A 57671-nucleotide genomic window follows, 5' to 3' on the forward strand; every position below is an offset into this window, starting at 1 on the left:
GGCGCCACGGCCGGCGGCCGATGCGCTCGCGCAGGCTGACGGTGCCGTCGCCGTCGTAGCGCGCGCGGCGCTCCTCCCCGGTCTCCCGGGGACGTCGGCGGGCGGCGGTGGTCGTCTCGGACCCGGTCTCGCTCAGCTGGTCACCTGCCCGTTCGCCACGATGTCCGTCGGGGTCGACGGAGCGCTGCGACCGGGCTCGATGCTGATGCCGTAGGCGGAGTAGTCGTCCAGACCGGTCGCGTCGGAGCCTACGGTGCGCAGGTCCACGCCGTCGGCCACGACGTCGAACGTGCCCAGGGCGACCGGGCTCCCGTCGCTCATGCCCCACAGCACGTAGGTGCTGTCGGAGGTGTCGTTGGCCGTCATGCCGTCCACGACGACCTGCGCCTGGCCGTCGCGGGCGACGACCGTGGCCACGGTCCGGCCGTCGTGCTCCATGGGCGCGACGGTCACCTGGCCCGGGGCCAGCAGCGACTGCATCACCGACGCCTGCGTGGCGGCGGTGGCCTGCGCGCTGTCGCGGTCCTGGGTGAGGACGACGTTCCAGACCCCCAGCGCCAGGATCGCGGCCACGCCGGCCGCCACCAGCCCGTTCGGGAGCGCGCGCCGCCACCCGCTGCGGCCGCGGTGCCGACGGGCGGCCCGACCGGCCGGACCGGGGAAGGCGACGACCGACGGGAGAGGAGACGGGGCGGGCTCCTCGACCAGCTCGGGCACGGCGTCCGCGGCGGGTCGCTGCACCTGCTCGGTCGAGGCCACGGCGTCGCGCAGCCGGTCACGCAGCCCCGGGGAGGGCTCGGCTCCCGGCAGGTCCGTGGCCATCGCGACCATGGCCTCGGCGGCGTCGGACACCGTCGCGGCGCACCGGGCGCACCCGGCGAGGTGGGTCGCGAATCCTGCCTCGTCCTCGGGCTCGAGCGCGTGCAGCGCCCAGCCGACGGCCAGTTCGTCGTAGTGCTCGTGGTCGGCGTCCTGCCGCCGGGACTGCCGTCCGCTCATCGGGTCCCTCCCTCGACCGCCGCCGCGCCCAGCGACGCCGCGGCGCCACCCAGGTTCTCCTTCAGCCGGCGCATCCCGGCCAGCATGCGCGTCTTGACCGTGCCCAGCGGGGTGTCGGTCAGGGCCGCCACCTCGCGCTGGGTGTACCCGCCGTAGTAGGCCAACGTCAACGCCTCGCGCTGCGGGGCCGGCAACCCCTGCAGGGCCGCCCGCACCCGCTGCGCGGCGACCCGGTCGGCCGCCTCGTCCTCGACGTCGCGGTTGGCGGTCGGCTCGCTGAGCCGCAGGTCGTCCTCGGCGCGCGTCTGGCGACGCCGGTGGGACTCCTCGCGGCGGACGGCGTCGACGGCCTTGTGGTGCACCATCGCCAGCAGCCACGACGCGAAGCTCCCCCGGGCGCCGTCGAAGGCGCCGGGGTCCTTCCACACGGCGAGGAAGACGTCTTGGAGGACGTCCTCGGCGAGCGTGTCGTCGGACAGCACCCGCCGGGCCAGCGCGAACGCCGGTCGCCGGAACCGGTCGTAGAGGTCGTCGATCGCCCCGCGGTCGCCCGCCTTGACGCGGCGCACGAGTTCGGCGTCGGCCGCCGGGTCCTCCGCACGCCTCGGGGGTCGGGTCACGAGTCCCATGGTCACACGTCACGTTCGTCGGCGGGGGCTCCCGCGGTTCATCCGCCGCTCCGGCACACCCGTGCGGGTGTGGCCGCGACACGCCCCCACGACCCGTGACCTCCCCGGCGGCCGGTCGTTGTGCGGGCATGGCGAGTCCTGTGATGCCGGGTTGCTCGACCCGGGCGACGCTGCAGCTGGTCGGCCCGACCTCGTGGACCGAGGTGTCGGCGACCCTCGGGTACGACTCCGGCGACCCCTTCGCGGTCCGCATCCGGTTCGGCGGGCGCACCCGCCCCGAGGACGAGGGCGTGGAGTGGCTCGTGGCCCGGGAGCTGCTGCACGCGGGGCTGACCCGCCCGGCGGGCGAGGGCGACGTCCGGGTGTGGCCGGCACGCACGGCCGGCGACGTCCTGTTCCTGGAGCTCCGCGCCCCGTCGGGGCACGCCCTGTTCGAGCTCTCCCGCTCCGTGCTGGCCGGCTTCGTGGCCGACACCGAGCGGTTGGTGCCCCTGGGCCACGAGGCCGACGCCGTCGACGTCGAGCCCGAGCTCGTCGCGCTGCTGGACCGCGACCGACCCGAGGCCGACGGCCGATGAGGGTCTGACCTGGGCGTTCACCTGCCGGACACCCCCCGGCGACCCCCCTGTGCAGATGCCTCCGGAGGGTCGTCTAGAGTTGTCCATGCACTGCGGATGTGGCTCAGTGGTAGAGCATCACCTTGCCAAGGTGAGGGTCGCGGGTTCGAATCCCGTCATCCGCTCGGACACGAGCGCTGGTCTCCGGATCAGCGCTCGTGTGCGGTGGAGTGGCCGAGAGGCGAGGCAACGGCCTGCAAAGCCGTCTACACGGGTTCAAATCCCGTCTCCACCTCGACGGCCCCCGGGCGTGATCGAGGCGGGGGCCACCGGAACGAGCAGGACAACCGAACAGCACGGGCGATTGGCGCAGCGGTAGCGCGCTTCCCTGACACGGAAGAGGTCACTGGTTCGATCCCAGTATCGCCCACGCACACGACGGCCCCGGAGCAGCAGCTCCGGGGCCGTCGTCGTCCTCAGGCCCGGCCGGCGACCCGCTGCCGCCAGAACTCCTCCACCTGGGCCGCGAGCTCCTCCCGGGTCCCGTCGTTGACCACGACCACGTCCGCGACGGCGGTGCGCTGCTCGTCCGTGGCCTGACCGGCGATCCGGGCCAGGGCGTCCTCCCGGGTCATCCCCCGCTCGACCAGCCGGACCAGACGCACCTCCAGCGCGGCCTGCACGACCAGGACGAGGTCGAACGACCCGGCCTGCCCGGTCTCGACCAGCAGCGGCACGTCCTGGACGACGACCGCCCGGTCCGGCGCGGCCGCCACCAGTTCGGCGGCGCGGGCCCGCACCAGCGGGTGCACGACCGCGTCCAGGCGCGCCCGCTGGGCGGGGTCGGCGAACACGACGGCGGCCAGGGCCGGGCGGTCCAGGGCCCCGTCCGCGGTCAGCACCCCCTCGCCGAACGCCGCCACCACGGCCGCCAGCCCCGGGGTGCCCGGCTCGACCACCTCGCGGGCGATCCGGTCGGCGTCCACCAGCCGTGCGCCGTGCTCGACGAGCAGTGCCGCGACGGTGCTCTTGCCCGACCCGATGCCCCCGGTCAACCCGATCCTCAGCATGCCGCGACCCTCGCACACGGGGGCCACGCCCGGTCCATCGCCGGCCCAGGTCACGATCCGGTGACGACACGTCGTCGGACCCCAGCGGTCCGGCGCGTCGCACCAGTCCCACCCGTCACACGACCTAGGTTCCTCGCTGACGCCTTCCCTCCCTCCCCGACCGAGGGCGCCACCGCAGAGAGGTAGGCACGACCATGTCCCGTTCCACGACGCTGGAGTCCCCGACGTCGGCCGCCGGCCGCCGCACTCCGGGTCGGCACCGCCTCGACGTACCCGGCGGTGTCCGCTGCTCGGAGCTGCCGGCCGTGGCGGTCCGCCTGGAGCGGTCCAGCACCCCCCGCACGGGCCTGGTGGCCCTGCTGCGCGCCCTGCTGCCGTCGGTGCCCACCGGCCGCCACACGTGGGACTTCCTGAGCAACGCCGGGGGCCGACCGCGCTCGGCCTTCGCGATCATCCTCAGCCTCTGACGCACCGACCGGCGATCAGCCGGTCGGTGCGCTCGACGACGTCCCCGCTGGCCGCCCGGCCGACGGGGACGTCGTCGTACCCGCAGCCACCGAGGCGAGGGTCTCGAGGGCCGTGCGGGTGGCCGGGGCGTCGAGCAACCCGGGCACCAGGGTGAGCGCGTAGGTCCGGGAGTCCACGGTGGCCACCAGGGTGGTCTCGGCCGGACCCGTCAGCAGGACGGCGTCGGCGCCCGGGACGGCGGCGGCCCCGCTGGCCTCCCCCTCGGCCCGGCGAGCGGCGACGAGGGCCTCGACCCGGGCGGCAGCCGCACCGGGGTCGGTGTAGGTGAACACCGACACCTCGAGGATCGGGTCGCTGGCACCGGCGGTGGCGGTGGCGGGTGTGACGCCGTAGCCGCAGGTCACCCGTCCGGTGCGGCCGATGCCGGGCTCCGCCTCACCCACCACGTAGGTGGTCGTGCCGGGCAGGCGCGCGCCGAGGGCGTCGGACACCTGGCTGACGGTGAGCAGGCCGGCGCAGGTCTCCGGCAACGTGTAGGCCGGCGCCGTCGTCGTCCTCGCGGTCGTGGTCGTCGTCGGCGCGGTGGTGCTGGGCGGTGCAGGTGTCGCGCCGGCGAACCCGGCGCACCCCGACACCCCCAGCAGGCACAGCAGCCCCACCGACGACAGTGCGCCGCCCACCCGGAGGGGTGGACGGCGCACTGTCATGCAGTCGGTGAGGTCACTCGCCGCCGGCGAGCTTGGCCCGCAGCGCGGCCAGCGCCTCGTCGGAGGCCAGCGTGCCGCCGCCCGAGGACGGGGCACCGGTGCTGGCAGCCGGACCGGAGTCCGACTCGGGGGCGTCGCTGGAGTAGCTGCCACCGGCGGCAGCCTCGGCGTCGGCCTCGCGGGCCGCGACGATCTGCTTCTGGTGCGCCTCGAAGCGGGCCTGGGCCTCGGCGTACTGCCGCTCCCACTCCTCGCGCTGGCTGTCGAAGCCCTCGCGCCACTCGCCGGTGTCGGAGTCGAAGCCCTCGGGGTACACGTAGTTCCCCTGCTCGTCGTACGACGCGGCCATGCCGTAGGCGGCCGGGTCGAACTGGTCGTCCTCGGCGATGACGCCCTCGTTGGCCTGCTTCAGCGACAGCGAGATGCGACGACGGTCGAGGTCGATGTCGATGACCTTGACCAGGATCTCGTCGCCGACCTGGGCGACCTGCTCCGGGATCTCGACGTGGCGCTCGGCCAGCTCGGAGATGTGCACCAGGCCCTCGATGCCCTCGTCGACGCGCACGAACGCACCGAAGGGCACCAGCTTGGTGACCTTGCCGGGCACGACCTGCCCGATCTGGTGCGTGCGGGCGAACTGACGCCACGGGTCCTCCTGGGTCGCCTTCAGCGACAGGGAGACGCGCTCGCGGTCCAGGTCGACGTCGAGGACCTCGACGGTGACCTCCTGGCCCACCTCGACGACCTCGGACGGGTGGTCGATGTGCTTCCAGGACAGCTCGGAGACGTGCACCAGGCCGTCGACGCCGCCCAGGTCCACGAAGGCACCGAAGTTGACGATCGAGGAGACCTGACCGGTGCGGACCTGGCCCTTGGCGAGCTTGTTGAGGAACTCGCTGCGCACCTCGGACTGGGTCTGCTCCAGCCACTGGCGGCGGGACAGGACCACGTTGTTGCGGTTCTTGTCCAGCTCGATGATCTTGGCCTCGAGCTCGCGGCCCACGTAGGGCTGCAGGTCGCGGACCCGACGCATCTCGACCAGCGAGGCGGGGAGGAACCCGCGCAGGCCGATGTCGAGGATCAGGCCGCCCTTGACGACCTCGATGACGGTGCCGGTGACGACCTCGTCGGCTTCCTTCTTCGCCTCGATCGTGCCCCACGCCCGCTCGTACTGCGCGCGCTTCTTGGACAGGATCAGGCGGCCTTCCTTGTCCTCCTTCTGGAGGACGAGGGCTTCCACCTCGTCGCCGACCTTGACGACCTCGTTGGGGTCGACGTCGTGCTTGATGGAGAGCTCGCGCGAGGGGATGACGCCCTCGGTCTTGTAGCCGATGTCCAGCAGCACCTCGTCGCGGTCGACCTTGACGATGACGCCTTCGACGATGTCGCCGTCGTTGAAGTACTTGATCGTCAGGTCGATGGCCGCGAGGAAGTCCTCCGCGGTGCCGATGTCGTTGATGGCGACCTGCGGCGTGGTGGTGCTGTCGGGACGGACCTGGGTGGAGGTCATGTGGTCGAGTGCTCCGGACGGGGGGTGTGGAGGGACAGGGACGTACCCCGGCCGCACTGGCCGGGGCGGGGGTTCACGGGAGAGGTGGGCAGGGCGGTCCGGGGACCGCCGGCACCGCAGACCTCAGGCGCACACCCCATGGTACGTACCCGGCTCGGACGGGTCCACCGAGCCCCTCCCACCCGACCGCACCGTGGCCTCCCGCGCCCGTGCCACCATCGGCCGGTGCCCGCCTCCCTGCCGTTGGCCTCCGACGGTTACCCGCTGGCCGGTGGCGTCGAGCGGCGGGAGGTGTCCGAGGCGGAGTCCGTCCGGGCCAACCGCGGCTGGTGGGACGCCGCCGCGCCCGCGTACCTGGCGGAGCACGGGGCCGACCTGGGCGACGCCGACTTCCTGTGGGGCCCGGAGGGCCTGCGCGAGGCCGACGCCGGCCTGCTGGGGGACGTCGCCGGTCGCCGGGTGCTCGAGGTCGGCTGCGGCTCGGCGCCCTGCGCGCGCTGGTTGACCGCCGCCGGGGCCCGGGTGGTCGCGTTCGACCTGTCGGCCGGGATGCTCGCCCGCGCCCGCGAGCTCAACGCCGGCACCGGGCTCGCCCCCGCCCTGCTGCAGGCCGACGTCGGGGCCCTGCCGCTCGCCGACGGCAGCGTCGACCTGGCCTGCTCCGCCTTCGGCGGCCTGCCGTTCGTGGCCGACGCCCGGGGTGCGCTGCGCGAGGTGGCCCGGGTGCTGCGGCCCGGCGGACGGTTCGTGGCCTCGGTGAACCACCCGCTGCGGTGGCCGTTCCCCGACTCCCCCGACCCGGCCGACCTCACGGTGGTGGGCTCGTACTTCGACCGCACCCCCTACGTGGAGACCGACGGCGCCGGGAGCGTCGTCTACGTCGAGCACCACCGGACGGTGGGCGACTGGGTCCGCGACGTCGTCGCCGCGGGGTACGTGCTGACCGACCTGGTCGAGCCCGAGTGGACCCCGGGACGCACCGCGACCTGGGGTCAGTGGTCGGCCGCGCGGGGGGCGCTCGTCCCCGGGACGCTGATCCTGGTGTGCGACCTCACGGGCTGACCGGCAGCACCAGCCGCGACACCCCGCCGGCCACCGCCACCGTGCGGGTGGAGACCACGGTGCGGACCGCCGTCGCCGGTGGCTCGCCGGTGCCGGTGTTGCGCGCGTAGTGCGGGTGCGACGAGCCGGCCACCACCACCCGCAGCCGCGACCCGGCCGCGAACCGGTGCGCGACCGGGTCCAGCTGCAGGCGCACGGAACCGCCCTCGGGGGTGGTCCCGGCGTCGCCGGGGACCAGCCGCACGTACCCGTCGGAGACGTTGCGGGACCGGCCCCGCCGGTCCACCTCGGACAGCCGGACGGCGACGTCGACGTGCGGGACGTCGCTGCCGTGCTGGAGCTCCACGACCGGTGCGCCCAGCACCTCGAGGGCGGCGGGCAACGGGTCGGACAGCCAGCAGGCGACGTCGTCCCGGGCGCCGAGCGCGGTGTCGTCGGTGTAGCCACCGCTGCGGTCGTCCAGCAGCCGGCCGCCGAAGCTCGGGGTGGGGGTGGCCGGGTCGCTGGTGAACGTGGCCGCTGCGGCACCCGGGCCGGCGGCGGTGTCGGACAGCCGGCCCCGGTCGGCCAGCAGCAGGGTGCGCTCGGTGGTGGCCGGTGGCCAGCTGAGCAGGTGACGCCACTCGCCGGTGCCGGTGACCCGGACGTGCACGGGTGCCTGCCGCCGGCGGGGGCCGGTGCCGGCGAGGTGCTCACCGAGCCAGTCGAGGGATTCCCGGGTGACCAGCCCGCCGCCCTTCGACAAGGTCTCGACGTGGGTCCAGGGACCCACCGTCAGACCGACGTCGACCCCGCGATCCCTCAACCTCGAGTACTGGTCGAGGGTCTGGTCCAGGAAGAGGTCCTGCCAGCCGCCGATCAGCAGCACCGGGGTGGTCACGTTCTCCAGTGCGTGCCCGAGCTGGACCGGCGCCCACCAGGGGTCGGTGCGGTCGGGGTGGCCGACCCAGTCGCCGTACCAGCGGCCACGGCCGGCCAGCAGACGCTCGCCGGCGGCCCGCAGCGGGAGGGCATCGAGGGCGGGGCCCAGCCGACGGGCGCCGGTGAGCTGGCGGACCAGCCCGCGCAGCCGTCCCGGGTCCTCCTGGTGGGCGACCATGTCGCTCCAGCCGAGGAAGTCGTTGACGGTGAAGGCCCCGGTGCCCCAGGTGGCGCGGGAGAAGTCGTGCGGCCCGACCAGGACCACCGAGGCGACGAGCTCGGGCGGCGGGTCGGCCAGCAGCGCCCATTGGGTGAAGCCGAGGTAGGACAGCCCGACGGTGCCGAAGGTGCCGGTGAACCACGGCTGCTCGCGGAGCCAGGCGACGGTGTCGGCGCCGTCGTCGACCTCGCGGAACATGGGCTGGAAATCGTCACCGGACCCGTAGGTGCCGCGGACGCTCTGGAAGACCACGTGGTAACCCCGGGCGGCGTAGGCGGTGGCGAAGAACAGCGAGAACGGGAACGCCCGCCCGTAGGGCCCGCGCACCAGCAGCGTGCCCAGCGGGGTGCCGGTGGGCACGTAGTGGTCGGCGAGCAGCTCGACCCCGTCCCGCATCGGAACCCTCAACCCACGGTCGACGGTGTACCCCGAGGTGACCGCCGGCAGCTTCAACAACCGAGACGCAAGACGGTCCACGACACCCATGACCGCATCATTCCCCTGAGCCGCGACGAGCGGGGCCCGCAGGGTCCCCGAGGAACGGCTCGCCCAGTACCCGCCGAGGGGAGGGGCCGAGGCACGAGCGCCCCTCGCCGAGGCGGGACAGCTGCGCTCGTCGCCCCCGGGGCACGGCTCCTGGCCGCGGTTGGAGTCCGGAGGACGACGATCCAGCTCAGTGCGCCGCCTGGTCCCAGCTCTGGCCGACGCCGACGCTGACGTCGAGGGACACCGACAGGTCGGCGGCGCCGGCCATCTCGGTGCGGACGAGCTCCTCGAGCTGCTCGCGCTCGCCCGGGGCGACCTCGAGCACCAGTTCGTCGTGGACCTGCAGCAGCATGCGGCTGGACAGCCCCCGCTCGGCGATGCCGCGTTCGACGCGCAGCATGGCCACCTTGATGACGTCGGCGGCCGAGCCCTGGATGGGGGCGTTGAGGGCCATGCGCTCGGCCATGTCGCGGCGCTGCTTGTTGTCGCTGGTGAGGTCGGGCAGGTAGCGGCGGCGGCCCATGGTGGTCTGCGTGTAGCCGGTCTGCCGGGCGTCGTCGACGACGGTGTCGAGGTAGTCGCGGATGCCGCCGAACCGCTCGAAGTAGGCCTGCATCTGCACCCGGGCCTCCTCGGGTGTGATCTTGAGCTGCTGGGAGAGCCCGTAGGCCGACAGCCCGTACGCCAGGCCGTAGCTCATGGCCTTGATCCGGCGGCGCATCTCGGGGTCGACGGACTCGATGGGGATGTCGAAGGCGCGGGCGGCGACGAAGGTGTGCAGGTCCTCCCCCGACGTGAAGGCCTCGATCAGCCCGGCGTCCTCGGAGAGGTGGGCCATGATCCGCATCTCGATCTGGCTGTAGTCGGCGGTCATCAGCGACTCGTAGCCGCCGCCCACGACGAAGGCCTGCCGGATGCGGCGGCCCTCGGCGGAGCGGATCGGGATGTTCTGCAGGTTGGGGTCGGTGGAGGACAACCGGCCGGTGGCGGCGATGGTCTGCTGGAACGTGGTGTGGATGCGGCCGGCGTCGTCGACCATCGGGATGAGGCCGTCGATGACCGTGCGCAGCCGGGTGACGTCGCGGTGGCGCAGCAGCGCCTCGAGGAACGGGTGCGGGCTGGTCTCCTGCAGCCAGGCCAGCGCGTCGGCGTCGGTGGTGTAGCCGGTCTTGTTCTTCTTGGTCTTGGGCAGGCCGAGCTGGTCGAACAGCACCGCCTGCAGCTGCTTGGGCGAGCCCAGGTTGATCTCGGTGCCGATGGCCTCGTAGGCGTCGGCGGCGGCCTCGGACACCTTGCCGGCGAACTCGGACTGCAGGTCGTGCAGCAGGTCGAGGTCGGCGGCGATGCCCCGCTGCTCCATGCGGGCCAGCACCTTGGTCAGCGGCAGCTCGAGGTCGGTGAGCAGCTGGTCGCCGCCCTTCTGGCCCAGCAGCTGCTCGAGGGCGTCGGAGAGGTCGTTGACGGCCACGGCCTTGCGGGCGTCGGCGACGGCGGCCTCGCGGGCGACGTCCTCCTCGGTCGGGCCCATGCCGTCCAGGGTCAGCTGCTGCTCGACCGGGGCGCTCTCGGCGAGCTCGCGCCGGAGGTACCGCACGGCGAGGTCGCCCAGGTCGAACGACCGCTGGCCGGGCAGGGCCAGGTAGGCGGCCAGGGCGGTGTCGCTGACCTCGCCCTCGAGCTCCCAGCCCCGGGCCCAGACGGCCAGCAGCGGGCCCTTCTCCTCGTGCACGACCTTGCGGGCGGTCGGGTCGGCCAACCAGGCGGCGAGCGCCTGCTCGTCGGCGACGTCGAGCTCGGGGCCGAGGTCGACGAAGACGGTGTGGTCGTCGGCGGCGGCCAGCGCGATGCCGGTGAGCTCACCGGTGCCGCGGCCCCAGGTGCCCCGGAACACGATGCCGGTGTGGCCCTTCCGGCCGTGGCCGGCCAGCCACCCGCCCAGCTCGCCGGGGGCGACGTCGTCGACGGTGACGTCGATGCCGCCGTCGACCTCGGGCTCGGCGCTGGACAGCGTGGCGAACAGCCGGTCGCGCAGCACCCGGAACTGCAGGTTGTCGAACAGGGTGTGCACCTCGGTGCGGTCCCACGGCTGCACCGCCAGGTCGACCGGGTGCAGCTCGAGGGCCACCGAGCGGTCGAGCTCGGTGAGCCGCCGGTTCTGCAGCACCGAGGACAGGTGCTCGCGCAGCTTCTCGCCGACCTTGCCCTTGACGGTGTCGACCTGGTCGACGAGGGCGTCGAGCGACCCGTACTCCCGGACCCACTTGGCGGCGGTCTTCTCCCCCACGCTCGGGATGCCGGGCAGGTTGTCGGACGGGTCGCCGCGCAGGGCGGCGAAGTCGGGGTACTGCACCGGGCTCAACCCGTACTTCTCCTCGACGGCGTCGGGGGTGAACCGGGTGAGGTCGGAGACGCCCTTGCGGGGGTAGAGCACCGTGACGTGCTCGTTGACCAGCTGCAGGGCGTCGCGGTCGCCGGTGCAGATCAGCACGTCCATGCCCGACTCGACGGCCTGCACGGTGAGGGTGGCGATGACGTCGTCGGCCTCGAAGCCCTCGGCGGTGAGCACCGGCACGTGCAGCGCGGCCAGGACCTCCTGGATGAGGCTGACCTGCCCGCGGAAGTCGGTGGGGCTCTCGGACCGGTTGGCCTTGTACTCGGCGAAGATCTCGCTGCGGAAGGTCTTGCGGCCGACGTCGAAGGCCACCGCCAGGTGGGTGGGCGCCTCGTCGCGCAGCACGTTGATCAGCATCGACGTGAAGCCGTACACGGCGTTGGTCGGCTGGCCCGTGGTGGTCGAGAAGTTCTCGACCGGCAGCGCGAAGAACGCCCGGTAGGCCAGCGAGTGGCCGTCCAGCAGCAGCAACTGCGGGCGGGCGCCGCCAGGGGTGCTGTCGGGGGACGTGGACGCGGGGGTGGAGACCGGAGCGGACATCGCCCGCCAGCTTAGGACCGCGGTACGACGATCCCGGACGGTCGCCGTCCCGCGCAGGGCCGCCGGCGGCGTGCTGTCATGGGCCCGATGCTGCTGACCGTCGTCCACCTGGTGCTCGTCGCGGCCTACGCCGGGTTCCAGTGGACCGTCCGCGTGCTCGTCTACCCCCAGTTCGCCGGCGTGGGGCCGGGCTTCGCGGCCTACGAGCGGGCCCACCAGCGCAGGGTCACCCGGGTGGTGGGGCCGCTGTTCGTCGGCCAGGGGGTCACCACGCTCTGGCTGCTGGTGCTGGTCCTGCGCGGCGAGGCCCCCGCCGGGCCGGTCGTGGTGGGCGCGGCCTGCCTGGCCGTCGTCCTGGGGGTGACCGCGCTGGGTGCGGTGCCCCTGCACCGGGTGCTGGACGCCGGCTGGGACGCCGCAGCCCACCGCAGGCTGCTGCGGGTGGACTCGGTGCGCGTCGCGGCCGCGTCGGCGGGCGTGCTGGCCGCCGCCTGGCTCGTGCTGGGCTGAGGCCCGACCACCGCTACCGTCCCGCGGGTGAGCACTCCCCGCCCCGACTGGGCCCCCGCCGACCTGAGCCCGCTGGACGCCAAGCTCGGCATCGTCATCACCGACTACGACCCCGACCGGCTGGTGGCCACCATCCCGGTGGAGGGCAACCAGCAGCCCTTCGGCCTCCTCCACGGCGGGGCCACCTGCGCGCTGGCCGAGACGGTCGGCTCGTGGGCGGCGGCGCTGCACGCCGGAGCCGGGCGGCAGGTGGTCGGCATCGAGCTGAACGTCTCGTACCTGCGGGGGGCCACCGAGGGCACCGTCACCGCCGTCTGCACGCCGGTGCGCCGTGGCCGCACCCTGGCCACGTTCCGCATCGAGATGGCCGACGACGCCGGCCGGCCGACCGCCAGCGCCCGCCTGACCTGCCTGGTCACGGAGGGCTGACGGCCGGCCGATCGCGCTAGGAGGCCAGCTCCTCGCCGAGGTAGGCAGCGCGGATGCGGTCGTCGGACAGCAGCTCCCGGCCGGTGCCGGACAGCACGAGCTCGCCGGTCTCGAGCACGTACCCGCGGTCGGCCAGCGTGAGGGCCTGCCGGGCGTTCTGCTCGACGAGCAGCACGGACATGCCGTCCTGGTTGATCCCGCGCACGATCTGGAAGATCTGCTCGACGATCAGCGGGGCCAGACCCATCGAGGGCTCGTCGAGCAGCAGCAGCCGGGGCTTGCCCATGAGTGCCCGCCCGATGGCCAGCATCTGCTGCTCACCGCCGGAGAGCGTGCCGGCCTGCTGGCTGAACCGCTCCTTGAGACGCGGGAACAGGTCGAGCACGTGGGCGAGCAGGTCGCGGTCCGGGGACCGGAACCGGAACGCCCCCATCTCGAGGTTCTCCTCCACCGTCATGCGGGGGAAGACGTGCCGGCCCTCGGGGACGTGGCACACGCCGAGGTCGATCAGCTCGTGCGGCGGGATGCCGTCGATGCGCTGACCGGCGAAGGTGATCGACCCGACCGAGGGCCGGAGCATGCCCGACACCGTCTTCTGGGTCGTGGTCTTGCCGGCCCCGTTGGCGCCGAGCAGCGCGACGATCTCGCGCTCGCGGACGTGGAAGGAGATCCCCTTGATCGCGGTGATCGCCCCGTAGCGGACCTGCAGGTCGACCACGTCGAGCAGCGTCCCGCCCAGCGGCTCGCGCTGGGCCGGGCCGTCGTTGCCCGCGGCGTGCTGGCTCATGCCGGGCCACCCTTCTCCCCCGCGGCCGTGGCCCCGGATCCCTCGGACTGCTCGGTGGTGGACGCCTCGTGCAACGGGTCGCCGGAGAGGTCGATGCGCTGCAGCTCGGGCTGGTCGTGCGTGGCCAGCTCGGTCTCGGCGTCCTCCTCGGACGTGCCGAGGTAGGCCGCGACGACGGCCGGGTCGCGCTGGATCTGCTCGGGCGTGCCCTCCGCGATCCGCTGGCCGAAGTTCAGCACGAGGATGCGGTGGGCGACGCTCATGACCAGCTTCATGTCGTGCTCGATGAGGAGAACGGCCACGCCGTCGGCGTTGATCTGCTGGATGAGCGCGGCCAGCTCGCGCTTCTCGACCGGGTTGGTCCCGGCGGCCGGCTCGTCGAGCAGGATCACCCCGGGCCCCGTGCCGAGGGCCCGGGCGATCTCCAGCCGCCGCTGCTCGCCGTAGGCGAGCGACCCGGCCAGCTCGTTGGCCCGGCCGGCCAGGCCGACCCGGTCCAGCAGCTGGTAGGCCTTCGCGGTGGAGTCCTTCTCCTCCCGGCGCTGCCAGGGCAGGCCGAGCATCGCCGAGATCGGGCCGGACTTCTGCCGCGTCTCGATGCCCACCTTGACGTTCTCCAACGCGGTGAGCGCGGAGAACAGCCGGATGTTCTGGAAGGTGCGGGCCACCCCGAGGTGGTTGACCACGTGGGTCTTCTTGCCCAGCACGCTCACCGGCTCGTCACCGGACCGCGCGGCCACCAGGACCTCGCCCTCCTGCGGGGTGTAGACCCCGGTCAGGGAGTTGAAGAGCGAGGTCTTGCCCGCCCCGTTCGGCCCGATGACGGCGAGGATCTCGCCCCGGCGCATCTGCAGGGAGACGTCGTTGAGGCTGGTCACCCCGCCGAAGCGCAGGGTGATGCCCCGGACGTCGAACACCAGCTCGTCGGCCGGCGCCTTCCCGGCCGGCGTGGTCGTCGCTGTCGTCACGGTCGCCTCACGTCCCTTCGCTGGCCGGCACGGCCTGGATGCCCGGCCGTACCGAACCGTCGTGACCGGCGAGGCCGGTCAGCTCCGCCTTGCGCCGCCGGGCCGGGATCAGCCCCTGCGGACGGAAGATCATCATGACCAGCAGCACTGCGCCGATCCACATCGTGCGGTCCTCGGCCGGCACCTGGTCGCGGAGGAACTCCGGCAGCCAGGTCAGCGCCGCGGCGCCGGCGATGGCCCCGACCAGCGAACCCATGCCGCCGAAGACCACGTAGGCCACGATGAGGATCGAGTTGTTCAGCACGAAGTTCTGCGGGTTGAAGTACCCCACCTGGCTGCCGAAGAACACACCGGCCAGGCCCGAGGTCGAGGCGCCGATGGCGAAGGCCAGCAGCTTGACCCGGGTGGTGTTCACCCCGGTGGCCTGGGCGGCGACCTCGTCCTCGCGCACCGCGGCCCACGAGCGGCCCAACCGGGAACCCTCGAGCCGGTAGAAGAAGATCAGCACGATCGCCAGCAGGATCAGCAGCAGGTACCAGTACTGCAGCGAGCTGTTGCCCCACTCGATCCGGATGAAGCCCAGGTCGATCACCGGGTGCGGCACCGGGGTGGCGACACCGCGGGGGCCGTTGGTGAACTCCCCCGGGTTGTTCACCGCGACGATGCGGATGATCTCGCCGAAGCCCAGGGTGACGATGGCCAGGTAGTCACCGCGCAGCCGCAGCGTCGGTGCACCCAGCAGGACTCCGGCGATCAGGCAGATCAGGATGGCCACCGGGATCGCCCACAGCGGCGACAGCAGCAGCCAGGACGGCGGCTGCACCGGCAGCGAGCCGGTCAGGTAGGCGGTCGTGTACGAGCCGATCGCGTAGAAGGCGATGAACCCGAGGTCGAGCAGGCCGGCCCACCCGATGACCACGTTCAGGCCCACCGCCAGCAGGACGTAGACCCCGATGGTGGTGGTCAGCGACTGCTGCCAGAACTGGTTGGCCGTCGGCGGGTAGAACAGCGCCAGACCCACCGCGAACAGCGCGAGGCTGCGCCCGGTGGTCGAGCGCGCGGCGGCGTGCAGCCGACCGGAGCCGGTCACCGGGGCGGCGTCGGAGCTGACCGCCGCCGTGGCCGGGAGGACGTCCTGCAGCGCGGCCACCACGGCGCCGGCGCCGATGAGGAACAGCCCGATGCACAGCACCCAACCGCCGGTGCCCAGGTTCTGCCACGGACCGTCGCCGCTGCCGTACCCGGCCTCGGCGGCGGTGCTGCTGATGCCGTGCAGGGTGATCAGCACCAGGAGGACCGACACCACGGCCAGCCCGGCGGCGGCGAGGCCCAGCGGCTTGGACCGCAGCCAGACCGCGGCGCCGGCGGCGGCCAGGACGACCACGAGGAGCACGTAGGCCAACCAGCCCAGCACCGCCGCGGACAGGCCGTCCAGGTCGGAGCCCTCGAACAGGGCCGATGTGTCGACCAGGGTCAGGTTGTCCCCCGTGGGGGCCAGCCAGGTGGCCCCGGTGAGGGAGAGCAACCCCAGCACCAGGCCGACCACGACCAGCGGCAGCCCCGGCCGGTAGGCCATCACGCGCTCGAGGAACTCGGTCGGTGTCGCGACCTCCTTGGTCGACCGCGCCACGACCCCCGCGGCGAAGGCCAGCACCAGGAAGCCCAGCAGGGCCACCACGGAGCCGAAGGAGTGGTCGATGCCGCCGGCGAAGTCACCGGCGGTGGAGTCGGCCACCACGGCCAGCACGCCGACGACCACCGCGACCACGGCGGCGACCCAGGCCAGCACCCGCACGCGCAGCACGATGGCCACGGCGATCAGCACCGGCACGCCGATCAGCCCCACCAGCCACAGCCAGCCGAAGAACGCCCGCGCCAGCGGCGCGATCTGCGGGGTGCCGGTGACGGCGTCGGCGAAGGCGCCGAACTTGCCGTCGCTCAACGGGTCGTACCAGGTGAGCAGGAAGAACGACGCGATCAGCACCAGGACGCCGGCCACCAGCGGGCGGACACCGGGCCGCTGCAGGTAGGGCGTGACCAGGTCCTTGTAGGTGATGACGACGAAGACCAGCAGCCCCAGCAGCAGGAACCACACGATGCGGACGTCGAGCACGGCCTCGCGGAAGCTCAGGCCGTAGTCCTGCTGGGAGCCCTGCTGGGTGCCGACCATCATGGCCAGCACGACACCGCCGGCCAGGCAGGCCAGCAGCCGGCCCACCACGGGGGGGAGGGAGAGCTTCTTCACGCGGCACGCCCCAGACGCTCGCCGAGGATCCCGGTCGGTCGCAGCACCAGGATCAGGATCAGGATCACGAACGCGACGACGTCGGTCCACTGGATGCCGATCCAGGCGGTACCGGTCCAGGGCGCGGTCGGGATGAGGTTCTCCGCGACGCCCAGCAGCAGACCACCGATCATGGCGCCGCGGATGTTGCCGATGCCGCCGAGGACCGCGGCCGCGAAGGCCTTGATCCCGGGGATGAAGCCCATCGTGTTGGAGAAGACGAACGCCGTCCCGAAGAGGAAGCCCGCGGCACCGGCCAGGGCACCGCCGATCATGAACGTCCGCGAGATGGTGCGGTCGATGTTCACGCCCATCAGCGCGGCGGTCGGGGCGTCCTCGGCCACCGCTCGGATCCCGCGGCCCAGCTTGGTGCCCGAGACCAGCCGGTCGAGGAACAGCATGAGCAGCAGGGCCGACACCACGATGATCACCTGCAGCAGGGTCACCCGGGCGCCGAAGACCGTGAACAGCGTCGCGTCGCCGTTGAAGTAGTCGGGGAACGTGTTGTTGGTCAGCCGGTTGAACAGCTTGCCGGCCAGCTGCGACAGCAGGAACGAGGCGCCGATGGCGCTGATCAGGAACGCCAGCTTCGGCGCTCCCCGTCTGCGCAGCGGTCGGTAGGCGACCTTCTCCAGCGTGTAGGCCACGATCGCCCCGGTGAGCGCACCGGTGAGCAGGCCCAGCACGATCACGAAGAAGGCGACGACGCCGGAGACCTCACCGGCATCGCCGACCACGAGGTTCACGACGAGGAAGCTGCCGAAGGCCCCGGACATGAACACCTCGCTGTGCGCGAAGTTGATCAGCTGGAGGACGCCGTAGACGAGCGTGTAGCCCAGCGCGATGAGGGCGTACATCGATCCTCGGGTCAACCCGAGGATCAGGTAGTTCATGAAGTCCGACAAGGCGGAACCTCTCTGGCGGGCGCGACCGGGCAGGGCACGGCGAGCAGGGGCACGGCTGGGGGGATGGACACGGTGGAGGGGTCAGGGCACGGGTGTGGGGCGGACCAACCGGCCGGCTGGCCCGCCCCACACCGTCGAGATCGCGCTCGCGGGTCGACGACCCGCGCGGATCACTGCTCCTTGATGTTGCCCAGCAGCGTGATGACGCCGTTCTCCTGCTGGAACAGGTTGATGACCTGCGAGCTGGCCTCGAGCTCGCCGTTCTCGTCGAACGCCACCGTGGTGGTGATGCCGGTGTAGTTCAGGTCGTTCACCGCGTCCTCGACCGACTCCCGGGTGGGGGCGCCGTCCTCGGCCGCGGTCTTGATGGCCTCGATCATCGCGTTGGCGGCGTCGTAGGCCTCCGGCGAGTAGGTCGACGGGTCGGTGTTGAACTTGGCCTTGTAGGCGGCGGTGAAGTCCTGCGCGTCCGGCGACGTCACGGCGTCGGAGCAACCGCAGGAGAAGTACCAGCCGTTGCCGGCGTCGCCGGCACCGTCGGTGAACACCGAGGACTTGCCACCGTTGCCGGTGTACTTGTCACCCTCGAAGCCCGCGGTCTGCAGGGCCTGGGCCAGCTGCGCGGCCTGGGCGTCGTAGCCGCCGTAGAACACGGCCTGCGCACCGCTGGAGGCCACCTGCTGGGCCGTGGCGCCGTAGTCGGTGGTCTTGGCGTCGACACCCAGGCGGGTCACCTGGACGCCGGCGCCCTCGAGCGCGGACTGCACGACGTCGGCGACGCCCTTGCCGTAGTCGCTGAGGTCGTCGATGACGACCATCGACGAGTAGTTCTTCGTGGCCAGGTAGTCGGCCAGCTGGGTGCCCTCGAGCGAGTCCGGCGGGACGACGCGGTGGAACGTCGGGTACCCCGACGTGGTCAGCGTGTCGTTGGTGGCCGACGGCGAGATCATGGCCATGTTGGCCTCGCCGTAGGTGGTGGCGACGGCCTTGGTGGCACCGGAGAACGACGGGCCGACGACACCCAGGATCGAGTCGTCCTGCAGCACCGAGGCAGCGGCGGTCGGCGCGATGGCCGGGTCGCCCTGGTCGTCGGCGCGGACGAGCTCGAGGGTGAAGCCCAGGTCACCGGAGTCGTTGGCCTGCTCGATGGCCAGCTCGACCGCGTTGACCTCGTTGATGCCGAGCTGCTGGTTGTCACCGGACAGCGGGCCCTCGAAGGCGATGCGGTAGGTCTCTCCGCTGCCGCCACCGGCCAGGCCACCGGACGAGGAGCCCGCGGCGTCGTCGTCGGAGCTGGCGTTCGAGCACGCCGAGAGAGCGAGCGCGCTGGCCAGAACCAGCGGCAGCACCCACTTCACGGGTCGGGTCGATCGGTTCAACTGCTTCCTCCTGCTGTCCCTGCGGGACGGATCGATCAGACCCGTCCCCCGGCGCGATGTGCGGCCGGGTGGGAACGCTAAGCAGCGGGATGCGCGGTGTCTACGGGCTCGGAGAGGAGCGACGGGACGTGATGAAAACGTGACCAGCAGGCAATCAGCTGGTAGCGGGATCCTCGACGGCCGGGGCTGCCAGCAGCTGCTGCGCCAGCGCCTTCATCGACGTGCGGTCGTTCATCGCGGTGCGCTGGATCCACCGGAACGCCTCGGCCTCGGTGATGCCCCGCTCGGCCATGAGCTTGCCCTTGGCCTGCTCGACCACCTTGCGGGCCTCCAGGCGCTCCTTCAGGTCACCGACCTCGGCGTCCAGCGCCGTCATCTCCTGGAAGCGGCCCACCGCCACCTCGATCGCCGGCACCAGGTCCGCCTTCGAGAACGGCTTCACCAGGTAGGCCATGGCCCCGGCGTCCCGCGCCCGCTCGACCAGCTCGCGCTGGGAGAACGCGGTCAGCACGATCACCGGCGCGATCCGCGACGCCGCGATCTGCTCCGCGGCGCTCAGGCCGTCCAGCACCGGCATCTGCACGTCGAGCACCACGAGGTCCGGGCGCAGCTCGCGGGCCTGGTCGACCGCCGCCTGACCGTCGCCCACCTCGCCGACGACGACGTACCCCTCCTCCTCGAGCATCTCCTTGAGGTCGAGGCGGATCAGTGCCTCGTCCTCGGCGATGAGGACCCGGGTCGGCTCGTTGGTCACCCCGCCACCCTATCGAGAGCGGGCGCCCGCTGCCCGTACGCTCCCCCACGGAGCCCCCGTACCCCAACTGGCAGAGGGAGCGGATTCAAAACCCGCACAGTGTCCGTTCGAATCGGACCGGGGGCACGGTGTCTGATCGTCGCCCTCCGGGCTCCCACCGCGGCCAGCGCCCGGTGCCGGCTGCGACGAGCCCCCCTTGCTCGCAGGCGGGAGGACTTCGTCCCCCGCACCTGCATCGCGTCGCTGCGCGACGTCCGTCCATGTCGGGTTGCCGGGAGCGTCCCCTCGGGGAGAGGCTCCGCCCCTCCCGTCGGGGGCGCGGCTCCTGCGTCGCCCTGCGGTGGGCTTCGGGCACCTGGCTCTACGGTTGCCTCGTGACTGGGCACATGACACCGGAGCAGTTCCGCGCGCACGGGCACGAGGTGGTGGACTGGGTGGCCGACCACCTGGGGCGGGTGGAGTCGTTGCCCGTGCGGTCGCAGGTCTCGCCGGGCGACGTGCGGGCCCTGCTGCCGGCGTCGGCGCCCGAGCAGGGTGAGGCGTTCGCCGACGTGCTCGCCGACCTCGAGCGGGTCGTCGTCCCGGGGCTGACGCACTGGCAGCACCCCGGGTTCTTCGGGTACTTCCCCGCCAACACCTCCGGGCCCTCCGTGCTCGGCGACCTGGTTAGCTCGGCGCTGGGTGTGCAGGGCATGTCCTGGGTGACCAGCCCGGCCTGCACCGAGCTCGAGCAGCACGTCATGGACTGGTTCGTCGAGCTGCTCGGGCTGCCCGAGGCCTTCACCCACGCCAGCACCGGCGGCGGCGTCGTCCAGGACTCCAGCTCCGGGGCCAACCTGGTCGCCCTCCTCGCCGCCCTGCACCGCGCCACCGGCGGCAGCACCGTGCGCAGCGGCGTCGAGCCCGGCGCCATGACCGTCTACGTCTCGGCCCAGACCCACTCCAGCATGGAGAAGGCCGCCCGGGTGGCCGGCCTGGGCTCCGACGCCGTCCGCGTCGTGCCCGTCGACGGCGACTTCGCCATGCGCCCCGACGAGCTGGCCCGGCGCATCGACTCCGACGTGGCCCGCGGATTCACCCCCGTCCTGGTCTGCGCGACGGCGGGGACGACGTCCACCGGCGCGTTCGACCCGCTGGCGGCCCTGGGCCCGATCTGCCGCGACCGCGGCGTCTGGCTGCACGTCGACGCCGCCTGGGGCGGGGTGTCCGCCGTCGCCCCCGAGCTCCGCCCGCTGCAGGAGGGCGTGGAGTGGGCCGACAGCTACACCACCGACGCGCACAAGTGGCTGCTCACCGGCTTCGACGCCACCCTGTTCTGGGTCGCCGACCGGGCCGCGCTCACCGGCGCCCTGGCGATCCTCCCCGAGTACCTGCGCAACGCGGCCACCGACAGCGGCGCGGTCGTCGACTACCGCGACTGGCAGATCGAGCTCGGTCGCCGGTTCCGGGCGCTGAAGCTGTGGTTCGTCGTCCGCTGGTACGGCGCCGAGGGCCTGCGCGAGCACGTCCGCGGCGCGGTGGCCCTCGCGCAGGAGCTGGCCGGCTGGGTCGGGGCCGACGACCGGTTCGACGTCGTCGCCCCGCACCCGCTGTCGCTGCTGTGCCTCAAGCCGCGGTGGGCCCGCGGGGTGGACGCCGACGTCGCGACCATGACGTTGCTCGAGCGCCTGAACGACGGCGGCGAGGTGTTCCTCACCCACACCACGATCTCCGGCGAGGCCGTGCTCCGGGTGGCCCTGGGCGCCCCGGCCACCGAGCGCCGGCACGTCGAGCGGCTGTGGGCGCTGCTGCGGGAGAACCACGACTGGCTGGCCACCGACTTCGCCGAGGCGGCCGCGACCGCCGAGACCGCGGCCGCCGAGGCCCGGGCCGCCCGCGAGGCGCAGACCCCCGACCCCGTGGAGTTCACCACCGTGCCGGAGGTCGAGAACGCCCCGCGCGAGGATCCCCGCGACGGCTCGGCGGAGGACTCGCGGGAGGACTCAGCCCTCGAGTGAGCGGATGAGGCCCTCCTGGGCCACGGTCGCGACGTGGGTGCCGTCCTCGGCCCAGATCTGGCCCAGGCACATCGCCCGGCCGGCGGACGCCGACGGGCTGTCGGTCTCGTAGAGGAACCACCGGTCGGCGCGCACCGGCCGGTGGAACCAGACCGCGTGGTCGAGGCTGGCGCCCACGTGCTCGCCGCCCCACCCGCCGCCGACCCGGGCCAGCCCGGCCGACAGCAACGTCAGGTCCGAGACGAACGTCAGCGCCGCGGCGTGCACGCCCTCGTCGTCGGGCAGCCGGCCGGTGACCCGGAACCAGCCGCGGCTCTGCGTGTGCGGGGCGACCTTCGGGGCCGGGTCGAAGGGGTCCTCGAGGTACCGCTGCTCGACGGCCACCGCGATCGCCCGGGCCCCGGTCGACCGACCCGGGTGGGCCGCGGTGATCTCGTCGATCCCGGGCAACCCGGCGGGACCCGGGACGTCGGGCATGGCCAGCGAGTGCTGCACCACCGGTCGCTCGCCGCCGGTGAAGTCGGCGGTCAGGGCGAAGATCGCGACGTCCTCGCCCTTGCGGGTCTGGCGGGCCAGCACCCGGCGGGTGCTGAACGTGCGCCCCTCGCGGATGCGGTCGACCTCGAAGCGGATCTCCTCGTGCGGGTCACCCGGGCGCAGGAAGTAGGAGTGCAGCGAGTGCACCCCGCGCCCGGCGGGCACCGTGCGGGTGGCCGCGGTGAGCGCCTGCGCCGCGACCTGGCCGCCGAAGATCCGCTGCAGCGGGGTCTCCGGCGTCCAGCCCACGAACAGATCGGGACCGCGCTCCTCGAGGTCGAGGACCTCGAGGAGCGCGGCGGCGTGCGAGTCAGGCATGCTGGCCGATCTCGTGCACCCGCACCAGGTTGGTCGAGCCCTGGATGTTCGGCGGGGACCCGGCCACGACGACCACCCGGTCACCCTCCTTGAGCCGTCCGATGGACAGCAACGAGAAGTCGACCTGACCCACCATGTCGTCGGTGTGGCCCACCTGCGGCACCAGGAAGGTCTCGACCCCCCACGACAGCGCCATGCGGCTGCGCACCCGGGGGTCGGTGGTGAAGGCCAGGATCGGCAGCCGGGTGTGCAGGGCAGCCAGCCGGCGCACGGTGTCACCGGTCATGGTGAACGCGGCCAACGCGTCGACGTCGAGGGCCTCGCCGACCTCGCGGGCGGCCCGGACGATCGCACCGGACCGCGAGCGGGACTGGCGGACCAGCGCCGGCACGCGCACCTCGTCGGTCTCGACCGCGTCGATGATCCGTTCCATGGTGCGGACGGCGGCGATCGGGAACTTGCCCACCGAGGTCTCCCCCGAGAGCATCACGGCGTCGGCGCCGTCGAGCACGGCGTTGGCGACGTCGGAGGCCTCGGCGCGGGTGGGCCGCGACGAGCTGATCATCGACTCGAGCATCTGCGTGGCGACGATGACCGGCTTGTTGCGCTCGCGGGCGGCCTGCACCGCACGCTTCTGCACCAGCGGCACCTGCTCCAGCGGCAGCTCGACGCCCAGGTCGCCGCGGGCGACCATGATGCCGTCGAAGGCCTCGACGATGGCCTCGAGGTTCTCGACCGCCTCGGGCTTCTCCAGCTTGGCGATCACCGGCAGGTCGACGTCCATCTGGCGCATGACCTCGCGCACCAGCTCGACGTCCTCGGCCCGGCGCACGAACGACAGCGCGATGAAGTCGACGCCGAGGTTGAGGGCGAACCGGAGGTCCTCCTCGTCCTTCTCGCTCATCGCCGGCACGCTGACGGCCACCCCGGGCAGCGACAGGCCCTTGTTGTTGGAGACCTTGCCGCCCTCGAGCACCAGGCACCACACGTCGGGGCCGTCGACCTCGACGACGGTGAGGGCGAGGTTGCCGTCGTCGACGAGCAGCCGGTCGCCCACGCGGGCGTCGTTGGCCAAGTTCTTGTAGGTGGTGCCGACCCGCTCGGCGGTGCCCTCGACGTCCTCGACGGTGATGCACACGCGGGAGCCGGTCTCCCAGACGACCGGGCCGTCGGCGAAGCGGCCCAGCCGGATCTTCGGGCCCTGCAGGTCGGCCAGCACGGCCACGGCGCGACCCACGGCGTCGGAAGCCTGGCGGACCAGGTGGTAGTTGCGCTCGTGGTCGGCGTGCTCGCCGTGGCTGAAGTTCAGCCGGGCGACGTCCATGCCGGACTCGACGAGGGCGGTGATCTGCTCGGCCGAACCCACGGCGGGCCCGAGGGTGCAGACGATCTTGGCGCGACGGCTCATGGCCGCAACGCTAGTGCACCGAGGACGCCCTCCCGACGCCGGGCGACCGGTGTCGGGAGGGCGTTCTCGTAGACGTCCAGGACGTCTCCGCGCAGGTCAGCGCAGTGCGACCGCCGTCGGGGTGATCGGGCGCGGCAGCATGGACGAGCCGGTCAGCCAGGTGTCGACGGCACCGGCCGCCGCCCGGCCCTCGGCGATGGCCCACACGATCAGCGACTGGCCGCGACCCATGTCACCGGCCACGAACACGCCCGGGACCGAGGACATGAACTCCGCGTCGCGCACCACGTTGCCCCGCCCGTCGACGTCGACGCCGAGGCCCTCGACCAGGCCGGCCTTCTGCGCACCCGTGAAGCCCATGGCCAGGAAGACCAGGTCGGCGGGGAGCTCGCGCTCGGTGCCCTCGACCTTGGTGAACTTCCCGTCGACCATCTCGACGTCGTGCACCAGGATCGCCTTGACGTGGCCGGCGCCGTCGTCGACGAACCGCTCGGTGTTGACGGCGTAGATCCGGTCACCGCCCTCCTCGTGGGCCGAGGAGACCCGCAGCACCATCGGGTAGGTCGGCCACGGGTTCTTCGCACCGCGGGACGACGGCGGCTCGGGCATGATCTCCAGCTGCGCCACCGAGGCCGCGCCCTGCCGGTGCGAGGTGCCCAGGCAGTCGGCGCCGGTGTCGCCGCCGCCGATGATGACCACGTGCTTGCCCTCGGCGTTGATCGGCGGGGTGTCCAGCTGGCCCAGGGCCTGCTTGTTGCCGTAGGGCAGGAACTCCATGGCCAGGTGGATGCCGGCCAGCTCGCGGCCCGGCGCCGGCAGGTCGCGGCCGATGGTGGCCCCGCCGGACAGCACGACGGCGTCGTAGTCGGCCCGCAGGGCCTCGACGGTGACGTCGGACCCCTCGGCGCCGACCTCGACCCCGGTGACGAACCGGGTGCCCTCGGCGCGCATCTGGTCCAGCCGGCGGTCCAGGTGGCGCTTCTCCATCTTGAACTCGGGGATACCGTAGCGCATCAGCCCGCCGATGGCGTCGGCGCGCTCGAACACGGTGACCTCGTGCCCGGCCCGGGTCAGCTGCTGGGCGGTGGCCAGCCCGGCGGGACCGGACCCGATGACGGCGACCTTCTTGCCCGACAGCTCGGCCGGGGGCTGCGGCTCGACCCAGCCCTCGGCGAAGGCGCGGTCGATGATCTCGACCTCGACCTGCTTGATGGTCACCGGTGACTCGGTCAGGTTGAGCACGCAGGAGCCCTCGCAGGGCGCCGGGCACAGCCGCCCGGTGAACTCCGGGAAGTTGTTCGTGGCGTGCAGCCGCTCGATCGCCTCGCGCCAGTCGTCGCGGCGCACCAGGTCGTTCCACTCGGGGATGAGGTTCCCGAGCGGGCAGCCGTGGTGGCAGAACGGGATGCCGCAGTCCATGCAGCGCGCGGCCTGCGTGCGCAGCGTGGCCGAGGAGAAGGCCTCCTCGCCGCCGGCCTGGCGCTCGAGGTAGACCTCCTTCCAGTCCCGGATGCGGACGTCGACGGGTCGCCGGGGCGGCGTCGTCCGCTCGAACTTCAGGAATCCGGTGCTGTCAGCCACGAGCTGCCTCCATCACTGCACGGTCGACGTCGTACCCGGCGGCCTCGGCGGCCCGACGGGCCTCCAGGGCGCGGCGGTAGTCCCTGGGCATGATCACGCTGAACCGCTCGGACCAGCGGCCCCAGTCGGCCAGCAGCGAGCTGGCCACGGTGGAACCGGTCTCCTCCCGGTAGCGGGTCAGGGTCTCGCGCAGCCACAGGGAGTCCTCGGTGGACAGCGACTCCACGTCGACCATCTCGCCGTTGACCCGGTGCTTGGCGAGGTCGAGCACGTAGGCGATGCCGCCGCTCATGCCCGCGGCCACGTTGCGGCCGGTCTCGCCCAGGATGATCGCCCGACCGCCGGTCATGTACTCGCAGGCGTGGTCGCCCACGCCCTCGACGATCGCCAGCGCGCCCGAGTTGCGCACGCAGAACCGCTCGCCGACCCGCCCGCGCAGGAAGATCTCCCCGCCGGTGGCGCCGTAGCCGATCACGTTGCCGGCGATGACGGCGTCCTCGGCGGCGAAGCTGGCCGCCAGGTCGGGGCGGACGACGATGCGCCCGCCGGACAGGCCCTTGCCGACGTAGTCGTTGGCGTCGCCGTGCAGCCGCATGGTGATGCCGGCGGGCACGAAGGCCCCGAACGACTGCCCGGCCGACCCCTCGAAGGTGAGGTCGATGGTGCCCTCGGGCAGGCCCTCGCCCCCGAAGCGACGGGTGACCATCGCGCCGAGCATGGTGCCCACCGTGCGGTTCACGTTGCGCACCGGCAGCTGCAGGCTCACCGGACGGGCGTCGAGCAGCGCACCCTCGCAGAGCTGGATCAGCGTCTGGTCCAGCGCGACGTCCAGGCCGTGGTCCTGGCCGCGCATCCGCCGGCGCGGGGCGCCCTCGGGCAGCTCGGGCAGGGCCAGCACCGGCGCCAGGTCGAGACCGGCGGCCTTCCAGTGCTCGACGGCGGCCCGGGTCTCGAGCACCTCGACCTGGCCGACGGCCTCCTCGATCGACCGGAAGCCCAGCTGGGCAAGCAGCCCGCGGACCTGCTCGGCGAGGAACTCGAAGAAGGTCACCACGAACTCGGGCTGGCCGGTGAAGCGCTTCCGCAGCTCGGGGTTCTGGGTGGCCACGCCGACCGGGCAGGTGTCCAGGTGGCAGACGCGCATCATCACGCAGCCGCTGACCACCAGGGGTGCGGTGGCGAAGCCGAACTCCTCACCGCCCAGCAGCGCGGCGATGACGACGTCCCGGCCGGTCTTCATCTGGCCGTCGACCTGCACGGTGATGCGGTCGCGCAGCCCGTTGACCAGCAGCGTCTGCTGGGTCTCGGCCAGCCCGAGCTCCCACGGGGAGCCTGCGTGCTTGAGCGAGGTCAGCGGCGCGGCACCGGTGCCGCCGTCGTGCCCGGAGATCAGGACGACGTCGGCGTGGGCCTTGGAGACACCCGCCGCGACCGTGCCGACCCCGACCTCGGAGACCAGCTTGACGTGCACCCGCGCCTCGTTGTTGGCGTTCTTGAGGTCGTGGATGAGCTGCTTGAGGTCCTCGATCGAGTAGATGTCGTGGTGCGGCGGCGGGGAGATCAGGCCGACCCCGGGCGTGGAGTGCCGGGTGCGGGCCACCCACGGGTAGACCTTCGAGCCGGGCAGCTGCCCGCCCTCGCCGGGCTTGGCACCCTGGGCCATCTTGATCTGGATGTCGTCGGCGTTGACCAGGTACTCGCTGGTCACGCCGAAGCGGCCGCTGGCCACCTGCTTGATCGCCGACCGGCGCAGGTCGCCGTTCTCGTCGGGGGTGAAGCGGTCGGGGTCCTCGCCGCCCTCGCCGGTGTTGGACTTGCCGCCCAGGCGGTTCATCGCGATGGCGAGGGTCTGGTGCGCCTCCTGGGAGATCGAGCCGTAGCTCATCGCCCCGGTGGAGAACCGCTTGACGATCTCGCTGACCGGCTCGACCTCCTCGACCGGCACCGGGGGGCGCAGGCCCTCCTTGAAGCCGAACAGGCCGCGCAGGGTCGAGGCGTCGCGCGAGAGCTGGTCGACGGCGTCGGTGTACTTCTCGAAGACGTCGTACTGCCGCGAGCGGGTGGCGTGCTGCAGCAGGAAGACGGTCTCGGGGTTGAAGAGGTGGATCTCGCCCTCGCGGCGCCACTGGTACTCACCACCCACGGTGAGCTTGCGGTGCGCGACCTCGGTCGGGTTGGACGGGTAGGCGCGGCGGTGGCGCATGGCCACCTCCTCGGCCAGGACGTCCAGACCGACGCCGCCCAGGGTCGACGAGGTGCCGGTGAAGTACTTCTCCACGAGGTCGTGCGAGAGGCCGACGGCCTCGAAGATCTGGGCCATCGTGTACGAGCCGACGGTGCTGATGCCCATCTTGCTCATGACCTTCAGGACGCCCTTGCCCATGGCCTTGACCACGTTGCGCACGGCCTGGGCCGGCTGCACGCCGGTGAGCAGGCCGTCGCGGATGAGGTCCTCGACGCTCTCGAAGGCCAGGTAGGGGTTCACCGCGGCCGCGCCGTAGCCCAGCAGCAGCGCGACGTGGTGCACCTCGCGGCAGTCGCCGGACTCGACGACCAGGCCGACCTCCATGCGGGTGCGCTCGCGCACCAGGTGGTGGTGGACCGCGGCCGTCATCAGCAGCGACGGGATCGGCGCGCGCTGCTCGTCGCAGTCGCGGTCGGACAGCACGATCACCCGGGCGCCGGCCGCGATGGCCTTGCTGACCTTGGTCTGCAGGTCGCTGATCGCCTTCTCCAGCGCCGCGCCGCCGCCGTTGACGTCGAAGTGGCCGGTGATGCGCACCGCGGCGAAGCCCGGCAGGTCGCCGTCGTCGTCGATGTGCAGGATCTTGGCCAGCTCGTCGTTGTCGATGACCGGGAACGGCAGCACGACCTGCCGGCAGGAGGCCGGGACGGCCTCGAGCAGGTTGCCCTCGGGGCCGAAGGTGCGGCCCAGGCTGGTCACCAGCTCCTCGCGGATGGCGTCCAGCGGCGGGTTGGTCACCTGCGCGAAGAGCTGGTTGAAGTAGTCGTAGAGCAGCCGCGAGCGGTCGCTCAGCGCGGCGACCGGGGTGTCGGTGCCCATCGAGCCGATCGGCTCGGCCCCGCTGGCGGCCATCGGCTGCAGCAGGATGCGCAGCTGCTCCTCGGTGTAGCCGAACAGCAGCTGACGGCGGACGACGGACTCGTGGCTGGGCCGCGAGCGGCGACGCTCGGGCAGCGAGGGCAGGTGGATCAGCCCGGCGTGCAGCCAGTCGTCGTAGGGGTGCTCGGCGGCCAGGGCGCCCTTGACCTCGTCGTCGGAGATCATGCGGCCCTGGGCGGTGTCCAGCAGGAACATGCGGCCGGGCTTGAGCCGGCCCTTGGCGACGACGTCGGCGGCCGGGATGTCCAGCACGCCGACCTCCGACGCCAGGACGACCACGTCGTCCTTGGTGCGCCACCAGCGGCCCGGGCGCAGCCCGTTGCGGTCGAGGACGGCGCCGATGAGCGTGCCGTCGGTGAAGCAGACGCAGGCCGGCCCGTCCCAGGGCTCCATGACCGCGGAGTGGAAGCGGTAGAACGCCCGGCGGGCGGCGTCCATCTCGGCGTGGTTCTCCCACGCCTCGGGGATCATCATCAGCACCGCGTGCGGCAGCGAGCGGCCCGACAGGTGCAGCAGCTCGAGCACCTCGTCGAAGGTGGCCGAGTCGCTGAAGTCGCCGGCGGTGAGCGGGAAGATCCGCTCCAGGCCGAGCTCGGACGCCGGGCCGGCGGGCCCGTCGAACAGGTCGGTGTGCAGCTTGGCCTCGCGGGCCCGCATGCGGTTGCGGTTGCCCTTGATGGTGTTGATCTCGCCGTTGTGCGCGATGGCGCGGAACGGGTGGGCCAGCGGCCAGCTCGGGAAGGTGTTCGTCGAGAACCGGCTGTGCACCAGCGCGATCGCCGAGATGTAGCGCTCGTCGGTCAGGTCCGGGAAGAACGCGGGCAGCTGGTCGGTGGTCAGCATGCCCTTGTAGGTGATGGTGCGGGAGCTCAGCGAGGCGAAGTACAGCGAGCTGCCGGCCTCGGTCGCCGCGCGCTCGGCCCGCTTGCGCAGCACGAAGGCGCGCCGCTCCAGGCGGGTCACGCCGTGGCTGGTGGTGGCCCCGCCGAAGGCGGTCGCGTCGGCGCGGGCCGCGGTGGCCTCGGCGACGAACAGCTGGGCGAAGTGCGGCATGACCGCCAGCGCGGTGGGGCCGATGTCGGCACCCTGCGGGTCGATGGGCAGCTCGCGCCACCCCAGGACGACCAGGCCCTCCTGCTGGGCGATCGTGGCGATCTCCTGCTCGAGGGCGGCGCGGGCCGCGGCGTCCTGCGGCAGGAAGGCCACGCCGACGGCGTACTCCCCCAGCGGCGGCAGGTCGAAGCCGGCCTCGGCCCGCAGCAGGGCGTCGGGGACCTGGGTCAGGATGCCCGCGCCGTCGCCGGAGTTGGGCTCGGAGCCCGCGGCACCGCGGTGGTCGAGGTTGTGCAGGGCGGTGAGGCCCATGGCCACGATCGACCGGGAGCGGCGGCCCTGGGCGTCGGCCACGAAGGCGACACCGCAGGCGTCGTGCTCGTTGGCCGGGTCGTAGAGCCCGCTGGCCGCCGGGACCGAGGAGAAGGGCACCGCGGTCCCGGGACGAGCCGCGGTGGGAGCGAGATCCTGGTTCGGCGTGCTGGAGGTGGACATGTCACTCCCGTCGAACGGCTGTCCCTCCGCGTCCGGCGGGCCGGAGCGGGGGCGGGGGCCCGAGGGGCCCGGCCGGGTGGTGGTCAGGGGCAGGCTGGGGGCTGGCGCACCGGGTGGTTCGGTGGTTCGGACGGCGTCGGCTGGGTGGCCGGTTCGCCGGAGCTCTCGCGCACCGCGGGTGGTGCACCCGCGGGTTGTCGTGGCGCGGGGCGTCAGTGGCCCGGTTCCGACGTCGGCTGACCACCCGGGATCTCCGGGTGGCTGCGCGCCGAGAGTACACAGAACCGTCCCGGCTCCGACACGCCCGAGCGGTGAGGCGAACGTCTCGTTCAGGCCTCGTCGGAGCGTCTGTCGTCCGTGCCGGCCCGGGTCGTGCCGGACGCGCCCGGCTCGGTCTCGACCACGGCCTGCGCCGTCTCCGGGGTCGTCGGCGCCGGCTCCGCCGCGGCCGCGGCGGCCTCGGCGGCCGCGGCGGCCTCCGCGCCCCGCGTGAGCTGCTCACGGGGGCGGCCGCGCTGCCAGACCAGGTAGGCCACGGCGGCGAGGCCGACGACGATCGCGGTGAAGACGTTGAGCCGGACGCCGAAGAACCGCTCGGCGGTGTCGATGCGGAGCATCTCGATCCAGCCGCGGCCCAGGCAGTAGGCCGCCACGTAGAGCGCGAAGGCCCGGCCGTGCGAGAGCCGGAACCGGCGGTCGGCCCAGACCACGACGGCCGCCGCGGCCAGGTTCCACAGCAGCTCGTAGAGGAAGGTGGGCTGGAACGTGGCGAACTGCTCGTAGCCCTCGGGCCGGAACCGCGGTGCGATCTCCAGACCCCAGGGCAGGGAGGTCGGCCCGCCGAAGAGCTCCTGGTTGAAGTAGTTCCCCAGCCGGCCGACCGCCTGGGCGACGAGCAGGCCCGGGGCCAGGGCGTCGGCGAAGACCGGCAGCGGGATGCCGCGGCGCCGGCAGGCGATCCAGGCCCCCACCCCGCCCAGGGCGATGGCGCCCCAGATGCCCAGGCCGCCCTCCCAGATGTACAGCGCCCGCACCGGGTCGCCGTTCTCGCCCCAGTAGGGCTCGGGGGTGGTGATCACGTGGTAGAGCCGGCCGCCGACGATGCCGAAGGGCACGGCCCACACGGCGATGTCCAGCACGTCGCCGGGGGCCCCGCCGCGGGCCACGAACCGCTTCTCGGTCAGCCACGCGGCCAGCACGATGCCGGCGATGATGCACAGCGCGTAGGCCCGCAGCGGGAACGGGCCCAGGTGCCAGACCCCCTGGGCCGGGCTCGGGATCGAGGCGAGCAGCTGGGTGGACAGGTCGGCGGTCACCGGCGGCGCACCCCCGCCGCGAGGTCCTCGGACAGCGCCCGCACCCCGGCCGGCCCGTGCCCGTCGAGCAGCTGGCGCACGTAGGCCGAGCCGACGATGACGCCGTCGGCGAACCCCGCGACCTCGGCGGCCTGGTCGCCGTCGCTGACCCCGAGGCCGACGCAGACGGCCAGGTCGGGATCGGCCTCGCGGGTGCGGGCGACCAGGGTCTGCGCGGTGCCGCCGACCGTGGCCCGGGTACCGGTGACGCCCATGGTGGAGGCGGCGTAGACGAAGCCGCGGCAGGCGGCCAGGGTCATGGCCAACCGGGCGTCGGTGGACGACGGCGCGACCAGGAACACCCGGTCCAGCCCGGCGGCGTCGCTGGCGGCGATCCACGGGCCGGCCTCGTCGGGGACCAGGTCGGGGGTGATCGCCCCGGCTCCCCCGGCCGCGGCCAGGTCGGCGGCGAAGCGGTCGACGCCGTAGCGCTCGATCGGGTTCCAGTAGCTCATCACCACGGGGACGGCCCCGGCGGCGGCGACCGCGGACACCGCGGAGAGGACGTCGGCCATGCCCACCCCGGCCCGGACGGCGACGTCCACGGCCTCCTGGATGGTGGGGCCGTCCATGCCGGGGTCGGAGTAGGGCACCCCGATCTCCACGACGTCCGCCCCGCCCTCGACCGCGGCCACCATCGCCTCGATCGACGTGGGGACGTCGGGGTAGCCGACCGGCAGGTAGGCGATCAGCGCGGACCGGCCCTCGGCCACGGCCGCGCCGATGCGTTCCTCGAGCTGCGAGCTCGTGGGGTGGCTGGGCGGGACGGTCACAGCGCGTCCCCGTCCTGCACGGTGGTGTCGTCGGCGTCGCCCAGCGGCGGGCCGGGCTCGGCGCCGCGGCCGGCCTCGACCGCCCGCTCGTCGTCGTCGGTGGGGGCGGTGTGCTCGGCCATGCCGAACCAGGCGCTGGCGGTCTCGACGTCCTTGTCGCCGCGCCCGGACAGGTTGACCAGCAGCAGGGAGTCCGGGCCCAGCTCGCGGCCCAGGGCGATCGCCCCGGCGAGGGCGTGGGCGCTCTCGATCGCCGGGATGATGCCCTCGGTGCGGCAGAGCAGCGCGAAGGCCTCCATGGCCTGGCTGTCGGTCACCGGCCGGTACTCGGCCCGGCCGATGTCGTGCAGGTAGCTGTGCTCGGGGCCGACCCCGGGGTAGTCCAGCCCGGCCGAGATCGAGTGCGACTCGATGGTCTGCCCGTTCGCGTCCTGCAGCAGGTAGGAGCGCGCCCCGTGCAGCACGCCGGGGTCGCCGCCGGTGATCGAGGAGGCGTGCCGGCCGGTCTCGACGCCGTCGCCGCCGGCCTCCAGTCCCACCAGCCGCACGCCCTCGTCGGGCACGAACGCGGTGAAGATGCCGATCGCGTTGGACCCGCCGCCGACGCAGGCGAGGACCGCGTCGGGCAGCCGACCCTCGCGCTCGAGGACCTGGGCGCGGGCCTCGTCGCCGATGACCCGCTGGAAGTCGCGGACCATCGCGGGGAACGGGTGCGGGCCGGCGACGGTGCCGAACACGTAGTTCGTGGTCCCGACGTTGGTGACCCAGTCGCGGAAGGCCTCGTTGATGGCGTCCTTGAGGGTGCGGGAGCCGGTGGTGACCGGGATGACCTCGGCGCCGAGCAGGCGCATGCGGGCCACGTTGAGGGCCTGCCGGCGGGTGTCCTCCTCGCCCATGTAGATGGTGCAGTCCAGCCCCATCAGGGCCGCGGCGGTGGCGGTGGCGACGCCGTGCTGGCCGGCACCGGTCTCGGCGATGACCCGCTGCTTGCCGATGCGCTTGGTCAGCAGCGCCTGGCCCAGCACGTTGTTGATCTTGTGGGACCCGGTGTGGTTGAGGTCCTCGCGCTTGAGCAGCACCCGGGCACCGCCGCAGTGCTCGGCGAACCGGGGCACCTCGGTGATCGGTGAGGGCCGGCCGGTGTAGTCGCGGTGCAGCCGCTCGAACTCGACCAGGAAGACGGGGTCGACCCGCATGGCCTCGTAGGCCTCGGACAGCTCGTCGAGGGCAGCGATCAGGGCCTCGGGCACGAACCGGCCGCCGTAGGGACCGAAGTGGCCGGTCGCGTCGGGCCACTCCGGGCGCGGCCGGGTCAGGCTCGCGTCGGGCGGGGGCACGGGGGCGGTGGTGGTCACCGCCCCAGTTTCCCCCGGCGCCGTCAGCGTGCGGCGCGGGGGGTGGCGGGGTGGGAGCCGGCGGTGACCAGGTCGGCGACGGCCTGCCGGGCGTCGGGGGCGGTGACCAGACCCTCGCCCACCAGCACGGCGTCCGCCCCGGCGCCGGCGTACTTGATCAGGTCGCGCGGCCCGCGGACGCCGGAGGCGGCCACCTTGACGACCTCGGTGGGCAACCCGGGGGCGATCCGCTCGAAGGTCTCGTGGTGCATCTCGAGGGTGGTGAGGTCGCGGGCGTTGACCCCGATCACCGAGGCACCGGCCTCCAGCGCCCGGGAGGCCTCGGCCTCGGTGTGCACCTCGACCAGCCCGGTCATGCCCAGGGACTCGATGCGCTCGAGCAGCCCGACCAGCGCGTTCTGCTCGAGGGCACCCACGATGAGCAGGACGACGTCGGCGCCGATCGCCCGGGCCTCGTGCACCTGGTAGCTGGAGACGATGAAGTCCTTGCACAGCACCGGGACGTCGACCGCGGCCCGCACCGCGGCGAGGTCGGCCTGGCTGCCGTGGAACCGGCGGCGCTCGGTGAGCACGCTGATCACCCGGGCACCCCCGTCGGCGTACCGGACGGCGAGCGAGGCGGGGTCCTCGATGCGCGCCAGCTCGCCCTTGGAGGGGCTGGTGCGCTTGACCTCGGCGATGACGCCGACGCCGGGGGCCCGGAGGGCGGCGAGGGCGTCCAGGGCCGGGCGGGCGTCGCGGGCGGCGGCCTGCACCTCGGCCAGCGGCAGGGCCGCCTGGCGGGCGGCGACGTCCTCGCGGACGCCGGCGACGATGTCCATCAGGACGTTCACGACCGGGCGCTCCGGGTCTCGACTGCGTTGATCATCAGGCTGGCTCCCTCACCGGTCGGATCGGTGTGGACACCATAGAGAGGTCGGCGGACCCGCGGCGCGGCCGGGTGCCGACCCCCGGGGGTCATCGGGGGGCTCCGTCGTCGTCGGTGGGGTCGGTGCCGCCGTCCAGCGCCTTCCAGGCCGCCTGGTGCCGGTCCTCGGCCGACTCAGGCCGCTGACGGCGGACCGGGGCCGCCGCGCCGGTGCCGGTGCCCGCGCCGGTGCGCTGGTAGCGCTGGCCCATGCCCGGCCAGCCCCGGCCGCGCAGGACCACCAGCACGCCGGCCAGGACGCCGAGCACCCCGGCGACGAGGGCGAGGACCGGCCAGCCCGCGACGGCGCGGACGGCGACCTCGGCGTCACCCAGGCCCACCTGCGTACCCAGGTCACCGGGGTCGACGTCGACCGAGCCGACCAGCGCGCGGACCCCGGACACCGCGACCGTCGCGCCCGCGACGAGCAGGACGACGCCCAGCACGGTGCGCCCCCACCCGCGCAGGGCGACGAGCGCGACCGCGGCGGACAGCAGCAGCAGTCCGCAGGCCGGGACCAGCGGGGCGAGGGTGCTGCCGGTGAGGACGGCGGCCACCGGCGGCAACGGCGCCTGGCGGGTGACGGTGACGTCGGCCCAGGCCTGACCACCGGAGGAGAGCGCCAGGCCACCGCCGGCCGCGCAGAGCAGGATCGCGAGGGTCAGCTCGCGCCGCGGGTCCGTCGCCCTCACAGCTCGCGCAGCCCCTCGGCGGTGGCGATGGCCGAGAGCACGGCGCGCGCCTTGTGCCGGGTCTCGGCCTCCTCGGCGGCGGCGTCGCTGTCGGCCACGACACCGGCCCCGGCCTGGACGTGGGCGGTGCCGTCGTGCAGCACCGCCGTGCGGATGGCGATGGCCATGTCCATGTCGCCGCTGGCGTCGAGGTAGCCGACCGTGCCGGCGTAGAGCGCCCGGCGGGTCGGCTCGAGGGACTCGATGACCTCCATGGCCCGCGGCTTGGGCGCCCCGGACACCGTGCCGGCCGGGAAGGTCGCGTCGAACACGTCGAGGGCGTCGCGACCGGGCTCGACCTGCCCGGCGACCGTGGACACCAGGTGCATGACGTGGCTGTACCGCTCGACCCGCATGAAGTCGGCGACCTCCACGGAGCCCGGCACGCAGACCCGGCCCAGGTCGTTGCGCGCCAGGTCGACCAGCATCACGTGCTCGGCCCGCTCCTTGGGGTCGGCCAGCAGCTCCGACGTGAGCCGGGCGTCCTCCTCGGGGGTGCCCCCGCGGGGACGGGTCCCGGCCGGCGGGTGCACGACCGCGTGGTCGCCGGTGACGGTGACCAGCGCCTCGGGCGAGGAGCCGACGACGTCGAAGGGCGACTCGCGCCCGGCGAAGCGCAGCAGGTACATGTACGGCGAGGGGTTCGACGCCCGCAGCACCCGGTAGAGGTCCAGCGCGTCGACGTCGGTGGGCCGGCTGAACCGCTGGGCCAGCACGGTCTGGAAGACGTCGCCGGCGCGCACGTGCTCGCGCACGGCCTCCACCCCGGCCTGGTACTCCCCCGGCGCCATGTTGCTGGTGACCCGGTCGTAGACGGTCGCGGGGTCGGCGGTGACCAGCTCGGCCACCCCGGGCGGGGACGCCTGGGTGAGGGCCTGGGCCATGGCGTCCAGGCGGGCCACGGCGTCCGCGTAGGCCTCGCGCGTGGTGGCGAAGGCGTTGGCGATCAGCAGCACCGTGGCGTCGTGGTGGTCGAGGACGGCGAGGTCGGTGACCAGCGTCATCGCCAGCTCGGGCATGCCCAGGTCGTCGACCGCGGTCTCGGGCAGCCGCTCGAGGCGCCGGACGACGTCGTACCCCAGGTAGCCGACCAGGCCGCCGGTCAGCGGCGGCAGCCCGGGCGCCCGCGGGGTGCGCAGCCGCCGGGCCAGCGCGCGGACGGCGGCCAGCGGGTCGTCGGGCAGGTCGTCGGTGAACCCGGGCAGGTGGTCGCCGAGCCAGTGGGTGCGGCCGGCCACCTCGGTGAGCACCCCGGCGCTGCGCACGCCGACGAAGCTGTACCGGGACCACTGCTTGCCCTGCTCGGCCGACTCCAGCAGCACGGTGCCCGCCCGGTTGCCGGCCAGCTTGCGGTACACGCCGACCGCGGTCTCGGAGTCGGCCAGCAGCCGGCGGACCACCGGGACGACGGGGCCGGCGCCCAGCTGCTCGAACGGGGTCGTCTCACCCAGCCGCACGGGACACCTCGATGCCGGTGAAGAAGCAGCTGGGGTGGCCGGTGTGGCATGCGGCACCGGTCTGGTCGACGAGCAGCAGCAGCGCATCGCCGTCGCAGTCGACCCGGACCTCGTGCACGTGCTGGGTGTGGCCGGAGGTCTCGCCCTTCACCCAGTACTCCTGCCGGCTCCGCGACCAGTAGGTCGCCCGCTGCGTGGTCAGGGTGCGGCGCAGCGCTTCGCGGTCCATCCAGGCCAGCATCAGGACGTCGCCGGACTCCCGGGCCTGGACCACCGCGGGCACGAGGCCGTCGGCGTTGAACTGGAGCAGCGCTTCGATGTGGGGCGGGAACTCGGGCACGCCGTCAGTCTCCCAGCAGCGGCTACAGGGCCGCGGCGACCGCCCTGCCCGCCGTGCGGCCCGAGAACAGGCACCCGCCCAGGAAGGTGCCCTCCAGCGACCGGTAGCCGTGCATGCCGCCGCCGCCGAACCCGGCGATCTCCCCCGCGGCGTACAGGCCCGGGAAGACCGCGCCGCCGGGCTGCAGGACCCGGCCGGACAGGTCGGTCTCGAGCCCGCCGAGGGTCTTGCGGGTGAGCAGGTTGAGCCGGACGGCGATCAACGGCCCGTTCGCGGGGTCGAGCATCCGGTGCGGGGGGACGACGCGGATCAGCTTGTCGCCGAGGAACCTTCGGGCGGCCCGGATCGCGGTGACCTGGCCGTCCTTGCTGAAGGTGTTGGCCATCTCGCGGTCCCGGGCCACGATCTCGGCCTCGACGACGGCGGCGTCCAGCCGCGGGGTGCCGCCGGTGATGCGGTTCATGCCCTCGACCAGCTCGGCCACCGACGTCGCCGTGACGAAGTCGACGCCCTTGTCCAGGAAGGCCTGCACGGGGGCCGGCGCACCGGGACGTACGCGGGAGAGCAGGAGCTTGAGGTCCTTGCCGGTGAGGTCGGGGTTCTGCTCGGACCCGGAGAGGGTGAACTCCTTCTCCACGATCTTCTGGTCGAGCACGAACCAGGTGTGCTCGTGGCCGGTCGTGCCGATGTGCGCCAGGGTGCCGAGGGTGTCGAACCCGGGGTAGAGGGGCACCGGCAGCCGCCTGCCGGTGGCGTCCAGCCACAGCGACGACGGCCCGGGCAGGATCCGGATGCCGTGCCTGGCCCAGATGGGGTCCCAGTTCTCGACGCCCTCGGTGTAGTGCCACATGCGGTCGGGGTTGACCACGCTGGCGCCGGCCGCCTCGGTGGCCAGCAGCATCGAGCCGTCGACGTGCGCCGGGACGCCGGACAGCAGCCGCTGCGGCACCGGCCCCAGCCGGGCCGGCCAGTTCTTCCGGACCAGGTCGTGGTTGGCCCCGATGCCACCACCGGCGACGACGACGGCCTGGGCGGACAGCTCGAACTCCCCCGTGGACGTGCGGGACGTCGCCTCGCCGCGGGGCGCGTCGCTGGGCTCGAGGACCTCGCCGCGGACGCCGGTCACCGCGCCGTCGGCCACGACCAGCCCGGTGACCCGGTGCCGGGGCCGGAACTCGACCAGCCCGCTGGCCATCGCCGCCCGCACCCGGCGCTCGAACGGCGCGACGACGCCGGGCCCGGTGCCCCAGGTGACGTGGAACCGCGGCACCGAGTTGCCGTGCCCGGTGGCGGTGTAGCCCCCGCGCTCGGCCCATCCGACGACCGGGAAGAACCGCACCCCCTGCTCGTGCAGCCAGGCGCGCTTCTCCCCGGCCGCGAACTGCAGGTAGGCCTCGGCCCACTGCCGCGGCCAGTGGTCCTCGGCCCGGTCGAAACCGGCGGTGCCGAACCAGTCCTGGCGGGCCAGCTCGAGCGAGTCGTGCACCCGCAGCCGGCGCTGCTCCGGGGAGTCGACCAGGAACAGCCCGCCGAAGCTCCAGAACGCCTGGCCGCCCAGGTTCTGCTCGGGCTCGGCGTCGAGCAGCAGCACCCGCTTGCCGGCGTCGGCGAGCTCGGCGGTGGCGACCAGGCCGGCCAGACCGGCCCCCACCACGATGACGTCGGCCGTGTCGGTGCTCACGCCTGCGAGGCTAGCCCGAGGTCCAGCCCCGCACCGGCGCCCGGCAGGCCAGGACCAGTGCGCCGAGCGGTCCGACGGTCATGACCACGGCCCACCACGTCTCGCTGCCCGCGCCCAACGAGCCGAACAGCACGGCGATCGCCAGCAGCACCAGCAACGACAGCGTGCTGCCGACCGCGAGCACCAGCCAGCCCCGCCACCGGCCCAGGACGACCAGCACCGCCCCGACCACGCAGACCACGCCCAGCCCGGCCAGCACGGCGACCGGCCAGACCGGGACGGTGTCGAACCCGGCGTCGGGGTCCACCAGCAGCCAGGCCAGGTAGCCCATCTCGACCGCGGCCAGCACGCCGAAGACCGCCGCGAATGGCGCCAGCAGCGGCCGGGTCGGGAGCAGCGGGGCCCGGCCGGCCGCCGGCCGGGCGGCGCGCGGGGAGCGGCGCACCTGCGCGGTGGGTCGCGACTGCTTCGCCATGCCGGGGAGGGTAGGACGAGCACCGCGAGTGATCCACATCGGATCGGGGCAAGGACCCGGCATGGCAGCCAAGGACAGCAAGAGCACGATCGTCCACTTCGACATCGCGACCGTGGCCGAGAAGAGCGGCGACTTCCGCCGGGTGCTCTGGACCGGCGAGCACTCCCAGCTGGTGATCATGACGATCCCGCCGGGCGGGGAGATCGGAGAGGAGGTGCACGACGAGAACGACCAGATCCTCAGCTTCGTCAGCGGCGTCGGCAAGGCCGTGATCGAGGGCTCCACGAAGACGGTCAAGCCGGGGGACATCGTGGTCGTCCCCGCCGGCACCAAGCACAACTTCGTCAACGACGGCCCCAACCCGTGGGTGCTCTACACCGTGTACGGCCCGGCCGACCACGCCGACGGTGCGGTGCACCGCACCAAGGAGGAGGCCGACGAGCTCGAGGAGTCCGGGCAGGACGAGCCGCCGACCAGCTGATCCACCGGTCCTGACCCCGCACCGAGCGGGGTCAGGACCCCGGCGCCCCGGCCACCCAGCTGCCGGCCGACGGGGTGAGGGCGGCGGCGAGCACGCCGGCCGACCAGGCCGCCACCAGCCAGCCCAGGGTCGGGCTGCCGACCACCGTCAGCACCACCACGGCCCCGGCCAGCCCGAGCACCGCGGCGACGACGAGCAACCAGCGCTGGTGCCGGGCCCGCAGCGCGACCAGACCGGCCAGCGCCAGGAACAGGTGCACCGCGACGCCCGCGACCAGGGACCACCCCACGCCGGGCACGCCGAACTCGGCCTCCCGCAGCTGCGAGCCGGCGGTCACCAGGAGCGCGAGCAGCAGCGTGAGCACGCCGCCCACCCAGACCAGCACGGTGGCCGCGGTGACCGACCCCGGGACGCCGGGGCGCGGTGCGTCCGCTCGCGGGTCCGTCACCCGCGGGCGGCCCGGCGGGCGGCGACCCAGGCGCGCACCTGGGGCAGCGACGCGAAGACCGCGGCCAGCGCGGGCCCGGCGGCCAGGGTGACGATCGACCCCAGGTCGTCCTCGGCGGCGCCGTCGACGACGGCGTACAGCACGAGCGCGAGGGTGGCGACCGCCCCGACGACCAGCACCTTCCACGACCGGCCGGCCAGCAGCAGGACGACGCCGACCAGCACGACCAGGAAGGCCACCGCCGGGACCGCGCCGAGCACGGCTCCGCGCCAGTCCTCGTACCCCAGCGACAGCAGGCCCACGAAGACCGCGAAGAAGGCCACCGGCAGGGCGCCGAGCAGGCCGCAGAGGGCGGCCACCCCCGCGGGGATCGGCGGGACCTTGCGCACGGGGACCTCGGTCATGGCGGCACGGTAGCGGCGGCGCGCGGCCCTCAACCCACCGGCGCGCCCGAGGACCGCCGCCACGAGGCGTGCAGCCCGGCGTACACACCGGGGACGTCGACCAGCTCGGCGTGCGACCCGCGCTGCACGACCCGGCCGGCGTCGACGACCAGGACCTCGTCGGCCCGCTCGGCGGTGGACAGCCGGTGCGCGATGGTGATCGTCGTGCGACCGTCGGTCAGGGTGTCCAGGGCGCGGGTGAGCCTGGCCTCGGTGGCCGGGTCGACCGCGCTGGTCGCCTCGTCGAGCACCAGCAGGTCCGGGTCGGCCACGTACGCGCGGGCCACGGCCACCAGCTGCCGCTCCCCCGCCGACAGCGATTCGCCGCGTTGGCCGACCTGGGTGGCCACGCCGTCGGGCAGGCCCTCGACCCACTCGCCCAGGCCGAGCTCGTCGAAGGCGGCGTGCACGTGCGCGTCGGTCATGCCCGGCTTGCCGTAGCGGACGTTGTCGGCGACCGAGGCGTCGAAGAGGAAGCCGTCCTGGGGCACCATGACCACCCGCTCGCGCAGCGAGGCGAACGCCACCCGGTCCAGCGGCCGCCCGCCGACCAGCACCCGGCCCCCGGTGGGGTCCATCAACCGGGTGAGCAGCTTGGCGAACGTGGTCTTGCCCGAGCCGGTCTCGCCGACGACGGCCACCCGGGCGCGGGGCGCGATCTCCAGGTCGACGTCGTCCAGCGCTGCCCGGGCGCCCGGCGCGTAGCGGAACACCACGTGGTCGAACCGGACGCCCAGCGGCCCGGGCGGCAGCGTCTCGCCGTCCTCGGGGTCCTGCACGTCGGGCTGCGTGTCGAGCACGTCGAGGACCCGGCGGAACCCGGCCACGGCGTTCTGCGCCTCGTTGAGCACCTCGCTGGCGGTCTGCACCGGCGCCACGAAGAGCGTGACCAGGAACAGGAAGGCGATCAGCGTGCCGGCCGAGATCTGGCCGCCGACGCCGAGCAGCACACCGACCACGACCACCGCGGCGTTGGCGACCGCGGCCACGAACTCACCGCTGACGTACACCCCGGCCGTGGTGCGCTGCGCCTGGACCGAGGCCTCGTAGTGGCGGTCGATGGCGGTGTCGATGCGGGCCGCCGTCCGGGCGCGGATGCCGTAGGCCCGCACCGTGGGGGCACCGACGACGGATTCGCCGACCGCGGCGAGGACGTCGCCGACCCGCTCGCGGACGACGCCGTACACGGCGGCCAACCGCTGGGAGAACCACGTCACGGCGAAGCCCAGCGGCACGAAGCAGACCAGCACGAGCAGGGTCAGCTGCCACGAGTAGACGGCCATGACGACGGTGGCGACGACGAGCTGGCCCAGGCTGACCAGGCCCAGCACGCCGCCCCACTGCATGAACACCGAGAGCTGGTCGACGTCGCTGGTGACCCGGGAGACCAGGTTGCCGCGGCGCTCGCCCTGCTGGTGCAGCACGGACAGGTCGTGCACGTGCCGGAAGGCCCGCACCCGCAGGTTGGCCAGCGCGGTCTCGGTGGTGCGGAACAGCCGCACGTTCATCCGGTAGACCGCCACGGCGGTGACCAGCACGACCAGGGCGCAGACGGCGACCAGCTCGCGGACCAGCGGGATGTCGGGCCCGCCGGCGGCACCCAGCCCGCGGTCGAGGGTCTGCTGCACCGCGATCGGGACGACCACCCGGCCGGCCGTTGCGACCAGCGCGAGGGCGAAGGTGGCCGGCAGGCCGCGGCGGAACTCCGGCATCATCCGCAGACCCCGCCGCAGGGTGGCGGTCGCGGACTCGGTGCCCCGGTCGTCGAGCGGGGTGGTGGCGGTCATGCCTGCGCCCCGGCGGGCTCGGGCTCGGCCGGGGTGATCGCGTCCGGTGGTCGGTAGGCCTGCACCAGCCGGGCGTAGCCGGGCACCTGCGCGAGCAGCTCGGCGTGGCTGCCGCGGGCGACGAGCCGGCCGTGCTCGATCCAGACCACCTCGTCGGCCAGGCCGATGGTGGCCTGCCGGTAGGCCACCACGACGACGGTGGCCGGGTGGTCGGTGGCGCGCAGGGCGTCGAGGATGCGGGCCTCGACGCTGGGGTCGACCGCGCTGGTGGCGTCGTCCATCACCAGCAGGCGGGGACGGCGGACGACGGCGCGGGCGAGCGCGAGCCGCTGGCGCTGCCCGCCGGAGAGGCTGGCGCCCCGCTCGCCGACCGTGGTGTCCAGCCCGTCGGGCAGGCGGTCCACGAAGTCCTCGGCGGCGGCGACCCGCAGGGCGGCGTGCACCTGCTCGTCGGTGTACTCCCCGCCCAGGGTGATGTTGCCGCGCACGGTGTCGTCGAAGAGGAAGGTGCCCTGGGCGACGAACGCCGCCTGGGTGGACACCTCGCCCTCGCGCAGGCTGCGCAGGTCGACGCCGTCCAGCAGCACTTGCCCGTCGTGCGGGTCGACCAGCCGCACGAGCAGCCCGGCCAGCGTCGACTTGCCCGACCCGGTCGGGCCGACGACGGCGACGGTGCGGCCCGGGGCGACGTCGAACGTGACGCCGTGCAGCACCTGGTTGACCGCGCCGTCGGCGTCGGTGTGGCCGAAGTCCACCGCCTGGACGCCGACCCCGGCGCCGCCGGTGCCCACCGCTGCGGTGTCCGGCCCGTGCGGGGTCTCCCCCTCGGCCTCGAGCACCGGGGTGACCCGGTCGAAGCCCGCGGTGGCGCGGGGCAGGTCGGCCAGCACCCAGCCGATCGCCCGGATGGGCAGCGCGAGCAGGGTGAACAGGTAGGCGATGGAGACCAGGTCACCGGCGTTCGTCGACCCGTTGGCCACCTGGCCCGCCCCGACCAGCAGGACGGCGAGGGTGCCCAGGTTGGGCAACGCCTCCATGAGCGGGTCGAACAGCCCGCGCACCCGGCCGACGGCCACCAGCCCGTCGCGCAGCTCGTCGGCGCTGCCGGCGAACCGGGTGGTCTCGTCGGCCTCGCGCCCCAGGGTCTTGACCACCAGGGCGGCGTCGAAGGACTCGTGGGCGATCTCCGAGACCTCGGCCCGCAGCTGCTGCGCGCGGGCCATCCGCGGGCTCATGACCTGCGAGTAGAGGGCGTTGGCGAGGAACACCAGCGGGAACACGACCAGGCCGACCACCGCCAGCAGCGGGTCGGTGAGGAACAGGGCCACCACGGTGATGGCCACCATGACCAGCGCACCGCAGGCGAACGGCAGCGGGGCGACGAAGAACCAGCTGGCCTCGACGTCGGAGTTGGCGTTGCTGAGCAGCTGCCCGGTGGGGTGCCGCTGGTGCCAGGACAGCGGGAGCCGCAGGTAGGCCCCGGTGACCCGGCGGCGGTAGTCGGCCTGCAGCCGGTAGCTCATGATCCCGGCGAACAGCCGCCGGCCGATGATGCCGACGATCTTGAGGACCGCGACCCCGAGGATGGCGGCGGCGGCCAGGGTCAGGGCACCGGCGGTGACAGACCCGCGCTCGAAGCTCGGCAGGACGACGCGCTCGGTGATGCCGCCGATGACGTAGGCGCTGGCCACGGTCATGCCGCCGTACAGGCTGCTGCCGAGGACGGCGAGGACGAACATGCCCCGCTGCTCGCGGATCGCCCGGCCGATGTGCCGGAAGCCGCGGCGCATGACCTTCTTCTGCTCGCGCTCGGTGCGCACGACGGTGTTCTGGTTGCGCGCGCGGGGGGTGCTTCTGGTGCTGCGCGGGGACACGCGTCTCCCTCGAGAGGTGCTGCTGGGTGTCCGCCGAGCGTACTCGCGGTCGTTACCCCGGCTACACGATTTCGGGGCAGCGGTACAACGGTGCGGTGAGCGACTCCTCCGCACCGCTGTCCCGCACCGAGCGCGCCGCGCTGGCCGACCTGCTCGCCGAGCTCGGGCCCGACGAGCCGACCTGCTGCACGGGGTGGACGACGGCCGACCTGGCCGCGCACCTCGTCGTGCGGGACCGCCGACCCGACGCCGCACCCGGGGCCGTCCTGGGTGGTCCGTTGGGCGCCTGGACCGAGCGGGTCATGACGCGCACCCGGCGGGGCACGCCGTGGCCGCAGCTGGTGGACCGGGTGCGCCAGGGCCCGCCGGCGTTCCTGCCCACCGCGTGGGGTCCGGTCGACCGGTTGGTCAACGGCGCCGAGATGACCATCCACCACGAGGACGTCCGCCGGGCCCGGCCGAACTGGGCGCCGCGCGAGCTGCCCCGGGCCGCGCAGGACGCCCTGTGGGGCCAGGTGCCCTTCCTGGCCCGGACCCGGCCGCGCACCGGCGGGCTCGTCGTCCGGCGCACCGACACCGGGCAGACCAGGACCCTGCGGTCGGGTCCGTCGCCGACGACCGTGGCCGGCGAGCCCCTCGAGCTGCTGCTGTGGGCGTCGGGCCGGGACGCCGTCGCCCGGGTGGAGGTCACCGGGGGGTGACCCGACCGCCGGCGTCCCGGACCGCGGGACGCCGGCGGGGGCTCAGGCGGGCGGGCTGCCCAGCGGGACGACCTCGGCGTAGCCGACCCGGAAGACCAGCACCTGCAGCCCGTCCGAGGGCGCGTACGCCGCGGTCTGCTCGTAGCGGCTGGCGAAGTACTGGTAGACGTCGTCCTGGTAGCCCTGGTCGTAGCTGAGCACCAGGTAGACGTACTGGTGCCCGTCGGTGAGCGACTGCGCCTCGGCGGGCAGCTCCGGCGCGTCGTAGGTCGGGGCGGACTGCTGCCGGTTCCAGACCGGCAGTGTGCTGACCCGGGCCGCACCGTCGTAGTAGTACTCGAACGGGTAGATGGTGAACGGCGAGCTGACGACGACGAGGTCGCGCGGACCGGCCTGCTCGGCCAGCTCGGCAGCCGCGCGGTAGTCCTCCTCGACCGGGTTGTCCGAGCTGGTGGCCTGCACGGTGGTGCCGGCCACGGTGACGGCCAGCAGGGCGCCGGCCAGCACCTTCGACACCCGTGGGCCCAGACCCGCGAGGAAGGCCACCACCAGCACCAGCAGGGCCGGCGCCGCCGGGACCATGTAGCGGCTGAGGAAGAACGGTGTGACCAGGTGGCTGACCACGAACGCGGTCAGCACCGGCACGAACGCCGCCACGAGCAGGTAGGCGCCGTTGCGGTCCAGCCGGCTGCCGACCCGCACGCTGAGCAGCGCGCCCAGCACCAGCAGCGGCCAGGCCGACACCAGCGTGGTGTTGACCGGGTCGCTCTGGAAGCCGAAGAGGAACTGTGAGTAGACGTTGGAGAAGTCCACCGAGGACGGCGTCGGCAGCTGCGGCCGGGTGCCCGAGGCCGATCCGTTGGCCCGGAAGTACAGGAACCACGGCAGGAAGGCGGCGACCACCAGGACGACGACCCCGGTCAGCTTGAGCACGGTCCGGCCCGGCAGCCGGCGGCTCACCGCCAGCAGGAACAGGCCCTGGGCCAGCAGCACGAAGAAGAAGAAGTAGTGCACGTAGGCGCCCACGACCGCGGTGGCCGCCCAGCCGACCCACGCCGCCGTCCGGCCGCGGCGCACCACGGCGAGGAAGGCGACCTGGCTGGCCAGGGTGACCAGCAGCAGCATCGTGTACATCCGCGCCTCGTTGCCGTACCAGAGCACGAACGGCGAGGTGGAGAACACGACGAGGGCGAACAGCGCCCAGCGCTGGGTCAGCACGCTGCGGGCGACCAGGTAGAACAGCGGGAGCGAGGCCAGCAGGAAGACCAGCGACAGCACCCGGGCGGTGCCGATGTCGTCACCGAGCACCAACCGCCAGGTGCGCAGCACCACGTGGTAGAGCGGGACGTGGACGTCCTGGGCGATGAGCTCGAGCAGCCGGCCGTAGGTGTGGTTGGTCTGCCACAGGCTCTGCGCCTCGTCCAGTCGCAGGCTCCGGCCGAGGAACGCCAGCTGCGACCACGCCACCACGACGGCCGCGCTGACCAGGTGCACCGCGACGACCAGGCCACGTCCGCGGCGAGGCCGGGTCCGTGCCGCCTCGACGCGGGCGTGGCGGCCGACCGTGACCGCTGGCCGGTCCAGGGTGGCGGTCATCGGAGGACCCCGACCGGCTCGTCGACCAGGGTGGGCTCGGCGGGCACCTCGACCAGCTCGCGGCGCGGCGCCCGGGACGGCGACGCCGCGACGATGAACGGCACCGAGATGGCCACGTGCACCGACAGCCAGGCCAGGTTGGCCATGAGCGAGGGGCTGAAGCCCTCGCGGGCCGCGCCGACGCCGAGGGCGACGACGCCGAGGGCGATGTAGGCCAGCTGCGGGACGACCAGCCGCAGGAAGTTGGGCCGCCCGCCGTCGCCGACGTCCTTGCTGGTGACCGCGAACGCCGTCTTCTTGCCGGCCAGCACGGCGTACAGGGCCGACAGCTGCAGCCACCACGCGCTCAGCGAGAACGCTATGGCCGACCAGCTGTAGCAGCTGTTGCTGGTGCGCTGCAGCACGTAGAGGTTGATCCACATGTAGGGCACGAAGACCAGCGCCAGCGTCATCGTCGACGTGACGATCGGCGTCGCCCCGGTGAGCAGGAAGACCACCGGCAGCAGAGCCGACACGACGATGACGGCGCCGGAGAGGTAGTAGCTGGCCGAGAGCAGGTACTGCAGCCGCTGCGACCAGCTGAGCCCGCGGCGGACCAGCGGGTTGTACTTGAAGATCACCTCGAGGCTGCCCCGGGTCCAGCGGAACTGCTGCTTGTAGTAGTTCAGGAAGTCGTCGGGGGCCAGGCCCTCGGCGAGCACCTGCGGCAGGTACACCGACCGCCATCCGCGCTCGTGCAGGAACAGCGAGGTCAGGAAGTCCTCGGCGATGTTCTCCTCGCACATGCCCCCGACCTCGAGCACCGCGCTGCGCCGCAGGGCCATGTTCGTGCCGCACATGAAGGCCGAGCCCAGCCGGCTCTTGCCGCTCATGATCGGGCCGAAGAACAGCGTCTGCTGGTCCCAGGCCGTACGGGTGATGCGGTTGGCGTGCTGGTTGGCGTAGTACTGCGGGGTCTGCACGAAACCCATGCGCTCGTCGGTGAAGAAGCCCATGACGGTGACCAGGAAGTCGCGGTGCGGCACGTGGTCGGCGTCGAACACCACGACGTACTCGCCGTCGGTGCGGCCCAGGGCGTGGTTGATGTTGCCCGCCTTGGCGCCTCCCGGGGTGACCCGGGTGAAGCAGGTGACGTCGAGCTCATCGGCGAGGGCCTCGATGTCGCGCCAGTCGTCCTTGCCGGCCACCAGGCCGTCGTTGAGCAGGTGCACACGCACGCGGCCCGGGTAGTCCATCGCCAGCGCGGCGCGGGTGGTCGCCCGCACGATGTCCACCGGCTCGCCGCAGACGGTGATGAACACGTCCACCGAGCCGGCGAAGGCCGGGTCGAAGGCGCGCTCGGCGTCACGGCGCCAGACGGTCCAGCAGTACCCGACGATCTGGACGAGGTGGAAGACCTCGGTGGCGATCAGCACGCCGAACAGCACCGGGTTGCCGTGCGGGAAGGCGAACGTGATCACCAGCGTGTAGACGAGGGCGAAGGCCACGTTGCCGACCAGGAAGGCCCGGTTCGGGATCTCCTGGAGGAACGAGAAGCGGTCCAGCTGGGGAGCGGTCACGGGGCGGACACCTCGGTCAGGTCAGGGAGCTGGTCGAGGTAGAGCGCCATGCCGAACCACACCCAGTTGGAGTCGTAGTAGCCGAGGTCGGTGGTGAGGTTGCCGGTGTCCGCGTCGTAGACCGGCAGCAGCTCGTCCTGGTAGACCTCGGTGGCCAGCTCCGGCTCGACGGTGGCGAAGAAGCCCATCGTGCCGCCGTACATGGCCGGGGCCTCGTAGTCCGCGGCCGGTGACCCGTCGCGGGAGTAGGCGGCGACCAGCCGGCCGTCGGTCCGCCAGTCGTCGGCCAGCACGTCCTGCTCCTCGAGCAGCGCCCGGGCGCGGGGCTCGGCGTTCCACTCCAGGTCCAGGGCGAGCCGCCACGGCGAGCGCAGCGCGTCGTAGCTGAACCGGGTGGTGAGCGTGTCGCTGACGGCGCTGTAGGCGCCGGTCCGGCGGTCCAGGAACACCCAGTCGGGGGCCAGCCCGGCCGACGTCGCGGTGTCCAGCGGGGCGGCGTCGAGCTCGGCCAGGATCTCGTAGGAGCTGTCCACCACGGCCGACCAGTCGTGCGTCGGGTCGTCGTCGACCTCGGCGAACACCCGGTAGGCGTAGGGCGCGAAGTAGGACGGGTTGAGCAGCACGCGGTCGCGGTCGTCCTGCTCGAGGTCGTTGGCCACCAGCACCGGGCGACCGCCGACGGCCACGACCTCCTCGTCCCAGATGGAGTTGATGATCGGCAGCGCGTCGTAGAGGAAGGTGTCGTCCTGCCAGCGCTGGTAGGCCATCAGCAGCGAGAAGGCGATGTCGACGTCGGCGTCGGTGGCGGTGTTGTCGCCGCCGACCTCGGTCTGCACGCCGTAGGTGCCGTCGGGCCGCTCGCCGAACCGCCACGACATCAGGAAGTCGGGCCGCTGCAGGTTGTCCTTGGTCCACTGCCAGCTCGCCCGGAAGGTGGCCAGGTCGTCGGACCAGACCGCCCGCATCATCGTGTAGCTCTGGCCCTCGGAGGTGGTGATGTCGTCGTTCTGCTTGTCCAGCGTCCGGTTCGTGCCCGGCTCCAGGTAGGTCTCCTTGTAGACCCGCCACAGCGCGTCCAGGGCGGTCCGGTCCCCGACGCTCATGGGGGCGTCGGCCGTCACCCGGTCGACGGCCGCGGCGACGCGGTCGTCCGCCCGCGCCAAGCCGACCAGGCCGGCCGCCAGGGCCACGACGAGCGCGGCGGCCACCAGCAGCAGGACCCGCCGGCCGGGCCGGCGGGAGGTCGAGGTGCTCGGGTCAGGCTGCACGGTGCGCCCCGTCCTCGTCGCCGGGACCGGCGACGGCGTTGGTCGAGGTGGTCACGAGGACCGGACGACCGACCGCCTCGGCGTGCTCGACGACCTGCTCCGCGGTGGTCTCGTCGAGCCCGAGCAGATCGGTGTGCCGGGCGACGAGCACCTGGACGTCCGGGTGGTCGCGGTCGACGGCGAGGCGGTCGAGGATGCCCGGGATGTCGGACTCGTCGGCGCCGGTCAGCAGCCCGCGGACCCGCGCCCCGTCGGAGACCCACACGTCCCCGGCCCGGCGTCCGGACTCCCACTCGGTCCCGATGGCGGCGGTGGGCACGCTCAGCACCACCACGAGGTCGTTGCCGGTGCGGCGCTCGGCCTGGCCGGCGGTGCTCCGCCGACGACGGGCCTCCTCCGTGCGCAGGGCCTGCAGCATCGCCTCGGCCGTCTGCGCCCAGGTGAACTGGGCGGCCCAGGAGCGAGCCTGCCGGGACATCGCGGCGGCCTCCTCCGGGTCGGACAGGTGGGCCAGGGCCTGGTTCAGCCCGGCGGACAGCTCGCTCACGGAGTCCCCGACCAACCAGCCGGTCCGCCCGGGCTGGACCGCGTCGGTGACCCCGCGCACCCGGCGGGCCAGGGCGGGGACGCCGAGGGCGTTGGCGGCCAGCAGGCCGAGCCCCCAGTCGCCGCCGTCGGAGGCGCTGACGGTGACCCAGGCGGTGCCCAGGACACCGTCGCGGCGCTCGTCGGACAGCACGCCGTGGAACACCACCCGGGCGTCGGTGCGCCGGGCGAGGGTCTCGAGCCCGGCCTTGGCCGGACCGTCGCCGATGAGGTGCAGCTGCGTCCCGGGCCAGACCCGACCGACCTGGGCGACGGCTTCGACCAGCTGGTCCAGGCCCGCCCGCTCGGTGAGCCGGCCGACCACGACGACCCGCGGGGCGGCCGCGCGGACGACGTCGCGGCGGCCGCGGTCGGCACCGCCGGGTACCAGTCGGACGGGGCCGTCGAAGCGGAGCCGCCGGCGCACCAGCACGCGTACGGCCGGCGACCGCACGACGGCGGTGCGGCCGCGGTAGACGTGGCGGGTCAGCGGTCCCTCGGCCCAGCGGGCCAGCACGGCCCAGGGCGACCGGCCGGCGGGCCCGTCGACCTCGACGTGGTGGACGAGCAACGCCACCGGCACGCTCCCGCGGACCACGAACGGGCTGAAGAACGGCACGCCGTCGGCGGAGTCGACCACCGCACCGGTCGACCGGCGGTGCAGCAGCAGCCACAGCAGTGCGTGCAGGCGGACGGTCCGACGTCCGCCGGCACGCCGGACCTGGTAGCCGTCGACCGTCTCGCGCCGCGGGCTGCCCTCGACATGGCTGGTCACCAGGACGACAGGGGTGCCCTGCCGGACGAGTTCACGGGCCACCCGCGCGAGGTAGAGCTCGGCGGTCCCCGCATCGGGGTGCGCCCGGTCCCGACGGGAGAGCAGCACGACGCGGGACTCCCGCGCCGGGAGCCTCACGCCATCCTCGCCAGGCTGGCGCGGACGGCGAGCACCTCGGAGACGATCCGGCGGCCGTGCGTCCAGATGCCGAAGGACGAGCCGTCCTGGTCGGTCCAGCGGACCGGGACCTCGAGCACCCGCAGCCCGAGCCGGTTGGCCACGGCCAGCAGCTCCACGTCGAAGGCGAACCCGTTGGCGGTGGCCCGGGAGAACACCTGCTCGGCAGCGGCGGCGCTGAAGAACTTGAAGCCGCACTGGGTGTCGGCGACGTCCCCGACCAGCGGGCGGGTGATCTGCCGGAAGGTGCGCGAGCCGATCCGGCGGACCAGCGGCTGGGGAACCACGTAGTCGGCACCGGCGACCCGGCGCGAGCCGATGACGACCGGGGTGCCCTCACCCAGGCGGGCGACCACCTCGGTCAGGGCCTGCGGCGGGGTGGACAGGTCGGCGTCGACGAACCCGCGCCACCGGCCGGTCGCGGCGAGCATCCCGCGGCGCACGGCCGCTCCCTTGCCCTGCCGCGCGCAACCGATGACCCGCACCCGGGTGTTGGCCGGCAACCGGCTGGCTCGCCGGTCGACGACCTCGGCGGTCTGGTCCACCGAGCCGTTGTCGACGACGGTGATCCGCACGTCGAGGGGCAGCGTCGCGGTGTGTGCCGTGAGCGCGTCGAGGGTGGCGCCCAGACGGGCCTCCTCGTTGAAGACGGGGATGACGATGTCCAGGTCCGGGGCGGACGGGAGCACGCGGGGCCACCTCTCTTGTGGTCGGGACGGATCAGACGGGACGGCGGACCGCCCACGGGCGTCGGTGCGCGTGGGGGGCGGTGCGTCCCGGGTCCGGGGGACGGCGTGCTGGGGTGGAGCGGGATTACGGGATCGCCGGCGAGCGGCGGAAGACCAGGCGGGAGCTGAGCAGGAAGGTCGCGCCCGAGCCGGCGACGATGCCGACCAGTGCGCTGGGGGTGGCGCCGAGGCCCAGCAGCCGGAAGGCCACCGAGAAGGCCAGCGCGTTGAGCGCGAACCCGGAGGCGGCCGTGGCGTTGAAGGCCAGCAGGCGGGCCAGCTGCGCGCGGAGGGGGCGACCGGCGACCCGGCGCGACGCCCAGGTCCAGCGGTCGCTCACCGCGAAGTTGACCTGGGTGACGACGAGGAAGGCGACGACGTTGGCCAGCTCGGCCACGACCCGACCGGCCAGCAGGTGGAACACCGCCAGGTGCAGGGCCGACATGGCCACGCCCACGACGGCGAACCGCAGGACGGGCGATGTCCTCAGCACGTGCAGCACAGCCCACCTCCACAGCTCGACGTCGTCCCGGTACCGGGCAGGGCACGTCGCTGTGTCACCCCCGCGGTGAGCCTTGAACGTACGCACAGTTCGTGGACAGCGAGCGGGATCCGGGCGGACCTGGAACGGATCGACCCGTTCCGCACGGTCACGCAGAGTTGCGCCGCGCACAACGGGATTTTCGATCCACCATCGAGGCAGAATGCTCGTCGGCGGCCCCGGGAACCGGTGAAACGGCAGTTCAGCGCGCTACCGGACGGTCCGGGGCGCAACTCCGAGGGCACGGCGGGTCACGATCAGGTCACGAACACCGGGTGACCAGGTTTGGCCACCGAAGTGGGACAGCACACCTAGGTGTCCGACATGGTCGTACATCAAGGAGACCCTCAGCCCGGCAGCGGGCGGTCCCGCTGGTGCCGCACGGGCACCCCGGCGGCGTCCAGCGCGGCCTTGACGTCGCCGATGCGCAGGTCGCCGAAGTGGAAGACGCTGGCGGCCAGCACCGCGTCGGCCCCGGCGGCCACGGCGGGGGCGAAGTGCTCGACGGCACCCGCTCCCCCGCTGGCGATCACCGGCACGGTCACCTCGCGGCGCACCTGCTCGATCAGCGCCAGGTCGAACCCGGCCTTGGTGCCGTCGGCGTCCATCGAGTTGATCAGCACCTCGCCCACGCCGAGCCGGGCGGCCTCGACCACCCACTCGACGGCGTCCCGGCCGGTGCCCCGTCGTCCGCCGTGCGTGGTGATCTCGAACCCCGAGTCGGTGACGGCGCCGTCCTGGCAGCGGCGGGCGTCCAGCGAGAGCACGAGCACCTGGTTGCCGTACCGGTCGGCGATCTCGGCGATCAGCTCCGGCCGGGCGACGGCAGCGGTGTTGACCGCGACCTTGTCCGCCCCGGCCCGCAGCAGCTGGTCGACGTCGGCGGTGCTGCGCACGCCCCCGCCCACGGTGAGCGGGATGAACACGCTCTCGGCGGTGCGGCGGACGACGTCGTAGGTGGTCGCCCGGTCGCCCGAGGAGGCGGTGATGTCGAGGAAGGTCAGCTCGTCGGCGCCCTCGGCGTCGTAGACGCGGGCCATCTCGACCGGGTCGCCGGCGTCGCGCAGGCCGACGAAGTTCACGCCCTTGACCACCCGGCCGGCGTCGACGTCCAGGCACGGGATGACCCGGACGGCCAGGCTCACGCGCCCACCACCGCGTCGGCCTCGATCTCCACGACCATCGCGGGGTCGATCAGCTTCGCGACCTCGACCATGGCGCTGGCCGGCCGGTGCTCGCCGAAGAACTCGCCGTGCACCCGGCCGACGTCCTGCCACTGCTCGATGTCGGTGACGTAGACCCGGGTGCGGACGACGTCCGCGACGGTCGCGTCGACCCGGGCCAGCGCCGCCACGATGTTCTCCAGGGCCTGCCGGGTCTGCTCGGCCGCGCCGCCCTCGACGACGACGCCGTCGCGGGTGCCGGTGGTGCCGCTGACGAACACCAGGTCACCGGCGCGGACGACGCGGCTGTAGCCGACGACGTCCTCCCACGGCGAGCCGGAGCCCAGCCGCTTCAGCGGGCCACCTCCACCGTCAGGGCCAGCGCCTGCGGCAGGGTGAACTGGCCGGCGTAGAGGGCCTTGCCGACGATGGCGCCCTCGACGCCGATGTCGGCCAGGCCGGCCAGCGCCCGGATGTCGTCGAGGCTGCTGACGCCACCGGAGGCGATCACCGGCCGGTCGGTGGCCGCGCACACCTCGCGCAGCAGCTCGAGGTTGGGCCCGCGCAGCGTGCCGTCCTTGGTGATGTCGGTGACCACGTAGCGGGCGCAGCCCTCGGCGTCCAGGCGGGCCAGGGTCTCGTAGAGCTCGCCGCCCTCGCGGGTCCAGCCGCGGGCGGCCAGCCGGGTGCCGCGGACGTCCAGGCCCACGGCGATGCGGTCGCCGTGCTCGGCGATGGCCCGGGCGCACCACTCGGGCGACTCCAGCGCCGCGGTGCCCAGGTTGACCCGCCGGCAGCCGGTGGCCAGGGCGGCCTGCAGGGAGGCGTCGTCGCGGATGCCGCCGGAGAGCTCGACGTCGACGTCCAGCTCGCCGACCACGCGGGCCAGCAGCTCGCGGTTGGAGCCGCGCCCGAAGGCGGCGTCCAGGTCGACCAGGTGCACCCACTCGGCGCCGTCGCGCTGCCAGGTCAGGGCCGCCTCGAGCGGCTCGCCGTAGGAGGTCTCGCTGCCGGCCTCCCCCTGGACCAGGCGCACGGCCTGGCCATCGGCGACGTCGACGGCGGGGAGGAGCTGCAGCTTCGGCACGGCGCACAGCCTAGGGAGGGCTCCGCCCACCGCTCCCCGCTGCCTCTCCGCGCCGGGTGGACCCTGGACGCCAGGCGCTGGTTGGTCGCTGCGGCGGACTGGGCCACGAGGGTTCATCGCCCCTCCGACCTGCACTTTCCTGTTGCTTGCGCACTCGAGCAGCGGTAGACTTCGAACACCTGATCGAAGCGAACCGGAGGTGTGGAGTGGGCCTGGACGGCGAGGCACCCGCCCTCCGCTGGGTGCCCGAGCCGCTCCCGCCCGGCGCGCTCGGGGCCGATCCGGCACCTGCCCCCTCCCCGGTCGCTGCGGCTCGTCGCCGGCCCGAGCCGCCGCCGGACGACGTCACCGCGGTGATCGACGCGCTGCTGGTGGCCGCCGGCGCCGAGCTGGGTGAGGCGTCCTCGGCGCAGCTGCTGGACCGGGCCCGTGGGCTGGCGCGGGTGCAGAACCTCGTCGCCGCTGAGCTCGCCCGGGTCGTCGCGCACGCCGAGACCCAGGAAGCAGCTGCCGCCGACGGGCTGAGCGGGATGCGGCCCTGGCTGCGCGGACACGTCGGCGCGAGCGGGCCCGAGGCCGCTGCGACCTTGGCTGCCGGACGGGTGCTGCAGCGCATGCCCGTGCTGGGCGAAGCAGCTGCCCAGGGCGCCGTCACCCTCGGACAGCTGGGTGTCGTGGGGCGGGTTCTGACCGCCGACGTCTGGGCCACAGGTGAGGCAGCTGGTCACGACATGGCCGCCGCCGACCAGGCCGTCACCGACACCGTGACCGGCAATCACCCCCGCACCCTGCCCCAGGTCTGCCAACGGATCGCCGACCTCATCGACCCCGACGGCCCCGAGCCGGTCGACCCCACCGCGGGGCGGTTCCTGCGGATCACCCGCCGCGCCGACGGGTCCCGCGCCCTGCGCGGGACCCTCGACGCCGCCGGCGGGGAGAAGGTCGAAGCCGCCTTGGAAGCCATCGCCGCCGCCGGGCGCTGCGAAGGTGACCTGCGGACACCCGAGCAGCGCTCCGCGGACGCCCTCGTCCAGCTCGCCGACCTGCACCTGGCCGCCGGGGACCTGCCCGTACTGCGCACCGTCAAGCCGCAGCTCACCGCCCTCATCCAGCTCGAGGACCTGGCTGACCCGACCGGTGTCGCCGCTACGACCACGCTCGGGTCCGGCGCGACCGCGTCCAGCCTCGTCGCCCGCCAGGCGGCCTGCGACGCCGACATCGCCCGCATCGTCCTGGGCCCCGACAGCCTCCCCCTCGACGTCGGCCGCGCCCGGCGACTCGTCCCGGCCCACATCCGGCGCGCTGCCGAGGTCCGCGACGGCGGGTGCGTGTTCACCGGCTGCCACAACCCGGCCTGGATGTGCGACGCCCATCATCTGGTGCACTGGATCGACGGCGGAGCCACCTCCCGGGAGAACACCGCCCTGCTCTGCGAACGCCACCACACCCAGGTCCACCACGGCTTCTCGATCACGTGGGATGCCGATCGAGGGCACTGGCGCACCCTTCGGCCAGACGGCACCGAGATCCTCGTCGGCCCCCTCACCGACACCCGCGGCGATCCTCTCCCCGACCTGCACACCGCCGACCCACCCCTGTTCCCTGCACGCAGCTGAACCGGACCGGCTCAGCCGAACGCGCTGGGGCAGGCTGACCGCATGGAGTTCGCGGAGGTGCTGCGGCGACGGCGGATGGTGCGCGACTACGACCCCGACCGGCCGGTGCCGGCCGAGGTGCGGGAGCGGCTGCTCGCGCACGCGCTGCGGGCGCCGAGCGCCGGGTTCAGCCAGGGGTGGGCGTTCCTGGTGCTGGAGACCGAGGCCGAGCGCGACGCCTTCTGGACGGCGACCACCGCCCCCGGTGCCCCGGACGGCTGGCTGACCCGCATGCGCCGTGCGCCGCTGCTGGTGGTGCCCTTCAGCCACAAGGCGGCCTACCTCGACCGGTACGCCGAGCCGGACAAGGGCTGGACGGACCGGGACGAGTCGCGGTGGCCGGTGCCCTACTGGGACGTCGACACCGGCATGGCGTCGCTGCTGATGCTGCTCACCGCCGTCGACGAGGGGCTGGGCGCCTGCTTCTTCGGCGTCCCCCCGGAACGGGTCGCGGCGCTGCGGGCGGAGTTCGGGGTGCCCGACGAGTACACCCCGGTCGGGTGCGTGTCGGTCGGCTACCCCGGCCAGGGCGACAAGCGCTCGCCCTCGCTGAAGCGGGGTCGGCGCGGGGTCGACGAGGTCGTGCACCGCGGCCGCTGGGCGGGGTAGCACCACCTGCGCACACTGGGGGCGTGGCGCAACGGGGACTGCAGCGGGCCGGACGCCGGTCCAACCTCGCGCTGCTCGGGTTGCTGCTGGTCGCCGCCGGCACCGGGGTGCTCGGCTACGCGGTCGGCACCCCCACCGCGGGGCGGGTCATCGCGGTCGCGCACGGGGCAGCCGGGCTGGGCCTGCTGCTGCTGGTGCCGTGGAAGACCGTCGTCGTCCGGCGGGCCCGACGGAGGCCGTTGGCCCTGCGCGCGCCCTCGGCGGCCTACTGGCTCACCGGCCTGGTCGTCGTCTGCCTGGTCAGCGGGGTGCTGCACGCCGCGGGCGCCGCCGGCATCTGGGCGAGCTCCGGCACCCCGATCGCGGCCCTGCAGGTGCACGTCGGCGCCGCGATCGTGCTCGCCGCCGCCCTGGTCGCCCACGTGCGGGGCCGCCACCAGCGGCCGCGGAAGGTCGACCTGGGCCGGCGCACCCTGCTGGGCGCCGGCGCGCTCGCCGGCGGCTCGGTCGTGATCTGGACGGCGACCGAGGGCCTGTGGCGGCTCACCGGTGCCCCCGGGGCGACCCGCAGCGGCACCGGGTCCTACGAGCGCGGCACCGACGACCCCGCGGCGATGCCGGTCACGCAGTGGGCCACCGACACCGTCCCGGAGTCCGCGGCCGAGCAGGTGCAGCTGTCCGGCGGCGGGCGCACGGTCGCCGTCCCGGTCGACGACCTGGACCGCGGTGACTCGGTGCGGGCGGCGCTGGACTGCACCGGCGGCTGGTGGGCCGACCAGGACTGGCGGGGCACCACCCTGCACCGGCTGGTGACCGACCACCTGGGTCCCCTCGCCGAGGACGCCCAGTGCATCCGGGTGACCTCGGTGACCGGGTTCAGCCGCCGCATCCCGCTGCGCGACGCCCGCACCACACTGCTGGCCACCCATGCCGCCGGCCGACCGCTGTCGACCGGGCACGGCGCCCCGGCCCGGCTCGTCGCCCCGGGCCGCCGCGGGGTGTGGTGGGTGAAGTGGGTGGACCGGGTCGA

The 57671-nt window shown here is 73.5% G+C and carries 50 protein-coding genes and 4 tRNA genes (1 of these 54 running past the window's edge); 15 read left to right on the plus strand and 39 right to left on the minus strand.

Annotated features, from left to right (window positions below; genetic code table 11):
* Positions 1-132 precede the first annotated feature (132 nt).
* Positions 133-999 (minus strand): anti-sigma factor, encoded by an 867-nt coding sequence (locus BLS67_RS12290; protein WP_091245312.1) that lies wholly within the window; start codon positions 997-999, stop codon positions 133-135.
* Complete coding sequence (locus tag BLS67_RS12295) at positions 996-1628, minus strand: sigma-70 family RNA polymerase sigma factor (RefSeq protein ID WP_242654026.1); 633 nt, start codon at positions 1626-1628, stop codon at positions 996-998. The genes BLS67_RS12290 and BLS67_RS12295 overlap by 4 nt, the downstream gene beginning before the upstream one ends.
* 128 nt (positions 1629-1756) lie before the next feature.
* Between BLS67_RS12295 and BLS67_RS12300 the strand changes: the two genes are divergently transcribed.
* From BLS67_RS12300 to BLS67_RS12315, 4 genes are all read left to right on the plus strand, one after another.
* Positions 1757-2206, plus strand: a complete 450-nt coding sequence (locus BLS67_RS12300; protein ID WP_242654027.1) for an SsgA family sporulation/cell division regulator — start codon at positions 1757-1759, stop codon at positions 2204-2206.
* 92 nt (positions 2207-2298) lie between these two features.
* Positions 2299-2370, plus strand: a tRNA-Gly gene (locus tag BLS67_RS12305).
* Positions 2371-2409: 39 nt separating this feature from the next.
* Positions 2410-2480, plus strand: a tRNA-Cys gene (locus BLS67_RS12310).
* 63 nt (positions 2481-2543) lie between these two features.
* Positions 2544-2615: transfer RNA gene (locus tag BLS67_RS12315), tRNA-Val, on the plus strand.
* Positions 2616-2661: 46 nt separating this feature from the next.
* Here the strand turns inward: BLS67_RS12315 and coaE are convergent.
* Positions 2662-3255 (minus strand): dephospho-CoA kinase, encoded by a 594-nt coding sequence (gene coaE, locus BLS67_RS12320; protein ID WP_091245764.1) that lies wholly within the window; start codon positions 3253-3255, stop codon positions 2662-2664.
* Positions 3256-3560: 305 nt separating this feature from the next.
* Here coaE and BLS67_RS24420 point away from each other — a divergent pair, with 305 nt between their 5' ends.
* Positions 3561-3722 carry a hypothetical protein gene (locus tag BLS67_RS24420; protein ID WP_242654028.1) on the plus strand — a complete coding sequence of 54 codons (162 nt, stop codon included), beginning with the start codon at positions 3561-3563 and terminating at the stop codon, positions 3720-3722.
* Between the two features lie 15 nt (positions 3723-3737).
* Here BLS67_RS24420 and BLS67_RS12330 read toward each other — a convergent pair whose 3' ends face one another.
* Together BLS67_RS12330 and rpsA are read right to left on the minus strand one after the other, a co-directional pair.
* Complete coding sequence (locus BLS67_RS12330; RefSeq protein ID WP_131801726.1) at positions 3738-4382, minus strand: hypothetical protein; 645 nt, start codon at positions 4380-4382, stop codon at positions 3738-3740.
* A gap of 61 nt (positions 4383-4443) precedes the next feature.
* The gene (rpsA, locus tag BLS67_RS12335; RefSeq protein WP_091245321.1) at positions 4444-5940 is read right to left on the minus strand and encodes a 30S ribosomal protein S1; all 1497 of its coding nucleotides are present in this window, start codon (positions 5938-5940) and stop codon (positions 4444-4446) included.
* Positions 5941-6165: 225 nt separating this feature from the next.
* On the opposite strand from rpsA, the gene BLS67_RS12340 reads away from it, so the two are divergent.
* Positions 6166-7002, plus strand: coding sequence for a class I SAM-dependent methyltransferase (locus BLS67_RS12340; protein ID WP_242654029.1), 837 nt, complete (start codon positions 6166-6168; stop codon positions 7000-7002).
* Here BLS67_RS12340 and BLS67_RS12345 read toward each other — a convergent pair.
* Together BLS67_RS12345 and polA are read right to left on the minus strand one after the other, a co-directional pair.
* Entirely contained in the window at positions 6992-8539 is a 1548-nt protein-coding gene (locus tag BLS67_RS12345) for a CocE/NonD family hydrolase (protein WP_242654031.1), read from the minus strand. The genes BLS67_RS12340 and BLS67_RS12345 overlap by 11 nt on opposite strands.
* 277 nt (positions 8540-8816) lie before the next feature.
* The gene (polA, locus tag BLS67_RS12350) at positions 8817-11561 is read right to left on the minus strand and encodes a DNA polymerase I (protein ID WP_091245328.1); all 2745 of its coding nucleotides are present in this window, start codon (positions 11559-11561) and stop codon (positions 8817-8819) included.
* 78 nt (positions 11562-11639) lie between these two features.
* Here polA and BLS67_RS12355 point away from each other — a divergent pair, with 78 nt between their 5' ends.
* Both BLS67_RS12355 and BLS67_RS12360 read left to right on the plus strand, forming a co-directional pair.
* Complete coding sequence (locus BLS67_RS12355) at positions 11640-12071, plus strand: DUF1772 domain-containing protein (RefSeq protein ID WP_242654032.1); 432 nt, start codon at positions 11640-11642, stop codon at positions 12069-12071.
* Positions 12072-12098: 27 nt separating this feature from the next.
* Entirely contained in the window at positions 12099-12500 is a 402-nt protein-coding gene (locus tag BLS67_RS12360) for a PaaI family thioesterase (protein ID WP_091245330.1), read from the plus strand.
* A gap of 16 nt (positions 12501-12516) precedes the next feature.
* Here BLS67_RS12360 and BLS67_RS12365 read toward each other — a convergent pair whose 3' ends face one another.
* The 6 genes from BLS67_RS12365 to BLS67_RS12390 all read right to left on the minus strand — a co-directional run bounded on the left by BLS67_RS12365 (position 12517) and on the right by BLS67_RS12390 (position 19577).
* Entirely contained in the window at positions 12517-13287 is a 771-nt protein-coding gene (locus BLS67_RS12365; protein WP_091245332.1) for an ABC transporter ATP-binding protein, read from the minus strand.
* Positions 13284-14255, minus strand: a complete 972-nt coding sequence (locus BLS67_RS12370; protein WP_207500527.1) for an ABC transporter ATP-binding protein — start codon at positions 14253-14255, stop codon at positions 13284-13286. The genes BLS67_RS12365 and BLS67_RS12370 overlap by 4 nt, the downstream gene beginning before the upstream one ends.
* 7 nt (positions 14256-14262) lie before the next feature.
* Entirely contained in the window at positions 14263-16500 is a 2238-nt protein-coding gene (locus tag BLS67_RS24085) for a branched-chain amino acid ABC transporter permease (protein ID WP_207500528.1), read from the minus strand.
* On the minus strand, positions 16497-17444 hold the full coding sequence (locus BLS67_RS12380; protein WP_207500529.1) for a branched-chain amino acid ABC transporter permease: 948 nt from the start codon (positions 17442-17444) through the stop codon (positions 16497-16499). Before BLS67_RS12380 ends, BLS67_RS24085 begins: the two co-directional genes overlap by 4 nt.
* A 170-nt stretch (positions 17445-17614) precedes the next feature.
* The gene (locus tag BLS67_RS12385) at positions 17615-18802 is read right to left on the minus strand and encodes a branched-chain amino acid ABC transporter substrate-binding protein (RefSeq protein WP_165617566.1); all 1188 of its coding nucleotides are present in this window, start codon (positions 18800-18802) and stop codon (positions 17615-17617) included.
* 175 nt (positions 18803-18977) lie between these two features.
* Positions 18978-19577, minus strand: a complete 600-nt coding sequence (locus BLS67_RS12390; protein WP_091245338.1) for an ANTAR domain-containing response regulator — start codon at positions 19575-19577, stop codon at positions 18978-18980.
* 52 nt (positions 19578-19629) lie between these two features.
* Between BLS67_RS12390 and BLS67_RS12395 the strand changes: the two genes are divergently transcribed.
* Together BLS67_RS12395 and BLS67_RS12400 are read left to right on the plus strand one after the other, a co-directional pair.
* A tRNA-Leu gene (locus tag BLS67_RS12395) sits at positions 19630-19703 on the plus strand.
* Positions 19704-19951: 248 nt separating this feature from the next.
* Complete coding sequence (locus tag BLS67_RS12400) at positions 19952-21574, plus strand: pyridoxal phosphate-dependent decarboxylase family protein (protein ID WP_242654033.1); 1623 nt, start codon at positions 19952-19954, stop codon at positions 21572-21574.
* On the opposite strand, the gene BLS67_RS12405 is transcribed toward BLS67_RS12400, so the two are convergent.
* The 13 genes from BLS67_RS12405 to BLS67_RS12465 form a co-directional block, all read right to left on the minus strand.
* The gene (locus BLS67_RS12405; protein ID WP_091245341.1) at positions 21560-22429 is read right to left on the minus strand and encodes an acyl-CoA thioesterase; all 870 of its coding nucleotides are present in this window, start codon (positions 22427-22429) and stop codon (positions 21560-21562) included. The genes BLS67_RS12400 and BLS67_RS12405 overlap by 15 nt on opposite strands.
* The gene (gene pyk / locus BLS67_RS12410) at positions 22422-23837 is read right to left on the minus strand and encodes a pyruvate kinase (RefSeq protein WP_091245342.1); all 1416 of its coding nucleotides are present in this window, start codon (positions 23835-23837) and stop codon (positions 22422-22424) included. The genes BLS67_RS12405 and pyk overlap by 8 nt, the downstream gene beginning before the upstream one ends.
* Before the next feature lie 96 nt (positions 23838-23933).
* Positions 23934-25418 carry a glutamate synthase subunit beta gene (locus BLS67_RS12415; protein ID WP_091245344.1) on the minus strand — a complete coding sequence of 495 codons (1485 nt, stop codon included), beginning with the start codon at positions 25416-25418 and terminating at the stop codon, positions 23934-23936.
* Positions 25411-30027: a glutamate synthase large subunit gene (gltB, locus tag BLS67_RS12420; RefSeq protein WP_091245347.1), complete on the minus strand. Its 4617-nt coding sequence runs from the start codon at positions 30025-30027 to the stop codon at positions 25411-25413. The genes BLS67_RS12415 and gltB overlap by 8 nt, the downstream gene beginning before the upstream one ends.
* 392 nt (positions 30028-30419) lie before the next feature.
* Positions 30420-31406: a prolipoprotein diacylglyceryl transferase gene (lgt, locus tag BLS67_RS12425; protein WP_091245348.1), complete on the minus strand. Its 987-nt coding sequence runs from the start codon at positions 31404-31406 to the stop codon at positions 30420-30422.
* On the minus strand, positions 31403-32218 hold the full coding sequence (trpA, locus tag BLS67_RS12430) for a tryptophan synthase subunit alpha (RefSeq protein WP_091245350.1): 816 nt from the start codon (positions 32216-32218) through the stop codon (positions 31403-31405). The genes lgt and trpA overlap by 4 nt, the downstream gene beginning before the upstream one ends.
* On the minus strand, positions 32215-33573 hold the full coding sequence (trpB, locus tag BLS67_RS12435; protein WP_242654034.1) for a tryptophan synthase subunit beta: 1359 nt from the start codon (positions 33571-33573) through the stop codon (positions 32215-32217). The genes trpA and trpB overlap by 4 nt, the downstream gene beginning before the upstream one ends.
* A 23-nt stretch (positions 33574-33596) precedes the next feature.
* Entirely contained in the window at positions 33597-34406 is an 810-nt protein-coding gene (gene trpC / locus BLS67_RS12440) for an indole-3-glycerol phosphate synthase TrpC (protein ID WP_207500530.1), read from the minus strand.
* 124 nt (positions 34407-34530) lie between these two features.
* Entirely contained in the window at positions 34531-35172 is a 642-nt protein-coding gene (locus BLS67_RS12445) for a Trp biosynthesis-associated membrane protein (RefSeq protein WP_091245352.1), read from the minus strand.
* A complete protein-coding gene (locus tag BLS67_RS12450; RefSeq protein ID WP_242654035.1) occupies positions 35169-36668 on the minus strand; it encodes an anthranilate synthase component I in 1500 nt (499 codons plus the stop codon). The genes BLS67_RS12445 and BLS67_RS12450 overlap by 4 nt, the downstream gene beginning before the upstream one ends.
* Positions 36655-37008, minus strand: a complete 354-nt coding sequence (gene hisI / locus BLS67_RS12455; protein WP_091245355.1) for a phosphoribosyl-AMP cyclohydrolase — start codon at positions 37006-37008, stop codon at positions 36655-36657. The genes BLS67_RS12450 and hisI overlap by 14 nt, the downstream gene beginning before the upstream one ends.
* 22 nt (positions 37009-37030) lie before the next feature.
* Positions 37031-38689: an FAD-binding dehydrogenase gene (locus BLS67_RS12460; RefSeq protein WP_091245358.1), complete on the minus strand. Its 1659-nt coding sequence runs from the start codon at positions 38687-38689 to the stop codon at positions 37031-37033.
* A gap of 10 nt (positions 38690-38699) precedes the next feature.
* On the minus strand, positions 38700-39164 hold the full coding sequence (locus BLS67_RS12465; RefSeq protein ID WP_091245360.1) for a hypothetical protein: 465 nt from the start codon (positions 39162-39164) through the stop codon (positions 38700-38702).
* Between the two features lie 61 nt (positions 39165-39225).
* Between BLS67_RS12465 and BLS67_RS12470 the strand changes: the two genes are divergently transcribed.
* Positions 39226-39645: a cupin domain-containing protein gene (locus BLS67_RS12470; protein ID WP_207500531.1), complete on the plus strand. Its 420-nt coding sequence runs from the start codon at positions 39226-39228 to the stop codon at positions 39643-39645.
* Between the two features lie 31 nt (positions 39646-39676).
* On the opposite strand, the gene BLS67_RS12475 is transcribed toward BLS67_RS12470, so the two are convergent.
* Genes BLS67_RS12475 through BLS67_RS12490 form a run of 4 tightly spaced genes read right to left on the minus strand, consistent with a single transcriptional unit; the run spans position 39677 to position 44197 of the window.
* Positions 39677-40093 (minus strand): hypothetical protein, encoded by a 417-nt coding sequence (locus tag BLS67_RS12475; protein ID WP_091245362.1) that lies wholly within the window; start codon positions 40091-40093, stop codon positions 39677-39679.
* The gene (locus tag BLS67_RS12480; RefSeq protein WP_131801727.1) at positions 40090-40497 is read right to left on the minus strand and encodes a hypothetical protein; all 408 of its coding nucleotides are present in this window, start codon (positions 40495-40497) and stop codon (positions 40090-40092) included. The genes BLS67_RS12475 and BLS67_RS12480 overlap by 4 nt, the downstream gene beginning before the upstream one ends.
* 29 nt (positions 40498-40526) lie before the next feature.
* On the minus strand, positions 40527-42323 hold the full coding sequence (locus BLS67_RS12485) for an ABC transporter ATP-binding protein (RefSeq protein WP_091245368.1): 1797 nt from the start codon (positions 42321-42323) through the stop codon (positions 40527-40529).
* Positions 42320-44197 carry an ABC transporter ATP-binding protein gene (locus tag BLS67_RS12490; protein ID WP_242654036.1) on the minus strand — a complete coding sequence of 626 codons (1878 nt, stop codon included), beginning with the start codon at positions 44195-44197 and terminating at the stop codon, positions 42320-42322. The genes BLS67_RS12485 and BLS67_RS12490 overlap by 4 nt, the downstream gene beginning before the upstream one ends.
* Before the next feature lie 95 nt (positions 44198-44292).
* Between BLS67_RS12490 and BLS67_RS12495 the strand changes: the two genes are divergently transcribed.
* Positions 44293-44898 (plus strand): TIGR03085 family metal-binding protein, encoded by a 606-nt coding sequence (locus tag BLS67_RS12495; RefSeq protein ID WP_091245373.1) that lies wholly within the window; start codon positions 44293-44295, stop codon positions 44896-44898.
* Between the two features lie 42 nt (positions 44899-44940).
* On the opposite strand, the gene BLS67_RS12500 is transcribed toward BLS67_RS12495, so the two are convergent.
* The 9 genes from BLS67_RS12500 to priA all read right to left on the minus strand — a co-directional run bounded on the left by BLS67_RS12500 (position 44941) and on the right by priA (position 54377).
* Positions 44941-46494, minus strand: a complete 1554-nt coding sequence (locus BLS67_RS12500) for a glycosyltransferase family 39 protein (RefSeq protein ID WP_091245375.1) — start codon at positions 46492-46494, stop codon at positions 44941-44943.
* Positions 46491-48053: a glycosyltransferase gene (locus BLS67_RS12505; RefSeq protein ID WP_091245378.1), complete on the minus strand. Its 1563-nt coding sequence runs from the start codon at positions 48051-48053 to the stop codon at positions 46491-46493. The genes BLS67_RS12500 and BLS67_RS12505 overlap by 4 nt, the downstream gene beginning before the upstream one ends.
* Positions 48050-49321, minus strand: a complete 1272-nt coding sequence (locus tag BLS67_RS12510) for a family 8 glycosyl hydrolase (protein WP_091245380.1) — start codon at positions 49319-49321, stop codon at positions 48050-48052. Before BLS67_RS12510 ends, BLS67_RS12505 begins: the two co-directional genes overlap by 4 nt.
* Positions 49311-50819, minus strand: coding sequence for a glycosyltransferase family 4 protein (locus BLS67_RS12515; protein ID WP_165617567.1), 1509 nt, complete (start codon positions 50817-50819; stop codon positions 49311-49313). Before BLS67_RS12515 ends, BLS67_RS12510 begins: the two co-directional genes overlap by 11 nt.
* Positions 50816-51547 (minus strand): dolichyl-phosphate beta-glucosyltransferase, encoded by a 732-nt coding sequence (locus tag BLS67_RS12520; protein ID WP_091245385.1) that lies wholly within the window; start codon positions 51545-51547, stop codon positions 50816-50818. The genes BLS67_RS12515 and BLS67_RS12520 overlap by 4 nt, the downstream gene beginning before the upstream one ends.
* 124 nt (positions 51548-51671) lie before the next feature.
* A complete protein-coding gene (locus BLS67_RS12525; RefSeq protein WP_091245387.1) occupies positions 51672-52088 on the minus strand; it encodes a GtrA family protein in 417 nt (138 codons plus the stop codon).
* 386 nt (positions 52089-52474) lie between these two features.
* Positions 52475-53272 (minus strand): imidazole glycerol phosphate synthase subunit HisF, encoded by a 798-nt coding sequence (hisF, locus tag BLS67_RS12530; RefSeq protein WP_091245390.1) that lies wholly within the window; start codon positions 53270-53272, stop codon positions 52475-52477.
* Positions 53269-53646 (minus strand): RidA family protein, encoded by a 378-nt coding sequence (locus BLS67_RS12535; protein WP_091245782.1) that lies wholly within the window; start codon positions 53644-53646, stop codon positions 53269-53271. Before BLS67_RS12535 ends, hisF begins: the two co-directional genes overlap by 4 nt.
* Positions 53643-54377: a bifunctional 1-(5-phosphoribosyl)-5-((5-phosphoribosylamino)methylideneamino)imidazole-4-carboxamide isomerase/phosphoribosylanthranilate isomerase PriA gene (gene priA / locus BLS67_RS12540; RefSeq protein ID WP_091245394.1), complete on the minus strand. Its 735-nt coding sequence runs from the start codon at positions 54375-54377 to the stop codon at positions 53643-53645. Before priA ends, BLS67_RS12535 begins: the two co-directional genes overlap by 4 nt.
* Positions 54378-54619: 242 nt before the next feature.
* On the opposite strand from priA, the gene BLS67_RS12545 reads away from it, so the two are divergent.
* The 3 genes in view from BLS67_RS12545 to BLS67_RS12555 are tightly spaced (at most 42 nt apart) and all read left to right on the plus strand, a layout consistent with a single transcriptional unit that may run on beyond the window.
* Positions 54620-55993 (plus strand): HNH endonuclease, encoded by a 1374-nt coding sequence (locus BLS67_RS12545; RefSeq protein WP_131801728.1) that lies wholly within the window; start codon positions 54620-54622, stop codon positions 55991-55993.
* 42 nt (positions 55994-56035) lie between these two features.
* Positions 56036-56641 (plus strand): nitroreductase family protein, encoded by a 606-nt coding sequence (locus BLS67_RS12550; protein ID WP_091245400.1) that lies wholly within the window; start codon positions 56036-56038, stop codon positions 56639-56641.
* Positions 56642-56664: 23 nt separating this feature from the next.
* A protein-coding gene (locus tag BLS67_RS12555) for a molybdopterin-dependent oxidoreductase (protein ID WP_091245401.1) crosses the window boundary here: on the plus strand, positions 56665-57671 show its 5' portion. It continues 49 nt past the right edge of the window; 1007 of the gene's 1056 nt are visible here — the first part of the coding sequence; its start codon is at positions 56665-56667; its stop codon lies beyond the right edge, outside the window.

It is taken from the genome of Klenkia soli (genome assembly GCF_900103975.1).
Lineage (GTDB): Bacteria > Actinomycetota > Actinomycetes > Mycobacteriales > Geodermatophilaceae > Klenkia > Klenkia soli.

Excerpts from the sequence above, each read along its gene's own strand:
- BLS67_RS12470 (WP_207500531.1), top strand. The coding sequence starts at position 39,226 with ATGGCAGCCAAGGACAGCAAGAGCACGATCGTCCACTTCGACATCGCG.
- BLS67_RS12300 (WP_242654027.1), top strand. The coding sequence starts at position 1,757 with ATGGCGAGTCCTGTGATGCCGGGTTGCTCGACCCGGGCGACGCTGCAG.
- BLS67_RS12345 (WP_242654031.1), bottom strand. The coding sequence starts at position 8,539 with ATGCGGGACGGGGTCGAGCTGCTCGCCGACCACTACGTGCCCACCGGC.
- BLS67_RS12355 (WP_242654032.1), top strand. The coding sequence starts at position 11,640 with ATGGGCCCGATGCTGCTGACCGTCGTCCACCTGGTGCTCGTCGCGGCC.
- BLS67_RS12465 (WP_091245360.1), bottom strand. The coding sequence starts at position 39,164 with ATGGCGAAGCAGTCGCGACCCACCGCGCAGGTGCGCCGCTCCCCGCGC.
- polA (WP_091245328.1), bottom strand. The coding sequence starts at position 11,561 with ATGTCCGCTCCGGTCTCCACCCCCGCGTCCACGTCCCCCGACAGCACC.
- rpsA (WP_091245321.1), bottom strand. The coding sequence starts at position 5,940 with ATGACCTCCACCCAGGTCCGTCCCGACAGCACCACCACGCCGCAGGTC.
- BLS67_RS12500 (WP_091245375.1), bottom strand. The coding sequence starts at position 46,494 with ATGACCGCCACCCTGGACCGGCCAGCGGTCACGGTCGGCCGCCACGCC.
- BLS67_RS12550 (WP_091245400.1), top strand. The coding sequence starts at position 56,036 with ATGGAGTTCGCGGAGGTGCTGCGGCGACGGCGGATGGTGCGCGACTAC.
- BLS67_RS12480 (WP_131801727.1), bottom strand. The coding sequence starts at position 40,497 with ATGACCGAGGTCCCCGTGCGCAAGGTCCCGCCGATCCCCGCGGGGGTG.
- BLS67_RS12485 (WP_091245368.1), bottom strand. The coding sequence starts at position 42,323 with ATGACCGCCACCACCCCGCTCGACGACCGGGGCACCGAGTCCGCGACC.
- BLS67_RS12290 (WP_091245312.1), bottom strand. The coding sequence starts at position 999 with ATGAGCGGACGGCAGTCCCGGCGGCAGGACGCCGACCACGAGCACTAC.
- BLS67_RS12405 (WP_091245341.1), bottom strand. The coding sequence starts at position 22,429 with ATGCCTGACTCGCACGCCGCCGCGCTCCTCGAGGTCCTCGACCTCGAG.
- coaE (WP_091245764.1), bottom strand. The coding sequence starts at position 3,255 with ATGCTGAGGATCGGGTTGACCGGGGGCATCGGGTCGGGCAAGAGCACC.
- BLS67_RS12295 (WP_242654026.1), bottom strand. The coding sequence starts at position 1,628 with ATGGGACTCGTGACCCGACCCCCGAGGCGTGCGGAGGACCCGGCGGCC.
- pyk (WP_091245342.1), bottom strand. The coding sequence starts at position 23,837 with ATGAGCCGTCGCGCCAAGATCGTCTGCACCCTCGGGCCCGCCGTGGGT.
- BLS67_RS12365 (WP_091245332.1), bottom strand. The coding sequence starts at position 13,287 with ATGAGCCAGCACGCCGCGGGCAACGACGGCCCGGCCCAGCGCGAGCCG.